The 53,471-nt window shown below is 68.7% G+C and carries 64 protein-coding genes and 1 riboswitch (2 of these 65 running past the window's edge); of the genes, 33 read left to right on the forward strand and 31 right to left on the reverse strand.

Translation table 11 applies throughout. The features are described from left to right. From ACZ5BU_RS33050 to ACZ5BU_RS33060, 3 genes are all read left to right on the forward strand, one after another. Positions 1-863, forward strand: the 3' portion of a protein-coding gene (locus tag ACZ5BU_RS33050; protein WP_465704379.1) for a M4 family metallopeptidase. 247 nt of this gene lie to the left of the window's left edge; 863 of the gene's 1,110 nt are visible here — the last part of the coding sequence; the start codon falls outside the window, past its left edge; its stop codon occupies positions 861-863. Positions 864-898: 35 nt separating this feature from the next. Further along, positions 899-1,423: an NADPH-dependent FMN reductase gene (locus tag ACZ5BU_RS33055; RefSeq protein WP_465704380.1), complete on the forward strand. Its 525-nt coding sequence runs from the start codon at positions 899-901 to the stop codon at positions 1,421-1,423. A gap of 146 nt (positions 1,424-1,569) precedes the next feature. Further along, on the forward strand, positions 1,570-2,589 hold the full coding sequence (locus ACZ5BU_RS33060) for an LLM class flavin-dependent oxidoreductase (RefSeq protein WP_465704381.1): 1,020 nt from the start codon (positions 1,570-1,572) through the stop codon (positions 2,587-2,589). 61 nt (positions 2,590-2,650) lie between these two features. On the opposite strand, the gene ACZ5BU_RS33065 is transcribed toward ACZ5BU_RS33060, so the two are convergent. Then, positions 2,651-3,184 carry an Lrp/AsnC family transcriptional regulator gene (locus tag ACZ5BU_RS33065; protein WP_465704382.1) on the reverse strand — a complete coding sequence of 178 codons (534 nt, stop codon included), beginning with the start codon at positions 3,182-3,184 and terminating at the stop codon, positions 2,651-2,653. A 130-nt stretch (positions 3,185-3,314) separates the two neighbouring features. Here ACZ5BU_RS33065 and ACZ5BU_RS33070 point away from each other — a divergent pair, with 130 nt between their 5' ends. The 3 genes from ACZ5BU_RS33070 (at position 3,315) to ACZ5BU_RS33080 (ending at position 5,492) form a co-directional block, all read left to right on the forward strand. After that, complete coding sequence (locus ACZ5BU_RS33070) at positions 3,315-4,460, forward strand: trans-sulfuration enzyme family protein (protein ID WP_465704383.1); 1,146 nt, start codon at positions 3,315-3,317, stop codon at positions 4,458-4,460. Positions 4,461-4,563: 103 nt separating this feature from the next. Then, on the forward strand, positions 4,564-4,917 hold the full coding sequence (locus ACZ5BU_RS33075) for a helix-turn-helix domain-containing protein (protein WP_465704384.1): 354 nt from the start codon (positions 4,564-4,566) through the stop codon (positions 4,915-4,917). Between the two features lie 173 nt (positions 4,918-5,090). Then, on the forward strand, positions 5,091-5,492 hold the full coding sequence (locus ACZ5BU_RS33080) for a GNAT family N-acetyltransferase (protein ID WP_465704385.1): 402 nt from the start codon (positions 5,091-5,093) through the stop codon (positions 5,490-5,492). Here ACZ5BU_RS33080 and ACZ5BU_RS33085 read toward each other — a convergent pair. After that, the gene (locus ACZ5BU_RS33085) at positions 5,479-5,733 is read right to left on the reverse strand and encodes a hypothetical protein (protein WP_465704386.1); all 255 of its coding nucleotides are present in this window, start codon (positions 5,731-5,733) and stop codon (positions 5,479-5,481) included. The two genes, ACZ5BU_RS33080 and ACZ5BU_RS33085, sit on opposite strands and share 14 nt — an antisense overlap. Positions 5,734-5,736: 3 nt before the next feature. After that, positions 5,737-6,603 (reverse strand): hypothetical protein, encoded by an 867-nt coding sequence (locus ACZ5BU_RS33090; RefSeq protein ID WP_465704387.1) that lies wholly within the window; start codon positions 6,601-6,603, stop codon positions 5,737-5,739. A 160-nt stretch (positions 6,604-6,763) separates the two neighbouring features. On the opposite strand from ACZ5BU_RS33090, the gene ACZ5BU_RS33095 reads away from it, so the two are divergent. Both ACZ5BU_RS33095 and ACZ5BU_RS33100 read left to right on the forward strand, forming a co-directional pair. Next, positions 6,764-7,909 carry an MFS transporter gene (locus ACZ5BU_RS33095; RefSeq protein ID WP_465704666.1) on the forward strand — a complete coding sequence of 382 codons (1,146 nt, stop codon included), beginning with the start codon at positions 6,764-6,766 and terminating at the stop codon, positions 7,907-7,909. A gap of 35 nt (positions 7,910-7,944) precedes the next feature. After that, positions 7,945-8,859 carry a DMT family transporter gene (locus tag ACZ5BU_RS33100; RefSeq protein WP_465704388.1) on the forward strand — a complete coding sequence of 305 codons (915 nt, stop codon included), beginning with the start codon at positions 7,945-7,947 and terminating at the stop codon, positions 8,857-8,859. On the opposite strand, the gene ACZ5BU_RS33105 is transcribed toward ACZ5BU_RS33100, so the two are convergent. Beyond that, the gene (locus ACZ5BU_RS33105; protein WP_465704389.1) at positions 8,796-9,473 is read right to left on the reverse strand and encodes a TetR/AcrR family transcriptional regulator; all 678 of its coding nucleotides are present in this window, start codon (positions 9,471-9,473) and stop codon (positions 8,796-8,798) included. The genes ACZ5BU_RS33100 and ACZ5BU_RS33105 overlap by 64 nt on opposite strands. 55 nt (positions 9,474-9,528) lie before the next feature. Between ACZ5BU_RS33105 and ACZ5BU_RS33110 the strand changes: the two genes are divergently transcribed. Continuing rightward, positions 9,529-10,440 carry an SDR family oxidoreductase gene (locus ACZ5BU_RS33110; protein WP_465704390.1) on the forward strand — a complete coding sequence of 304 codons (912 nt, stop codon included), beginning with the start codon at positions 9,529-9,531 and terminating at the stop codon, positions 10,438-10,440. Positions 10,441-10,448: 8 nt separating this feature from the next. Here ACZ5BU_RS33110 and ACZ5BU_RS33115 read toward each other — a convergent pair whose 3' ends face one another. Beyond that, entirely contained in the window at positions 10,449-11,090 is a 642-nt protein-coding gene (locus tag ACZ5BU_RS33115; RefSeq protein WP_465704391.1) for an MBL fold metallo-hydrolase, read from the reverse strand. 295 nt (positions 11,091-11,385) lie between these two features. Further along, on the reverse strand, positions 11,386-11,982 hold the full coding sequence (locus ACZ5BU_RS33120; RefSeq protein ID WP_465704392.1) for a LysE/ArgO family amino acid transporter: 597 nt from the start codon (positions 11,980-11,982) through the stop codon (positions 11,386-11,388). 73 nt (positions 11,983-12,055) lie between these two features. Between ACZ5BU_RS33120 and ACZ5BU_RS33125 the strand changes: the two genes are divergently transcribed. Beyond that, positions 12,056-12,967, forward strand: coding sequence for a LysR family transcriptional regulator ArgP (locus tag ACZ5BU_RS33125; protein ID WP_465704393.1), 912 nt, complete (start codon positions 12,056-12,058; stop codon positions 12,965-12,967). Here ACZ5BU_RS33125 and ACZ5BU_RS33130 read toward each other — a convergent pair. Further along, on the reverse strand, positions 12,894-14,099 hold the full coding sequence (locus ACZ5BU_RS33130; protein ID WP_465704394.1) for an FAD-dependent monooxygenase: 1,206 nt from the start codon (positions 14,097-14,099) through the stop codon (positions 12,894-12,896). The two genes, ACZ5BU_RS33125 and ACZ5BU_RS33130, sit on opposite strands and share 74 nt — an antisense overlap. Before the next feature lie 100 nt (positions 14,100-14,199). Between ACZ5BU_RS33130 and ACZ5BU_RS33135 the strand changes: the two genes are divergently transcribed. Next, the gene (locus tag ACZ5BU_RS33135) at positions 14,200-14,790 is read left to right on the forward strand and encodes a TetR/AcrR family transcriptional regulator (RefSeq protein ID WP_465704395.1); all 591 of its coding nucleotides are present in this window, start codon (positions 14,200-14,202) and stop codon (positions 14,788-14,790) included. On the opposite strand, the gene ACZ5BU_RS33140 is transcribed toward ACZ5BU_RS33135, so the two are convergent. Together ACZ5BU_RS33140 and ACZ5BU_RS33145 are read right to left on the reverse strand one after the other, a co-directional pair. Continuing rightward, positions 14,774-15,628: an SCO6745 family protein gene (locus tag ACZ5BU_RS33140; protein ID WP_465704396.1), complete on the reverse strand. Its 855-nt coding sequence runs from the start codon at positions 15,626-15,628 to the stop codon at positions 14,774-14,776. The two genes, ACZ5BU_RS33135 and ACZ5BU_RS33140, sit on opposite strands and share 17 nt — an antisense overlap. Further along, entirely contained in the window at positions 15,625-16,131 is a 507-nt protein-coding gene (locus tag ACZ5BU_RS33145) for a GNAT family N-acetyltransferase (RefSeq protein WP_465704397.1), read from the reverse strand. The genes ACZ5BU_RS33140 and ACZ5BU_RS33145 overlap by 4 nt, the downstream gene beginning before the upstream one ends. 91 nt (positions 16,132-16,222) lie before the next feature. On the opposite strand from ACZ5BU_RS33145, the gene ACZ5BU_RS33150 reads away from it, so the two are divergent. Together ACZ5BU_RS33150 and ACZ5BU_RS33155 are read left to right on the forward strand one after the other, a co-directional pair. Then, entirely contained in the window at positions 16,223-17,422 is a 1,200-nt protein-coding gene (locus ACZ5BU_RS33150; protein WP_465704398.1) for an RNA-guided endonuclease InsQ/TnpB family protein, read from the forward strand. 106 nt (positions 17,423-17,528) lie between these two features. Next, on the forward strand, positions 17,529-18,632 hold the full coding sequence (locus ACZ5BU_RS33155) for a calcium:cation antiporter (RefSeq protein WP_465704399.1): 1,104 nt from the start codon (positions 17,529-17,531) through the stop codon (positions 18,630-18,632). Here ACZ5BU_RS33155 and ACZ5BU_RS33160 read toward each other — a convergent pair. From ACZ5BU_RS33160 to ACZ5BU_RS33170, 3 genes are all read right to left on the reverse strand, one after another. Continuing rightward, complete coding sequence (locus ACZ5BU_RS33160; protein ID WP_465704400.1) at positions 18,607-20,031, reverse strand: ankyrin repeat domain-containing protein; 1,425 nt, start codon at positions 20,029-20,031, stop codon at positions 18,607-18,609. The genes ACZ5BU_RS33155 and ACZ5BU_RS33160 overlap by 26 nt on opposite strands. Before the next feature lie 143 nt (positions 20,032-20,174). Further along, entirely contained in the window at positions 20,175-20,534 is a 360-nt protein-coding gene (locus ACZ5BU_RS33165; protein WP_465704401.1) for a YybH family protein, read from the reverse strand. After that, positions 20,531-21,568: an amidohydrolase family protein gene (locus ACZ5BU_RS33170; RefSeq protein WP_465704402.1), complete on the reverse strand. Its 1,038-nt coding sequence runs from the start codon at positions 21,566-21,568 to the stop codon at positions 20,531-20,533. Before ACZ5BU_RS33170 ends, ACZ5BU_RS33165 begins: the two co-directional genes overlap by 4 nt. Positions 21,569-21,678: 110 nt before the next feature. On the opposite strand from ACZ5BU_RS33170, the gene ACZ5BU_RS33175 reads away from it, so the two are divergent. Genes ACZ5BU_RS33175 through ACZ5BU_RS33185 form a run of 3 tightly spaced genes read left to right on the forward strand, consistent with a single transcriptional unit; the run spans position 21,679 to position 23,195 of the window. Beyond that, the gene (locus ACZ5BU_RS33175) at positions 21,679-22,122 is read left to right on the forward strand and encodes a hypothetical protein (protein WP_465704403.1); all 444 of its coding nucleotides are present in this window, start codon (positions 21,679-21,681) and stop codon (positions 22,120-22,122) included. Then, the gene (locus ACZ5BU_RS33180) at positions 22,115-22,567 is read left to right on the forward strand and encodes a thiol-disulfide oxidoreductase DCC family protein (protein ID WP_465704404.1); all 453 of its coding nucleotides are present in this window, start codon (positions 22,115-22,117) and stop codon (positions 22,565-22,567) included. The genes ACZ5BU_RS33175 and ACZ5BU_RS33180 overlap by 8 nt, the downstream gene beginning before the upstream one ends. Further along, complete coding sequence (locus tag ACZ5BU_RS33185) at positions 22,527-23,195, forward strand: TetR family transcriptional regulator (protein WP_465704405.1); 669 nt, start codon at positions 22,527-22,529, stop codon at positions 23,193-23,195. The genes ACZ5BU_RS33180 and ACZ5BU_RS33185 overlap by 41 nt, the downstream gene beginning before the upstream one ends. A gap of 2 nt (positions 23,196-23,197) precedes the next feature. Here ACZ5BU_RS33185 and ACZ5BU_RS33190 read toward each other — a convergent pair whose 3' ends face one another. Further along, complete coding sequence (locus tag ACZ5BU_RS33190; RefSeq protein ID WP_465704406.1) at positions 23,198-23,707, reverse strand: DinB family protein; 510 nt, start codon at positions 23,705-23,707, stop codon at positions 23,198-23,200. 355 nt (positions 23,708-24,062) lie between these two features. On the opposite strand from ACZ5BU_RS33190, the gene ACZ5BU_RS33195 reads away from it, so the two are divergent. The 4 genes from ACZ5BU_RS33195 (at position 24,063) to ACZ5BU_RS33210 (ending at position 28,341) form a co-directional block, all read left to right on the forward strand. Next, a complete protein-coding gene (locus tag ACZ5BU_RS33195; protein WP_465704407.1) occupies positions 24,063-25,529 on the forward strand; it encodes a DEAD/DEAH box helicase in 1,467 nt (488 codons plus the stop codon). A 116-nt stretch (positions 25,530-25,645) separates the two neighbouring features. Next, complete coding sequence (locus ACZ5BU_RS33200) at positions 25,646-26,560, forward strand: phosphotriesterase family protein (RefSeq protein ID WP_465704408.1); 915 nt, start codon at positions 25,646-25,648, stop codon at positions 26,558-26,560. A gap of 15 nt (positions 26,561-26,575) precedes the next feature. Next, the gene (locus ACZ5BU_RS33205; protein ID WP_465704409.1) at positions 26,576-26,941 is read left to right on the forward strand and encodes a DUF1304 domain-containing protein; all 366 of its coding nucleotides are present in this window, start codon (positions 26,576-26,578) and stop codon (positions 26,939-26,941) included. 38 nt (positions 26,942-26,979) lie between these two features. Then, complete coding sequence (locus ACZ5BU_RS33210) at positions 26,980-28,341, forward strand: MFS transporter (protein WP_465704410.1); 1,362 nt, start codon at positions 26,980-26,982, stop codon at positions 28,339-28,341. Here the strand turns inward: ACZ5BU_RS33210 and ACZ5BU_RS33215 are convergent. Next, positions 28,338-28,979, reverse strand: a complete 642-nt coding sequence (locus ACZ5BU_RS33215) for a LysE family translocator (RefSeq protein WP_465704411.1) — start codon at positions 28,977-28,979, stop codon at positions 28,338-28,340. The genes ACZ5BU_RS33210 and ACZ5BU_RS33215 overlap by 4 nt on opposite strands. 137 nt (positions 28,980-29,116) lie before the next feature. After that, a riboswitch (adenosylcobalamin (AdoCbl) riboswitch) is annotated at positions 29,117-29,211 on the forward strand. A gap of 43 nt (positions 29,212-29,254) precedes the next feature. On the opposite strand from ACZ5BU_RS33215, the gene ACZ5BU_RS33220 reads away from it, so the two are divergent. The 6 genes from ACZ5BU_RS33220 (at position 29,255) to ACZ5BU_RS33245 (ending at position 32,692) form a co-directional block, all read left to right on the forward strand. Beyond that, complete coding sequence (locus ACZ5BU_RS33220; RefSeq protein WP_465704412.1) at positions 29,255-29,452, forward strand: CbtB domain-containing protein; 198 nt, start codon at positions 29,255-29,257, stop codon at positions 29,450-29,452. 5 nt (positions 29,453-29,457) lie between these two features. Further along, positions 29,458-30,183, forward strand: a complete 726-nt coding sequence (locus ACZ5BU_RS33225) for a CbtA family protein (RefSeq protein WP_465704413.1) — start codon at positions 29,458-29,460, stop codon at positions 30,181-30,183. Continuing rightward, the gene (locus ACZ5BU_RS33230) at positions 30,180-30,740 is read left to right on the forward strand and encodes a histidine phosphatase family protein (protein WP_465704414.1); all 561 of its coding nucleotides are present in this window, start codon (positions 30,180-30,182) and stop codon (positions 30,738-30,740) included. Before ACZ5BU_RS33225 ends, ACZ5BU_RS33230 begins: the two co-directional genes overlap by 4 nt. A 58-nt stretch (positions 30,741-30,798) precedes the next feature. After that, the gene (locus ACZ5BU_RS33235) at positions 30,799-31,878 is read left to right on the forward strand and encodes an alpha/beta hydrolase (protein WP_465704415.1); all 1,080 of its coding nucleotides are present in this window, start codon (positions 30,799-30,801) and stop codon (positions 31,876-31,878) included. Next, positions 31,878-32,249: a hypothetical protein gene (locus tag ACZ5BU_RS33240; RefSeq protein WP_465704416.1), complete on the forward strand. Its 372-nt coding sequence runs from the start codon at positions 31,878-31,880 to the stop codon at positions 32,247-32,249. Before ACZ5BU_RS33235 ends, ACZ5BU_RS33240 begins: the two co-directional genes overlap by 1 nt. A 293-nt stretch (positions 32,250-32,542) precedes the next feature. Further along, complete coding sequence (locus tag ACZ5BU_RS33245; RefSeq protein ID WP_465704417.1) at positions 32,543-32,692, forward strand: hypothetical protein; 150 nt, start codon at positions 32,543-32,545, stop codon at positions 32,690-32,692. Here the strand turns inward: ACZ5BU_RS33245 and ACZ5BU_RS33250 are convergent. From ACZ5BU_RS33250 to ACZ5BU_RS33265, 4 genes are read right to left on the reverse strand one after another with little or no spacing between them, the layout of a single operon-like run. Next, complete coding sequence (locus tag ACZ5BU_RS33250; protein ID WP_465704418.1) at positions 32,689-33,066, reverse strand: VOC family protein; 378 nt, start codon at positions 33,064-33,066, stop codon at positions 32,689-32,691. The two genes, ACZ5BU_RS33245 and ACZ5BU_RS33250, sit on opposite strands and share 4 nt — an antisense overlap. 22 nt (positions 33,067-33,088) lie before the next feature. Further along, entirely contained in the window at positions 33,089-33,688 is a 600-nt protein-coding gene (locus ACZ5BU_RS33255; protein ID WP_465704419.1) for a class I SAM-dependent methyltransferase, read from the reverse strand. Between the two features lie 33 nt (positions 33,689-33,721). Next, positions 33,722-34,570, reverse strand: coding sequence for a fumarylacetoacetate hydrolase family protein (locus ACZ5BU_RS33260; protein ID WP_465704420.1), 849 nt, complete (start codon positions 34,568-34,570; stop codon positions 33,722-33,724). A gap of 15 nt (positions 34,571-34,585) precedes the next feature. Then, positions 34,586-35,293: a GntR family transcriptional regulator gene (locus ACZ5BU_RS33265; protein ID WP_465704421.1), complete on the reverse strand. Its 708-nt coding sequence runs from the start codon at positions 35,291-35,293 to the stop codon at positions 34,586-34,588. 105 nt (positions 35,294-35,398) lie between these two features. Between ACZ5BU_RS33265 and ACZ5BU_RS33270 the strand changes: the two genes are divergently transcribed. The 3 genes from ACZ5BU_RS33270 (at position 35,399) to ACZ5BU_RS33280 (ending at position 38,328) form a co-directional block, all read left to right on the forward strand. Then, on the forward strand, positions 35,399-36,490 hold the full coding sequence (locus ACZ5BU_RS33270; protein WP_465704422.1) for a mandelate racemase/muconate lactonizing enzyme family protein: 1,092 nt from the start codon (positions 35,399-35,401) through the stop codon (positions 36,488-36,490). A 13-nt stretch (positions 36,491-36,503) separates the two neighbouring features. Continuing rightward, entirely contained in the window at positions 36,504-37,343 is an 840-nt protein-coding gene (locus ACZ5BU_RS33275; RefSeq protein WP_465704423.1) for an amidohydrolase family protein, read from the forward strand. A gap of 61 nt (positions 37,344-37,404) precedes the next feature. Beyond that, positions 37,405-38,328, forward strand: a complete 924-nt coding sequence (locus tag ACZ5BU_RS33280) for a phosphotransferase family protein (RefSeq protein WP_465704424.1) — start codon at positions 37,405-37,407, stop codon at positions 38,326-38,328. Between the two features lie 28 nt (positions 38,329-38,356). On the opposite strand, the gene ACZ5BU_RS33285 is transcribed toward ACZ5BU_RS33280, so the two are convergent. From ACZ5BU_RS33285 to ACZ5BU_RS33305, 5 genes are all read right to left on the reverse strand, one after another. Further along, complete coding sequence (locus ACZ5BU_RS33285; protein ID WP_465704425.1) at positions 38,357-39,400, reverse strand: DNA polymerase IV; 1,044 nt, start codon at positions 39,398-39,400, stop codon at positions 38,357-38,359. A gap of 18 nt (positions 39,401-39,418) precedes the next feature. Then, a complete protein-coding gene (locus ACZ5BU_RS33290) occupies positions 39,419-40,204 on the reverse strand; it encodes an ABC transporter permease (RefSeq protein ID WP_465704426.1) in 786 nt (261 codons plus the stop codon). Then, positions 40,201-41,013: an ABC transporter permease gene (locus tag ACZ5BU_RS33295; protein WP_465704427.1), complete on the reverse strand. Its 813-nt coding sequence runs from the start codon at positions 41,011-41,013 to the stop codon at positions 40,201-40,203. The genes ACZ5BU_RS33290 and ACZ5BU_RS33295 overlap by 4 nt, the downstream gene beginning before the upstream one ends. Next, a complete protein-coding gene (locus ACZ5BU_RS33300; protein ID WP_465704428.1) occupies positions 41,013-41,996 on the reverse strand; it encodes an ABC transporter ATP-binding protein in 984 nt (327 codons plus the stop codon). Before ACZ5BU_RS33300 ends, ACZ5BU_RS33295 begins: the two co-directional genes overlap by 1 nt. A 266-nt stretch (positions 41,997-42,262) precedes the next feature. After that, complete coding sequence (locus ACZ5BU_RS33305; RefSeq protein WP_465704429.1) at positions 42,263-42,727, reverse strand: GNAT family N-acetyltransferase; 465 nt, start codon at positions 42,725-42,727, stop codon at positions 42,263-42,265. Positions 42,728-42,758: 31 nt separating this feature from the next. On the opposite strand from ACZ5BU_RS33305, the gene ACZ5BU_RS33310 reads away from it, so the two are divergent. Then, positions 42,759-43,172 carry a PaaI family thioesterase gene (locus tag ACZ5BU_RS33310; protein WP_465704430.1) on the forward strand — a complete coding sequence of 138 codons (414 nt, stop codon included), beginning with the start codon at positions 42,759-42,761 and terminating at the stop codon, positions 43,170-43,172. Here the strand turns inward: ACZ5BU_RS33310 and ACZ5BU_RS33315 are convergent, their stop codons facing one another. Next, positions 43,173-43,466 carry a TFIIB-type zinc ribbon-containing protein gene (locus ACZ5BU_RS33315; protein WP_465704431.1) on the reverse strand — a complete coding sequence of 98 codons (294 nt, stop codon included), beginning with the start codon at positions 43,464-43,466 and terminating at the stop codon, positions 43,173-43,175. A 63-nt stretch (positions 43,467-43,529) separates the two neighbouring features. Further along, on the reverse strand, positions 43,530-45,431 hold the full coding sequence (locus tag ACZ5BU_RS33320) for a penicillin-binding transpeptidase domain-containing protein (RefSeq protein ID WP_465704432.1): 1,902 nt from the start codon (positions 45,429-45,431) through the stop codon (positions 43,530-43,532). A 220-nt stretch (positions 45,432-45,651) separates the two neighbouring features. Here ACZ5BU_RS33320 and ACZ5BU_RS33325 point away from each other — a divergent pair, with 220 nt between their 5' ends. Next, a complete protein-coding gene (locus ACZ5BU_RS33325; RefSeq protein ID WP_465704433.1) occupies positions 45,652-45,981 on the forward strand; it encodes an L-rhamnose mutarotase in 330 nt (109 codons plus the stop codon). Between the two features lie 137 nt (positions 45,982-46,118). Then, positions 46,119-46,682 (forward strand): hypothetical protein, encoded by a 564-nt coding sequence (locus tag ACZ5BU_RS33330; RefSeq protein WP_465704434.1) that lies wholly within the window; start codon positions 46,119-46,121, stop codon positions 46,680-46,682. A 14-nt stretch (positions 46,683-46,696) separates the two neighbouring features. Here the strand turns inward: ACZ5BU_RS33330 and ACZ5BU_RS33335 are convergent, their stop codons facing one another. From ACZ5BU_RS33335 to ACZ5BU_RS33355, 5 genes are all read right to left on the reverse strand, one after another. Next, on the reverse strand, positions 46,697-47,398 hold the full coding sequence (locus ACZ5BU_RS33335; protein ID WP_465704435.1) for a pirin family protein: 702 nt from the start codon (positions 47,396-47,398) through the stop codon (positions 46,697-46,699). A 5-nt stretch (positions 47,399-47,403) separates the two neighbouring features. Next, the gene (locus ACZ5BU_RS33340; RefSeq protein ID WP_465704436.1) at positions 47,404-47,910 is read right to left on the reverse strand and encodes a DinB family protein; all 507 of its coding nucleotides are present in this window, start codon (positions 47,908-47,910) and stop codon (positions 47,404-47,406) included. 245 nt (positions 47,911-48,155) lie between these two features. Further along, positions 48,156-49,553: a S1C family serine protease gene (locus ACZ5BU_RS33345; RefSeq protein WP_465704437.1), complete on the reverse strand. Its 1,398-nt coding sequence runs from the start codon at positions 49,551-49,553 to the stop codon at positions 48,156-48,158. A gap of 101 nt (positions 49,554-49,654) precedes the next feature. Beyond that, a complete protein-coding gene (locus ACZ5BU_RS33350) occupies positions 49,655-51,283 on the reverse strand; it encodes a sensor histidine kinase (protein WP_465704438.1) in 1,629 nt (542 codons plus the stop codon). Then, positions 51,280-51,972, reverse strand: coding sequence for a response regulator transcription factor (locus ACZ5BU_RS33355; protein ID WP_465704439.1), 693 nt, complete (start codon positions 51,970-51,972; stop codon positions 51,280-51,282). The genes ACZ5BU_RS33350 and ACZ5BU_RS33355 overlap by 4 nt, the downstream gene beginning before the upstream one ends. A 103-nt stretch (positions 51,973-52,075) precedes the next feature. Between ACZ5BU_RS33355 and ACZ5BU_RS33360 the strand changes: the two genes are divergently transcribed. After that, a complete protein-coding gene (locus ACZ5BU_RS33360; RefSeq protein WP_465704440.1) occupies positions 52,076-53,071 on the forward strand; it encodes an acetamidase/formamidase family protein in 996 nt (331 codons plus the stop codon). Here ACZ5BU_RS33360 and ACZ5BU_RS33365 read toward each other — a convergent pair. Then, on the reverse strand, positions 53,049-53,471 hold the 3' portion of the coding sequence (locus ACZ5BU_RS33365) for a DMT family transporter (RefSeq protein ID WP_465704441.1). Its footprint extends 468 nt past the window's final position; 423 of the gene's 891 nt are visible here — the last part of the coding sequence; the start codon falls outside the window, past its right edge; its stop codon occupies positions 53,049-53,051. The two genes, ACZ5BU_RS33360 and ACZ5BU_RS33365, sit on opposite strands and share 23 nt — an antisense overlap.

Here is a 53,471-nt window from a genome sequence, read left to right on the forward strand (position 1 = left end):
AACCGGTCAACCAGGCGTACGACGGCACCGGAGCGACCTGGGCTCTGTACAAGGAGTGCTACGGCCGCGACTCGATCGACGGCAACGGCCTGGCGCTGGTCTCGACCGTGCACTACGACCGCGGCTACGCGAACGCGTTCTGGGACGGGTCGCAGATGGTGTTCGGCGACGGGGACGGCGAGATCTTCGGCAACTTCACGTCGTCGATCGACGTCACCGGGCACGAGCTCACGCACGGCGTCACGCAGTACACGGCGAAGCTCGACTACCGAGGCCAGCCCGGAGCGCTGAACGAGAGCATCTCCGACGTCTTCGGCTCACTCGCCAAGCAGTACTCGCTCAAGCAGTCCGCCGCCGACGCCGACTGGCTGATCGGTGCGGGGCTGTTCCTCCCCGGCGTACAAGGGGTCGCGCTGCGGTCGATGAAGGCGCCCGGTACGGCGTACGACGATCCGCGGCTGGGCAAGGACCCGCAGCCGGCCGACATGTCCGGCTACGTCGACACCCAGGACGACAACGGCGGCGTCCACCTCAACTCCGGCATCCCGAACCACGCGTTCTACCTGGTCGCGACGGCGATCGGTGGGAACGCGTACGACGACGCCGGCAAGATCTGGTACGGCACACTGACGTCCGGCAACCTCGTGCCGTCCGCGTCCTTCAAGGACTTCGCCGAAGCCACCCAGGCCACCGCCCGCACCCTCTTCGGCGACAACTCCAGCCAACTGGACGCAGTCACCAAGTCCTGGCAGACCGTCGGCGTCCTCACCGACCCCTCCTCCCTGATGACCGCCGCCCAAACCGACCTCCACACCTCCACCCCACCGGCCGCACCCGAAGGACCTCCCACTGAGACGGTTTGACCTCGAGTGTTGTTGAGGTATTAGCGTCTTTGGTTGTGACTGTTCATCCGCTCGGGCTCGTCGTGCTGACGCGCAACCTCGACGCCGGGCGGTTCGGGACGGCGGTGACGCGGTGGTTTGCGCGTGAGGTGGAGCGGGCGGACGAGTTCAAGCTCGACCTGGTCGACCTGAGCGCGACCGCGGCGGCCGGGTTGCCGGCCCGGATCGAGGATGCGGACGCCGTGATGATCGTCACGGCGGAGTACAACCACGCGTACCCCGGCGATGTGAAGACGGCGATCGACGCCGTACGCCGGCCCTGGTACGCCAAGCCGGTCGGGTTCGTCGTGTACGGCGGGCGATCGGGGGGACTGCGTGCGGCCGAACAGCTGCGGCTGGTCTTCGGCGAACTGCACGCGGTCACGATCCGCGACAGCCTCGGCTTCCGCGAGGAAGACTTCACCGACGGCGAACCGGTCGACCCGACGACGTCCGCCGCGGCCGCGGCCCTGCTCCGCCAACTGGCCTGGTGGGCCCGCTCCCTCCGCGACGCCCGCGCGAACACGCCCTACCCCGCCTAGGCGGACCGCCAGCACTCATCAACCCACCCCCAACCGGCTCATTCACGCTCAGCCCGCGCTGAACAGGTGCTTATCCGGCTGCTTGATGAGTGCTGCAGGTCCGGCCACCGGAATAGGTCGACCGCGACGGAGGTTGGCACTTGTTCGTGAGCTCCGAACCGATGCCCCTGTCCGTGCTCGATCTCTCGCCGGTGCCGACGGGTACGCGGCCGTCGGAGGCGTTGCACGAGACGCTCGAGCTGGCCCGGACCGCGGAGGCCGCCGGGTACGACCGGTTCTGGCTCGCCGAGCATCACAACATCCCGAGCGTGGCGAGTTCCACGCCCGAGGTGATGATCGCGGCGGTCGCGGCGGCGACGTCCACGATCCGCGTCGGCTCCGGCGGCATCATGCTGCCGAACCACTCGCCGTTGAAGGTCGCCGAGACGTTCCGCGTCCTCGGCGGGTTGTACCCGGACCGGATCGACCTCGGCCTCGGCCGGGCGCCCGGTACCGACCAGCGCACCGCGCTCGCGCTGCGCCGCAGCCGGGAGGCGCTCGGCGCGGACGACTTCACCGAGCAGTACGCCGAGCTCCGCGCGTACGCCGAAGGCTTCCCGGCGGGGCATCCGTTCGAGCCGATCACCGCGCAGCCGAGCGACGTACCACTGCCGCCGGTGTGGATCCTCGGCTCCAGCACGTACGGCGGTCAGGCGGCGGCCGCGCTCGGTACAGGGTTCGCGTACGCCGGGCATTTCGGGACGCTCGACCCGGCCGGCGTGATCTCGGCGTACAAGGAGAACTACCGCCGCCTCGAGCACGACGGTGAACCGCGGGCGATGCTCGCGCTGGCTGCGATCGTCGCGGAGACCGAGGAGCGTGCGCAGCAGCTCGCCCGCGCGAACGCGCTCTCGATGCTCCGCCTCCGCTCGGGCCGTCCGGGTCCGCTCCCGTCGCCGGAGGAGGCCGCGGAGTACCCGTGGTCCGAGGCGGAAGAGGCCGCCGTCGAGGAATGGGCCGGCCTGGTGTCCGTCGGTACGCCCGACCAGGTCGCCGCCGACCTGCTGCGCCGCGCCAACTCGGCCGGCGCCGACGAACTGATCATCACCACGAACATCCACAACCCCGCGGAACGCCGCCACTCGTTCCAACTCCTCGCGGAGGCCTGGGGGCTGAAGCCGCGCTGATCGCGGACCTGCACCACTCACCAACCCCCGCCCAGCGGCCGGTCCGCCGGTCACTCGAGCGTCACGTGCCCCGCGTCTGCGAGGTTGCTGAGTGCTGCACGTCCGGCGTCGCGCGGACGTGCTCGAAGATCAGGCTCGTCTCGGCGTGGCTGACCGCGGGGTCCGCGGTCAGATGGTCGAGCACGAACTCACGGAGCGCGTCGGGCGTCGTCGCGGCGACATGCAATAGGTAGTCGTTCGCGCCGCTGACGTGGAACAGCGACAACACCCCGGGCAGCCCGGGGACCTTCGTCCGGAACCGGTCGATCTCGTCGCGCGAGTGTGCGCCGATCCGGATCGCGATCAGCGCCTGCAGCGGCCGGCCGAGCGCGGCCAGGTCCACGTCGGCGTGGAAACCGCGGATCACCCCGCGTTCGCGTAACGCGCGGACCCGGGTCAGGCAGGTCGACGGCGCGATGCCGCATGCCTCCGCGAGCGCGTTGTTCGGCATCCGGCCGTCGGCCGTGAGCAGCTGCACCAGCTTCCGGTCCACCTCGTCGAGCCCGTCGGGAACCGGTCGTGGCGCCGGTCCCGGGCTCCGACGATCCTTCGGCATGCCACCTACTGTAGGGCCATCCACAGAATCCACAGCGTGTGGACGAGCCTGTGGACGAATTTTCTTCGGAACTCTTGTACCGATCTCGCAGAAGATTCACAGTCGCCTCAGTTATCCACAGGAGGCCGCGATGCTCGACACCCGTGCTGTGCACGCCGGACGCGACGACCTGGCCGCGCTCGGCGTCCACGTCCCGCCGATCGACCTGTCCACCACCTACCCGCTGCCCGACATCGACACCGGCGGAGCGTCGTACGACGAACTCACCCAGGGCCGCGGGCCGGACGGCGGGAGCCTCGTCTACCAGCGCCTGTGGAACCCGAACGTGGCCCGCTTCGAGGACGCGCTCGCCGAACTCGAGCAGACCGACGGTGCGGTCGCCTTCGGCTCGGGCATGGCCGCGCTCACCGCGTGCCTGCTCGCCACTGTCGCCGCCGGCCGTCCGCACGTGGTCGCCGTACGGCCGCTGTACGGCGGTACGGATCACCTGTTGTCCACAGGCCTCCTGGGGACAACCGTCACGTACGTCGAACCCGCCGGGGTCGCGGCAGCGATCCGCCCGGACACCGGCCTGGTGATCGTCGAGACCCCGGCCAACCCGACCGTCGACCTGGTCGACCTCCGGTCCGTGGCGAGCGCGGCCGGCGACGTACCGCTGCTGGTGGACAACACGTTCGCCACTCCCGTACTGCAGCAGCCGGCTCGGCACGGGGCGAGCCTGGTGTTGCACTCGGCAACCAAGTACCTCGGCGGCCACGGTGACGTCATGGGAGGCGTCGTCGCGGCCGGCGTGGAGTGGGTCGGCCGCCTCCGGCAGATCCGCGCAGTGACCGGTGGCCTGCTGCACCCGCTGGCGGCGTACGAACTGCACCGGGGACTGCAGACGCTGCCGGTGCGAGTACGGGCGCAGCAGGCGACCGCCATCAAGGTCGCGGACTGGCTGTCCGCGCAGCCCTCCGTCGAACGCGTCCACTACCCCGGGCTGAGCGACCCGCAGGGCCTGATCGGTCGCCAGCAATCCGGTCCGGGGGCGGTGCTCGCATTCACCCTGACCGGAGGATACGAGGCCGCGTCCCGGGTGGCTCGAAGGCTGCGGCTGATCACCCACGCGGTCTCGCTCGGCGGCGTCGACACTCTGATCCAGCACCCGGCCGCACTCACCCACCGGCTGGTCGCGTCGGAGGCAAAGCCCTCGGACGGACTGCTCCGGTTGAGCCTCGGTCTGGAGGATCCCGAGGACCTGACCGCCGACCTGCGGAACGCGCTCGAGGACTGATTCTCCTCAGAGCAGAAAGTCTGCTCAGGGCAGATCCGGGGCGGCGGACCTGCGCGGGATGGCACACTCGGTACAGGAGATCCGGAGGCGAGGAGGGCCAGTCGTGTTGCTACGCCAGGTGATCGGAAACGTGTTCCGCCGACTGCGACGCGAGCGAGGCATCACCCTGCGTGAGCTCGCCGAGCTGGCCCAGGTGTCGGTGCCGTACCTGTCCGAGATCGAACGCGGCCGCAAGGAACCCTCCTCGGAGATCCTCGCCGCGATCTGCCGCGCCCTCGACCTGCAGCTCACCGACCTGCTGGCCGAGGTCCAGTTCGACCTCGCGACCGCGGTCCGCTCGACCCTGCCGGTCCACCTCCAGACCGCTGCGATCCGGGTGCAGGACCGCACCCAGCGGATCCCGTCGGGTCCGCGGGCCTTCACCACCTCCCCAACCGCCTACACGCTGGTCGCTTAGTGCCCTGAGTCGGAAGTTCGACGGCGCTTTCGGCGCCCAGGCACGCACCTCGCGGCACTTGCCCAGCGCCCACGATGCTCCGCATCGAGGCCACTGACCAAGCACCCCGATGCACGCACCTGACCACCGAAATCGCTCGCCGAACTTCCGACTCAGGGCACTAGCCTGACCGGGTGACTGAGCTGAAGTACGTCGTCCGGTTCCCGGTCGACGATCGGAAGTTGTCGTTCCTGCACGCGGCCGCGTTCGAGAGCACGCCGGAGGTGCAGGCCTGGGCGGAACGGCTGGAGCGCTGGGCGCTGACCTGGGTCGGTGCCTTCAGCACCAATGAGCTCGTCGGGTTCGTGCAGGTGTGCTGGGACGGCGGCGCGCACGCGTTCGTGCTGGACACCGCCGTACACCCAGATCACGGCCGGAAGGGCGTCGGCAAGGAGTTGGTACTGATCGCCGCGGACGAAGCTCGTGCCGCCGGTTGCGAGTGGTTGCACGTCGACTTCGAGCCGCATCTCACCGCGTTCTACCTCGACGCGTGCGGGTTCCGCCCGACCGACGCGGGACTGCTCAAGTTGCGCTAGGCCAAGGATCCTCGATCTCGCCGGCGGCGATCGCGCGTCGCGAATCAGGGCTGTTGCGGTAGCGGAACGGCACTACCTCCAGCGGGAGGGTTTCGCCGGTCCGGCGCGAGCGCGCGGCAGACGGCGCCAGGAGCGTGCGCGGGCCGGGGCCTCGCTCGATCCATTCGGTCAGCGGGACCTCGATCGTTCCCCCCGGATGATCGATGGTGACGATCACGTCCTCGATGTCGTGCTCGGTCATGCCTCACACTGTCGCCGCTGTGAGCGCTTCCGTCGAGATACAGGACGTCAGACAGCGTTCCTTCGCGTCGCCGAGCAGGTCGGCGGTCCAGGTGGTGAACCCGCCGTCGCCGATGCCGTCACCGATGCCGAGGGCGGTACCTGCGTAGTAGGTCGCGCTCTTCGTCCGCTCGGCGTCCTCGGTGAACGGTACGCCGAGCGCCGGGCGGACCGTGTCCTCGATCCGGTCCCGGAGCGCCGACTCCTTGAATGCGGTGAACGTCAGCTCGGCCTTCTCGCCCAGCACGGCATGCCAGAAGTTGAGGTGGTCGATCAGCAGCTCCGCCTCGGTCTGGCACGAGCCGGTGTCCCGCGCGCTCGACACCAGGACGAACAGCTCGAAGTGCGCCGAGAACCCCGGCGTGTCGAACGGCTGCGCGCGGACCACCCGCTGACAGGTCGCCAGGTGTACGCGGTCCTGCCCGGCGCGTCGTCGTACGGAGGCCTCGATCGCCAGCTCGTTGGTGGGGTCGCTCGCCACCTCGGTCCCGCGGATCGTGCTGACTATCTGGTGCTGGTTGATCGGCGCGACCGCGGAGCACGTCCCCAGCGGCGCGAGCGGTGAGAGCTGAACGCCCGCGAACCTCTCCGGCAGCAGCTCCCACAGCCGCTGCTGCGTCTTCACCAGCTCGCGCGGATCGACGGTCGACGGCCACACGAACCGGTCCTGCTTCCAGCGCTGCAGCAGCCGGGCGGGCTTCACCTTGGCCGCGCGCTCCCGGGCCACGTCCAGCAGGACGGACTGCAGCTCGGACTGGCTCAGTCCGTTGACCAGGGCATCGCGGCTGCCGTCCGGCAGCTTGGCCCAGAACCGTTCGGTGACATCTCCCATCGCTCTACTCTGACGGATATTTCCCGGGTGCCGCTCGTCATTTACCGCTATCGTCGAAGGCATGAGATTCCCGAGTGCGCACCTTTGACGATCTGATCGAGCGCTGTCGGCCCGGATCGTCGCGGTCAACGCGCTGCACGACTTCATCCCGCTCTATCCGCTGTACCAGCTGCTCTTCAAGGACCACGGGCTCTCGCCCGCGCAGATCTCGCTGCTGTTCGTGATCTGGTCCGCGACCGGATTCGTCCTCGAGGTGCCGTCGGGCGCCTGGGCCGACTCGTACTCACGGCGCAAGCTGCTGATCCTCGGTGCGTTGATCAGCGGCCTCGGGTACGCCGCGTGGATCACGCTGCCCTCGTTCGCCGGCTTCGCCCTGGGGTTCGTCCTGTGGGGCGCGTCGTCCGCCTTGATCTCGGGCACGTACGAAGCCTTCGTGTACGACGAACTTGCCGCCCGCGGCCGCGCTGGGTACTACCCGACCCTGCTGGGTCGCGCCCGCTCCGCCGCGTTCGTGACGAACCTCGCGGCAACCGTTGTCGCGGCGCCGCTGTTCGACGTCGGCGGTTACACCCTTGCCGGAGTGGTGAGTGTCGCGAGCTGTGTCGTCGAGGCGTTCGTCGCTTGGACGTTGCCCGAATCCCAGCCGGTGGAGAACGCGCGCGAGTCGGACGAGCCCGGCGCGAAGGCCGCGTTCGCGAACTATGTCCACATGTTGCGTACCGGCGTGTCCGAGGTGCTGACGAGTCGCGTCGTACGACGGGCTGTGCTGCTGGTCGCGCTGCTGGGTGGGTTCCTGGCGTTCGACGAGTACTTCCCGTTGCTGGCCCGCGAGACCGGTGCCGCGACCGGCGTGATCCCGCTGCTGATCGCGGGAACCGTTGCCGCCCAGGCGATCGGCGGCGCCCTCGCCGGACCTTCCTACAGGTTGCCTGCAGCAACATTTGCTGCTGGGTTGGCGGTGACAGCCGTGCTGATCGCTTCGGGTGCCCTGACTGGATCCGCGTGGGGCTTCCTGCCGATCGCGATCGGGTACGGCGTACTCCAACTCGTCATCGTGGTGTCCGAGTCGCGCCTGCAGGACGCGATCACCGGCCCGGCGCGGGCGACCGTGACGTCGGTTTCCGGGCTGTTCGCGGAGGTGTCGGCGATCGCGGTGTACGCCGGGTTCGCGGTCGGGTCGGTGTGGTTCACGATGTCGATCCTGGTTGCGGCGTTGACGATCCCGGTGCTGTTGACCGCTTTCGTCGTACCGGCCGCGCTGCCGGCGCCGCGTAGTTCGGCGGCCGCCGAAGCGTCGGAGCCCTAGCCTCACATCATGAGCGGCGAAAGCGTTTCACGGGTATGAGGAGACAGGGTGTGCTCGCGGCCTGCGCGGCCGCGGTGACGGTGGTGCTGTGGGCGTCGGCGTTCGTCGCGATCCGGCACGTCGGGCAGGAGCTGTCCGCGGGTGCGCTGTCCCTCGGCCGGCTGCTGGTGGGGAGCGTCGTACTCGGGATCTTCGTGTTCACCCGGCCACGACGATGGCCCGCTCGCGCGGACTGGAAGTTGTTGCTGGCGTGCGGGCTGCTGTGGTTCGGCGTCTACAACCTCGCGCTGAACGAGGCCGAACGACATCTCGACGCTGGGACCACGGCGATGCTGGTGAACGTCGGGCCGCTGCTGATCGCCTTGCTGGCCGGGCTGTTCCTGCGCGAGGGATTCCCGCGCCGGTTGGTGATCGGGAGCCTGGTCGCGTTCGGCGGTGTCGTCGTGATCGGGCTGTCGTCGTCCGGTGGCGGTGGAGCCGAGGTCTGGGGGGTGGCGCTGTGTCTCGTTGCGGCGGTGGCGTACGCGATCGGTGTCGTGTCACAGAAGCCGTTGCTCGGGCGGCTGCCTGCGTTGGAGGTCACGTGGTTGTCGTGCGTGATCGGCGCGGTTGCGTGTCTGCCGTTCGGGCCCGCTCTGGTTCAGGAGATCCGGCCGTCGAACGTTTGGTGGGTCGTGTTCCTCGGTGCGTTTCCGACCGCGCTCGCCTTTACCACGTGGGCTTACGCGTTGGCTCGGACGACTGCGGGGCGGATGGGCGCTACGACGTACCTGGTTCCGCCACTCGCGATCGCGCTCGGCTGGCTGCTGCTCGGTGAGAGCCCGGCGCCGTGGGCCTTCGGTGGTGGGGCGTTGTGCCTGGTCGGGGTGGCGATCTCGCGTTACCGCTATCGCGCGAAGCCGGCGATGAAGGTGGACAGACCCGCCTCGAATCCGCTGTCGAAGTCGTAGGCGAGCCCGTCCGGGCCCAGTTCGTTGACGATCCGGGTCAGGGTGGGGGCCTTGTCCTTCGGGAGGGCGCGGACGCGGGCGAGCAGGTCGGGCGCGAGCTCGAACGTCTCCGCGCGTACGGACGTCTCGCCGAGGCTGAAGCCGTGGATGAAGTCGATCAGCGTGTTCGCGGCCTCGAAGACCTGACGTGCGGTCAGGCCGGCCCGGTCGAGGGCGCGGTAGAAGGGCTCCATCGTGACCACGACGACGTTCGACACCGCGGACGGGTCGGAGAGCACCTGGAGCGCGAGGTTCGGGTGGGCGCGCAGACCGTCGCGGTAGGCGCGAGCGGCGTTCTTGAGTTGCTCGTCCCACGGCACGGTGTCGCCTGGGTCGGGTAGCTCGAGTCCGGCGAAGACCAGCTCGGCCAGACCGGCCAGTACGGCGGCCTTGTTCGGCAGGTGGTGGTACAGCGACATCGGGTTGACGTCGAGCGTCGCGGCGAGCCGGCGCATCGTCAGCGCGTCGATGCCCTCGTCGTCGACGATCCGCAGCGCGGCGGTCAGGATCGCCTCCCGGCTCAGCCGCTCTTCCCCCGCCCGCGGTCGTCCGGAGCGGTTGCCGACGTTAACCATACGCCGTATGGTACATAATCGTACAGTGTATGGATTGGTTGACGGAGGAGGACGGATGCAGCCGTTGGCGGGGAAGGTGGCGCTGGTTGCCGGAGCGACCCGGGCGGCCGGCCGGGGAATCGCGGTCGAACTTGGCGCCGCCGGCGCGACGGTCTACGTGACCGGCCGGAGTACGCGGGCGCAGCGGTCGGAGATGGACCGCCCGGAGACGATCGAGGACACCGCGGACCTCGTCGACCAGGCCGGCGGCCGCGGGATCGCCGTACCGGTGGATCATCGGGATCCGGCGCAGGTGCGGGCACTCGTCGAGCGGATCGAACGCGAGCATGGCGCCCTGCACATTCTGGTCAACGACATCTGGGGTCAGCACGGCGAACCCGAATGGGACAAGACCGTGTGGGAGAGCGACCTCGACGCCGGTCTGCGGCTGTTGCAGCTGGGCGTCAACACACACGTCATCACTGCGCACTACGCACTACCGCTGCTGATCAAGTCGCCCGGCGGCCTGGTGATCGAGATGACCGACGGCACGAACGAGTTCAATGCGGCGAACTACCGCGTCTCCTTCTTCTACGACCTCGCGAAGGGAGCCGTCAGCCGGATCGCGTTCGCCCTCGCCCACGAACTCGACAAGTACGAGGCGACCGCCGTACTCCTCACGCCGGGTTGGCTCCGCTCGGAGGCAATGCTCGACGGCTTCGGCGTCCGCGAGGACAACTGGCAGGACGCCACCGCCCAAGCACCACACTTCGCGATCTCCGAGAGCCCGTCGTACGTCGGCCGCGCCGTAGCCGCCCTCGCCGCCGACCCCGACGTACGCCGCTGGAACGGCAAGTCCACCTCCAGCGGCGAACTAGCCCACCTCTACAACTTCACCGACCTCGACGGCACCCGCCCCGACGCCTGGCGCTACATCACAGAAGTAGAACAACCAGGCAACCCCGCCGACCCAACCGGCTACCGCTGACTGTCGGGTCAGAGTTCGTACGGCGGGCAGACGTCTTTGCCCGTGCCCGCAGAGGTGACTGACGCGGCCGCGGACGACAACGCCGGATGTGGGTGAGCGGCGGCGATCGGGACGCCGAGGGCGGACGCCATCGCCAGCAGGTCGCGGCGGGAGGTGACCGCAGTGGCGGGGTCTCGTTCGTACACGTAGGTCAGCTCGGGCCGGCGGACCTGGGCAGGATGTACGAACACGTCCCCACCGAGGATCGCCCGGTCCGTCACCACCGACTGATGCCCCGGCGTATGCCCGGGCGCCGGCACCAGCCGCATCCCCCGCAGTACTTGCTCGCCCTTCACCACCCGCAGCTGACCAGCCTGCTCGATCGGGCGGACGCGCTGGGCGTACGTCGATCCGCCGCGGACGTGCTCGAGCTCGTCGCGCTGAACCACGTACTCCGCCCGCGGAAACGATGGCCGCACTCCGTCGGACACCCACCCGACGTGATCCAGATGCACGTGCGTCAACACGACCGCCTCCACATCCGCGACCTCCACCCCCACCCGCTCCAACAACCCAGGCAACCGCCCTTCAACCCCCAACCACTCAGCCGCCTCCCCACCCGCAGGCCCCACCCCCGCATCCACGAGCACCACATGCGTCCCGTCAACCACCAGATAACTATGAAAATGCAGCAACCACCCGACCCCCGAGACATTCCCCGGCGCTACCCGCCCAGTCCACTCCGCATCTCCCACCCTCCAACCAGGCAAGGCATCTCCCACCGCCTCCGGAAACACAGCCACCGCATCACACAACACAGTCACATCCACAGAGGCCTCCGGTTCAAACGGTCCCTCGGGAAAAGAAAACCAGCCCGTGCCCGGAGGGGCAGAGGGGCTGGCCGTGTTGATGAAAAGCATACATCGAACACGTGGGGCTGGGCGCGAGAACCTGGGGCTGTGGATATCAGGTGAGGAGGAGGCTGGTGGCGAGGGTGGTCATTAGGAGGGCTATGGCGGTGTCCAGGTATTGCCAGGAGCGGGGGCGGGCGAAGGTGGGGGTTAGTTTGCGGGAGAAGAAGCCCAGGGAGAAGAACCAGGTGAAGCTGGCGGTTACTGCGCCCAGGCCGTAAAGCCAGCGACCGTTGGTGCCTCGTTGGTTGGCCAGGGAGCCCAGGAGGACGACGGTGTCGAGGTAGACGTGCGGGTTCAGGTACGTGAAGCCCAGGCAGGCCAGGACGACAGTGCGGAGGGCGGCGGGGGTGTTGCTGGTGGGGGTAATGGCGCCGGGGTGGAAGGCCCGTTTCGCGGCCAGGAAGGCGTACGTGTAGAGGAACGCGGCGCCGCCGTACTTCGCGATGTCCAAGGCGAGCTGGCTGCGGGTGAGCAGGGCGCCCAGGCCGAGGATCCCGCTGGAGATGAGGAGGGCGTCCGAGAGGGCGCAGGTCAGCACTACCGGGAGCACGTGTTCGCGGCGCAGGCCTTGGCGGAGGACGAAGGCGTTCTGGGCGCCGATCGCGACGATCAGTGACAATGCCGTGGCGAAACCGGCGAGGTAGGGCATGGCTCGAAGGTAGGCTCCACGACCTCCTTCAGACCAGCTAATGATTCTGATGGGGGATTAGAATCGCTTCATCATGCAGTTCGACTCCGTGCAGCTCGAGACGTTCGTCGCGGTCCTCGACGAGGGCAGTTTCGACGCGGCCGCGCGCCGGCTGAGCGTCACGCCGTCCGCGATCAGCCAACGGATCAAGGCGTTGGAGAGCCGGCTCGGTCAGGTCGTGGTGATGCGCGGCAAGCCGGCCCGGGCGACCGCGGCAGGGGAGGCGCTGCTCCGCCTTGCAAGGCAGGTCGCGCTGCTCGAGGTCGAGGCGATCGCCGCCGTCCGCGGTACGGTCGACGCGCAGCGGATCCCGATCGCGGTGAACGCGGACTCGCTCAACAACTGGTTCCTGCCCGCGATGCTGGACCTGTCGCGGACGCACGAGGCGCGGTTCCAGGTCCACCAGGAGGACGAGGAGCATTCCGCGGAGTACCTGCGCAACGGCACGGTCCTCGCCGCGGTCACGGCCGATCCGCGCCCGGTGCAGGGCTGCCGCGTCGTACCGCTGGGCAAGATGCGGTACCTCGCGCTCGCCACCCCGGAGTACGCCGACCGCTGGCTGACCGGGAAACCGTTGCCGGAGGCCCTTGCCGAGGCGCCGATGGTGACCTTCAACGAGAAGGACGTCCTCCAGCACCGGCTGGTCAGCAAGGTCACGCGCCGCAAGCTGGATCCGCCGTCGCACGCGATCCCGGCGTCCGCGCCGTTCCACGAGGCGGTCCGGATCGGGCTCGGCTGGGGGATGATCGAGGACCAGGTGGCCGGACCCGAGCTGGCCGCCGGCCGTCTGGTCCACGTTGCCCCAGGCAAGTACATCGACGTACCGCTGTACTGGCAGCACTGGAAGCTCGAGTCCGGCATCCTCGACGCGCTCACGGCCGCTGTGCTGCGGGCCGCTGCGGCAGGCCTTCGTAGGCCGGCAGGTCGATCGCGTTCCCGACCTTGAGCGCCATGTCCCGGATCATGTTCCGCCACGGCAGGTACGGCATCATCCGGAACGTCAGGTTCCGCAGCTTCATGAACCACCTGGTCGCCGGGATGAACCACATCGCCCCGTCGACCGCCTGCTTCTGGCAGGCCGCCACGAAGTCTTTCATCCGTACGTCGTACTGCGCGAAGGCCCGTACGTGATCGCCGCCGGCCGCGTGCAGCTCACCCGCCAGGACGTAGGCGCCGACGATGGCGAGGCTCGTACCCATCCCCGACAGCGGTGAGGCGCAGTACCCGGCGTCGCCGCACAGGGAGACCCGGCCGCGGGAGTAGCTGTCCAGCTTGATCTGACTGATCGAGTCGAAGTAGAAGTCCGGCGCGGTCCGCAGCCCGTCGAGCAACCTCGGCACCTCCCAGCCGATGCCCGCGAACCGCTCCTCGACGATCGCCTTCTGCGCTGCGGCGTCTCGCCGGTCGTACGTCAGCGGATCGGACGCGAAGTAGAACAGCGCCTTCGCCTCGGTGTTGTTCCGTGCGCTGTACGTACCGACGGTCTTGCCCGGGACGTTCAGGATCTGCCCGGTGTGGTCGAGCCCGAGGTGGTTCTCGACGGTGCAGACGGAGGCGTAGTACCCGAGGTCGTGGACGTACGACGACTCCGGGCCGAACGCGAGCCGCCGTACGTTCGAGTGCAGCCCGTCGGCGCCGACGACGAGGTCGAAGCGCCGCGTCGTACCGCTCTCGAAGACCACGTCGACGCCCGCGTCGTCCTGGCTCAGCTCGGTGATCGTGTCGTCGAAGATGTACTCGGTCGTGCCGCGGGTCAGGTCGTACAGGATCTCGACGAGGTCGCCGCGGAGGATCTCGAGTTCGCCGCTGAACGCCTCGACCGAGGTGGTCGCCGCGATCTTGCCGGACTCCTTCACGTACGTCATCGCGCCCATCCGGGTGGCGCGTTCCTGGACCGCGGGCAGGATGCCCATCCGCTCCAGCACGGTCATCGACGCGCCGCGGAAGTCGACCGCGTACCCGCCCGGTCGCGGAGCCGGCGCCCGCTCGACGACGGTCGTCTCGTACCCGTACCGCTGCAGCCAGTAGGCCAGCGCCGGTCCTGCAACGCTCGCACCCGAAATCAGCACTGTGGTCATCGTGAACCCCTCCAGAAGGTGGTTGATGCGATGACTGTACGACGGTCTTAGACATTTGTGCAAGACGTACGTATGAGACGGACGTGTTAGAGTTTGTGGTATGGGAAACCGCGAGGCGCTGGTCGAGGGTGCGAAGACATGTCTGCTGGAGAAGGGCTACAGCCGTACGACGGCCCGCGACATCGCGACCGCGGCCGGCGTCAGCCTCGCCGCCATCGGCTATCACTTCGGGTCAAAAGACGCCCTCCTGAACGAGGCACTGCGCGCGCTACTCATCGACGAGTGGGCAAATGAGGTCGACGCTGCGAGTGAGGTTCGTGCGGTCGTGCGGGCTCCGGGCGAGCAGTTCGTCGCGACGTGGGGTCAGATCCTCGAGAGCCTGCAGAATCCGAGGATGCGAGCGCTGTGGGCAGCGCAGTTCGAGGTGCTGAGCATCGGCGGAAGTATGCCGGAGTTGGTCGCCGACCTCGCGAAGATGCAAGGCGAGGCGCGAGAAGGACTGGCGCAGCTGTTCGGCGGGGTGGATCCGGATGCGGATCCGGAAGAAGTGCAGGCGATCGGCACGCTGCTCCAAGCCTTGCTGCTGGGAGTCGTCGCCCAGCGAATGCTCGACCCGGACACGGCGCCGAACGGCGAGCAGCTCGCGCATTCGCTCCGTGCGCTCGCCGATCGCGTCAGTCCCAGCGCATAGCCATTGGGTTGTCCGCCGGGATCAGTCCCTGATCCATCAGTACGGCGCTCAGCGGGCGAACGAGGTCGTGCAACTCGGAGGTCAACGAATCACCAAGCGCCCGCCACCCCTGATCCGCCAACGCGTCCGTCGTGTTCTCGACCTGCTGCCGCAACGCCTGCCCAGCAGAAGTGAGCGCGCCAGAAACATCAAGCAGCCCGCGATCACGAAGGTCGTCCGACGCGGTGGCCCACTCGGAGTCGCTCCACCGGCGGTTGAGCTGGAAGACCTCCTTGGCCGGCCCACCCGCCGCGGAGATCGTCACCAACGCCTGGCAAGGACTGAGTCCAGCAGCAACCAACGCCGCGACATGCCCGTCACCCCGCGACTCCCGCAGGATCGTCGTCGCCTGCCACAGCACCAGATGCGGTTCCGTTGGCCACTCCAACGCTGCGTTCGCCGCCGCGATCGGCCGCCCGGCGACCGGCGCGAGCTCCGCCGCACGCCGGGCCAGCTCGGCCGCTCGGTCGAACACACCACTGGACGGCGTACCGGCGGCGAACAGCCGTCGTACGGCGTTGTCCACAGCTGTCAGTCGTGCGTCGAGGAGCTGTGCCGGCGTCGCGTAGCTCCAGGCGTCCGGGAGCGACCGCGCGACCATCGCCGGGTGGAAGTTGTAGAACACCGAGGCGACGATCTCCGGCCCGACCGCACCCAGCGGCGCGGCGCGACACCCGAAGTAGCTCATCCACCCGCCCTTGAGCCCGAGCGCATCCGTCGCCTGCCGCGTCTCTGGCGCGAAGTAGGTGATCGCATGGAACGGCTCAAGCGCCTTCCACATCCGCCGAGCTCGATTCATGGCAACGGACGGTACATCACGTGCAAACCGACGTAGCCGAGCTTCGGGTGGTCGAAGGCTTCGGGGACGGTGCCGGCGATGCGGAAGCCGAGGGTCTGCCAGAGGTGTACGGCGGGTTCGTTCGTCTCGACCACCGCGTTGAACTGGATCGAGCGGAATCCGGTCCGGGTGGCCCAGGCGATCATGTCCTCGCAGAGCGCTCGACCGGCTCCCTTGCCGCGGGCGGCGCTGTCGACCATGAAGCTGGCGCTGGCCACATGCTTACCCGGACCGGGCCGGTTCGGGTACATGTTGGCGCTGCCGAGAACGGTGCCGTCGGCATCGACCGCGACCGTTGTCCGCGCCAACGGTGAGCTGGACGGCGACATCCAGAGCGCGCGCGCCTGCTCCTCGGTGAGGTCCGGGTCGTACGTGTACGTCTCCCGGGCAGCGACGATCTGGTGGAAGAACGGCCAGATGGCCGCCCAGTCGGCGTCGGTCGCATTCCTGATTTCCACAGTCATCTCACTCGTTGCGGGCACCGTTCCAAGGACGGGCACAGTCGCAACTAGCTCCTCTCGTACATGACGAATTCTGTCGGTCCTGCCTGATCTCATGATCGCTGTGTCTCGCTACCGCCTCGCACCGGACCCAGCCCAAGCGGCAGGACTCCGCAGGCATTGCTCGGATGCGCGGCACGTGTGGAACCTAGCGCTGGAGCAATGGCAGATGTGGCGGCCCGATCGTAGGAACCGCTCGCCTCGGTTCGTCGAGCAGTCTCGGCAACTCACGGAGGCCAGAGCCGAGTTCAGCTGGCTGCGCAGTGGTTCTCAAACCGTCCAGCAGCAGGCACTTCGCGATTTCGATCGGGCCGTCACCAACTACTACAGCGGTACCCACGGTCGCCCGACCTGGCGGAAGGCGGGAGTACACGAGGCATTCAGGATCGTCGGCCCGCAAGCGTCCCGCGTGGAGAAGCTGTCGCGGAAACGTGCGCGGGTGCTGATCCCGAAGGTCGGCTGGATCAAGTTCCGGCTCACTGAGGTCCTTCCGAACGCGAGGTCGTACCGAGTCACCCTGGACCGGTCCGGCCGTTGGCACATCGCCTTCGCCGTCATCCCCGACGTCGTCCCAGCACCCGGCAATGGTGAGATCGTCGGTGTCGACCGTGGCGTGAGCGTGTCCGCTGCCCTGTCGACCGGCGAGCTGCTGTCGTGCCCGAAGCTGCGGCCCGGCGAGGTGACGCGCCTGCGGCGACTGCAGAGGCAGCACTCCCGGGCTGTTCGAGGATCTCATCGGCGAGAGAAGCTTCGTGCCGCGATCGCGCGCCTGAAAGCGCGGGAGACCGACCGGCGGAAGAACTGGGTGGAGCAGACATCCACTGAGCTGGCGCGCCGGTTCGATGTGATCCGGGTCGAAGATCTCCGGATCAGGAACATGACCAAGTCCGCCCGCGGAACGACCGACAGGCCGGGTCGCAAGGTGGCGCAAAAGGCTGGCCTCAACCGGGGCATCCTTGCGAATGGCTGGGGCCAGCTCGTCGAACGGCTGGAACACAAAGCACCTGGCCGAGTTGAGAAGGTCAGGCCGGCGTTTACGAGCCAGACGTGCTCGCGATGCGGCACCAGGGATCGGGAGGCGCGCGAGAGCCAAGCCGTCTTCAGATGTCGGTGCTGCGGTTACATCGCGAATGCGGACGTGAATGCCGCCGTCAACATTGCTTTCAACGCTGCGGCCGGACGGGCCGTGACTGCACGCCGAGCCCAGCAGTCGTGGGCCGAGACGCGTGAACCTCAACTCGTTACCTCGGTGTAGTGGGCTGGAATCCTCATCTCTCAGGTGAGGAGGACGTCAAGTGGGAGAAGCATCACTCGTCGTCGTTGACGGGATGCCAAGGGGATTGCGGATAGGGTTGCTGAGGATGAGTAGATCCGTGATCCAAGGGCTGCCGCGCTGGACGTTGGCCGTGCCTGTGCTCGCCTTCCTCGACCTCGCGCTGTCCTGGCATCGCGACCTCGGCGCGGTGCTGCTGATCCTGGTCTGCATCGGCCTCGGGGCGGCCGTGTTCGCCGCCGTCCACCATGCCGAGGTCGTCGCGCACAAGGTCGGTGAGCCGTTCGGCACCTTGATCCTGGCGCTCGCGGTGACGGTCATCGAGGTCGCGCTGATCGTGACGCTGATGGCTTCCGGTGGCGACAAGGCCGCGTCGCTCGCGCGGGACACGGTGTTCGCCGCGGTGATGATCACCTGCAACGGCATCCTCGGCCTGGCGCTGGTGGTCGGCTCGGTACGGCACCATGTGCAGGGCTTCCGGGTGCAGGCGTCGTACTCCGCGCTCTCGGTGATGACCGCGCTGGTCACGCTGAGCCTGGTGCTGCCGACGTTCACCACGAGCGCGCCGGGCCCGCAGTTCAGCCCGGCACAACTCGCTTTCGCCGGTGTCACGTCGCTGGTGATGTACGGCGTGTTCGTATTCGTCCAGACGATCCGGCACCGCGACTACTTCCTCCCGGCCACCCCGGACGGCGATGCCGACGCGGACGAGGATCACCACGCCACCGCGCCGAGTACGGCGACCGCGCTGCTCAGCCTCGGGCTGCTGTTCGTCTGCCTGGTGTCGGTCGTCGGGCTGGCGAAGACCGTGTCGCCGAATCTCGAACACGTCGTCCAGTCGGCCGGCCTGCCGCTGTCCGTGGTCGGTGTCGTGATCGCGTTGCTCGTGCTGCTGCCGGAGACGATTGCCGCAGTACGTGCGGCACTGCGGAATCGTCTCCAGACCAGCGTCAACCTCGCGCTCGGCTCAGCGCTGGCCAGCATCGGCCTGACCATCCCCGCGATCGCGATCGCCTCGATCTGGCTGAGCGGGCCGCTCGTCCTCGGGCTCGGCGGCAAGGAGATGGTGTTGTTCGCGCTGACGGTCGTCACCGGCATGTTCACCCTCTCGACCGGGCGGGCGACGCTGCTGCAGGGCGCTGTTCATCTCTCGGTGTTCAGCGCGTTCATCTTCCTCGCGATAAGCCCCTGAGATAGGCGGCCACCGCGTCCTGGTGGTTGTGTTCGGCCCAGCCGAGGGCGTTCCCGTGGTAGTTCGGGTCGCGGAGCTCCGGGTCGGCGCCGAGTTCGACGAGTTTCCGTACTGTGTCCAGGTGGCCGTTGAGCGCGGCGCGATGGATCGGCGCGGCGCCCCGCGAGATCCGGTTCAGGTCGTACCCGAGCCGCTGCAGCGGCTCCATCGCCTCGGCGCGTCCCACCTCGGCCGCCCGGACCGGAAGGTGCCGGTTGCGGGCGACCGCGCGGGCTGCGAGCGCCGGGTCGACGGCCCGCAGTTCACCGCGCATCGCGGCGGCGTACACCTCGTGGATCTCGTCCAACGGCGCCGCGCCTCGCGCGAGGAGCAGCTCCGCGATCTCGGTATGCCCTTGGACAGCGGCGAGCTCGTACGGGCGTTCGCCACTGAACCCCGGGTGCCGGGTGCCGACACCGTCCGGATCGGTGCCTTGGGCAAGTACCAGCTCGACCCGGTGCAGGAGGCCCGCCATCGAGGCGAACACCAGCTCGTCCTCGAGCAGCTGCCGGGGTGTCGGATGCGCGGTCGTCATCCGCTCGTGCCACGGTCCGCCGTCACCCCGGCCGAGTCCGTACTCGAGGAGCAGTTCGAGGTGTACGTCGTCGTACGGCGGCGGACAGCCGGGACCGCAGTTGTACATGGTCTGGCTGTCGTTCGGGTCGGCGCCCGCATCGAGCAACAGTCGCGCCAACGGCACCCGTTTACGGTGCGGCGGCTGATCGCCTTCGCCGCGGCCGAACACGCCGGTGAGCGCGGTGAACGGTGACGGCAGACCCTGCCAGAGGTATCCCGCGTTCGGGTCGGCGCCGTTCTCGAGGAGCCGGCGCGCGATCTCTAGCTGGTTCGGCGCGTCGAGGCGGCTGTAGGTGAGGTAGAGAAGCGGCTCCCAGTGGTACGGCCCGCCTTCGACGCTCGCCCGGGAGTAGTCGATGTCCGGGTCGCCGGCCACCACCTGCGTATAGATGTTGCTCTGAGCAACGTCCGGGAACCGCTCCAGGAGTTCACGTGCGGACCGTTGCCGGGCCGGGTCGTCCTGCCCGTAGTGCAGGGTCGCGAGCCGGAGGAACTCGTCGGCGCGTTGTTCCGGGGTGTCGAGCGGTCCGCCGACGGACTGCCGGTGCGGCGATCGGCTGTAGCGGCCGACCAGCTCCAGGTGCCGTACGATCCGCGGCCAGCTGGGGAACCCGTAGCTGCGGGCGATCACGAGCTGCGCGTCCGCGAGCGTCTGTACGGGATGGAACTCGTCGGCCAGCGCGACGGCTGCGGGTTCGCCGGCGCGGACGCCCTTGAGCAGGGTTTTCGCCTGGCCGCGCAGGTGATCGAGATCCGGGTCGTTCGGAAGATTCCGGGTCGGCATTGCCGACCTCCTCTCTACGAGCCTGCTGTCCGCGTCGTCAGGCGAGAAAGGAGGTCAATCCGTACTCGTACACAAACTACTCAGGTGGGCTGAGCCCTTCCCGCGGACCGGTGGCACCCTGAGCGCCTTGGCCCGAGAGTAGCTCACCGCGGCTTCTCCATCCACCATTCGGTGAACTCGTGCGCCCGGTCCTTGTCCATCCGGATCACCCACAGGTTGCTGAATTCCCCCGGCGGATTGGTCAGGTACGTCGTCCAGCCGCGGACGAATGCCACGCCGTCACCGAACCCGAGCACCTCGTACTCGAACGTGGTCTCGCCCGGCTCGTCCGCGAACTCGAGCCAGGCGTCGACGATCGCCTCCTGACCGACCACCGGAGGCTCGTCCGGGCGCCGGTACCAGGTCGCGTCCACGGTCCACAGCGCGGCGATGTCCTTCGGGTCGTTGCTCTCCCACGCCTTCCGGTACTTCTGTACCCAGCGATCGAGGTCCTTCTCCTTCACGCGATCCGCCGGTGGTTGAGGACGACCGCGGCCGGTTGTGCCAGTACGGCGGGGTGCTCGCGCGGGTCCGCGTCGTACGTGACGAGATTGCCCGCGCCGGTCAGCCCGAGGTACTCCTGCGCGCCCGTCGACGCCGCGGTGATCGCCTGGCCGACGGTCAGTCCGTGCTTCACGAGCATGTCGATCTCGCCGGCGACCGTGCCGACCACGTCGGACCCGGTCAGCACGCGTACGCCGTACCGCTCGGCCAGTGGGAGGACCGACGCGAGGTGCGCCGACCGCTCCTCGCGGCGGGCCTTGCGTTCGGGGGTCTCGTCCGGGCTCGGGCTGACCGAGGCGCACAGCGTGGGGGTCCACGCGCCGCCGCGGGCGCCGAGCGCCTCCAGGTCCTGCTCGGTGAGCACCGTACCGTGCTCGACCGAGTCGATACCCGCCTGGATCAGGCCGGTCACGTGGTCGGTGTTCACGTGCGCCGCGACCCGGGCATTGCGGGAGTGCGCCAGTTCGACCATGGCCGCGACCAGATCCAGGTCGTACGTCGGGCTGATCTTGCTACCCCGGATCGGGCCGTCCGGGCCTACCTCGGGGAAGTCGCCGACGAGCTTCAGCCAGGTCGCGCCGTCGGCGATCTCGGCCTCGACCGCGCTCAGCAGGTCCTCCGGGGCGACCGGCTCGTAGGCCCGCGGGAAGTACGAGCCCGCCGGTGCGAGGAACCGGCCGGCCGCGAGCACAAGGGGACGCCCGTCGTCCGAGGATCGCGCCAGCCGGAGCGTGACGTCACGGTTGCCGCCGACGTCACGGAGTGCGCTGACACCCGCCCCGGCCAGCGTGGCCAGCCGCTCGGCCGCGAAGTCCTCGCCACGCGGGACCGGTCCGTCCGGCGTCGCGTCGAGCGTCAGATGGCAGTGCGAGTCGACCAGGCCGGGTACGGCGTACCGGCCTGGCAGCTGCTCTCCGGTGGAGTCCTGGCCGAACGTCAGGCGGGCGGTGTCCCCGGCGGGGAGGACGGTTCCTTCGAAGACCCAGGTCGTCATGGACCCATCGTGCCCCAGATCACGTCCAGGTCGACTTGAACATGTTCAAAACCTCGGCGTACCGTCGGGGACGACAGAGATTTGAACGTGTTCAAGATGTGGGGTGGACGATGGATCTGACAGTTACGACGTACCTGCTCTACCTGCTGATCGCGGTGCCGTTGACGGTCTGGGTGGCCCGGACGCTGAGCCGCTACGGGCGGGTCTTCCTGGTCGACGTGTTCGACGGGAACGAGGACATCGCCGACGCGGTGAACCGGCTGCTGGTGGTCGGGTTCTACCTGCTCAACCTCGGGTTCGTGACGCTGTTCCTGCGCAGCGGGACCGCGGTCGTGGACGGCAGCGGGATCTTCGAGCAGCTCAGCGTGAAGCTCGGGATCGTGATGCTGGTGCTCGGCGTGGTGCACCTGACGAACGTTTGGATCTTCAACAAGATCCGCAACCGGAGCAAGCTCGACACGATGACCCACCCGCCGGTGCCGCCGAACGACGTGGTCAGGGGACCTGGCATCGCTGGTGGTCAGCAGCCGGTGTGGCCGATCGAGCATGCGTGAACTGACAGTGCTGCACGACGCCGGGTGTCCGCTGTGCCGCCGGTTCAAGAACTGGCTGGCAGTACAGCATCCGGCGCCGGACGGGTACGGCGGCGTGGTGCGGCTGCGGTTCGTCGCGGCGGGGTCGGCGGACGCGCGGGCGCTCTACCCCGCGCTCGACCATGCGGCGACGTTGCGCGAGATCACGGTGGTGGCCGACGACGGATCCGTGTACGTCGGCGACCGGGCGTGGATCGTGTGCCTGTGGGCCACGGGGGAGCACAGGCACACGGCAGTACGGCTGGCGACTCCGGAGCTGCGGCCGGTCGCGCGGGCGATGGTGCAGGCCGCGGCTGGACTGCGACGACCAAGGTCCTGTCTGGTGATCCAGACAGGACCTAGCGGAGGTGATTACGCTGACGGGTGTGACGGACGGTGCGACCGCGAAGGGCGAGCAGACGCGTGAGTTGATCCTGACCACCGCGTTGCGGTTGTTCCGCGAACAGGGGTACGGGAAGACCACGATGCGCGCGATCGCCACCGAGGCGGGCGTCTCGGTCGGGAACGCGTACTACTACTACGGTTCCAAGGACCACCTGATGCAGGCGTACTACGACCTGCTGCAGGACCAGCACCGCGAGGCGGTCGAGTCCGTTCTCGCCACCGAGCAGGCGTTCGTGCCGCGGATGGTCGGCGTACTGCGGGCCTGGCTGGACGTCTCCGCGCCGTACCACGAGTTCGCGGGCACTTTCTTCAAGACAGCGGCCGATCCTCGCAGTCCGTTGTCGCCGTTCAGTGACGAGTCGCGGCCGGCGCGGGACGCCAGCGTGGAGATCTTCCGCCAGGTCGTCGAGGGCTCGGACCTGAAGGTGCCCGCGGACCTGAGGTCCGAGTTGCCCGAGCTGCTCTGGTTGCTGCAGATGGGGATCGTGCTGTTCTGGGTGCACGATCAGTCCGACGACGTACGCCGTACTCGTACGCTGATCGACCGCGCCGTACCTCTGGTGGACCGGCTGCTCCGGCTCACCCGGATCCCCGGCGTACGTGGGGTGACCAGCGACATCGTCGGCCTGATCCGCTCGATCAAGCCGTAGTTCTACTCGCCGGTCGAGCCGTCGACGCGTTCACGCAGCAGGTCGGCGTGGCCGTTGTGGCGCGCGTACTCCTCGATCATGTGGATGTAGAGGTAGCGGACCGAGTAGCGCCCTTCGTAGCCGGGGCGGATGAAGGTGTCGTCGAGGGCATGGTTCGCGGCAAACCGGTCCGAGAGTTGCACGATGGCGCGGAACTCGGCGACGTCCTGCTCGGCCCGTTCCGGCGTGACCAGGTCGAAGTCGCCGTCGGGGTGTTCGGCTGTCCAGTACTTCGGGGGCGAGTCGTGGCCGGCCAGCGCGCGGTGGAACCAGTACTTCTCGACCTCGCCGAGATGCCTGACCAGACCGATCAGCGACATGCTGGACGGATCGACCGTACGCCGGACGAGTTGCTCACCGGAGAGGTTCGACACCTTCCACAGGAGCGTGCCGCGGTGGTAGTCGAGGAAACCCTGCAGCAGCGTTCGCTCGTCGGCGTCCGTGGGCGGGTCGACCCGAAACTGTTCCGTCACAGGAAGGACTCTAGGGCCGGTGTGACGAGGGTCCGACGGAATATCGGGCGGGTTGGTCCGGTTGATGCCGTAGACTGGTGCCGACGGCCCGCCCAGTTCTGCCTCGGGCCGGTGCGCGCAACCTTGCGCCAGCAGTCGACCCCCACGCGCCGCGGCCCACCGGCCGCGCCGGGCAGGACGACCCCCGAACTTTTGGAGTACTTCTATGGCGGTCCGCCGCCCCACGCAGAATCAACCCACGTCCCAGAACCGCAAGCCCTCCGCCTCCGCGGGTGATCCGCGAGGTGCGTCCACGCGGCCGCGCCGTCGGCGCCGGGCCGGCAACCAGCAGTCCACCGGCCGCGTTGAGGTTGCTGTGAGCAACGATCTGGGGACCCTCGGCGACGACGTCGTCGAGACAGTTGCCGATGACAACCGTACGTTCGCGGACCTCGGCGTACCCGCCGGGCTGGTCACCGCGCTGGCCGCGGCCGGTGTGACCAGCCCGTTCCCGATCCAGGCGGCCACGTTGCCGGATTCCCTGGCCGGCAAGGACGTTCTCGGTCGCGGCCGCACCGGCTCCGGCAAGACGTACGCGTTCGTCCTGCCCGTGCTCGCGCGGCTCGCCGCGTCCGGCACCAAGCGCCGGCCGAACCACCCGCGCGCACTGATCCTGGCTCCGACGCGTGAGCTCGCGACCCAGATCCAGGCGTCGATCGCGCCGCTCGCCGACCAGCTCGGTCTGCGCTCGATGACGATCTTCGGCGGGGTCGGTCACGGCCCGCAGATCACCGGTCTGCGGAAGGGCGCCGACATCGTCGTCGCCTGCCCGGGCCGCCTCGAGGACCACGTCCAGGCCGGGCACGCGAAGCTCGGCGCGGTCGAGATCACCGTGCTCGACGAGGCCGACCACATGGCCGACCTCGGCTTCCTTCCCGCCGTTCGCCGGATCCTCGAGCAGACTCCGGCCGACGCACAGCGGTTGCTGTTCTCCGCCACGCTCGACGCCGGTGTGGACGTTCTGGTCCGCCGGTTCATGACCGATCCGGTCACGCACAGCGTGGACTCGGCGCAATCGCCGGTCGCGCGGATGACGCACCACGTTCTGCACGTCCGCTCGGACGCGCGGCTTCCGGTGCTGGTCGACCTGACCGCGGCGCCGGGTCGTTCGCTGGTGTTCACGCGGACGAAGTACGGCGCCAAGTCGCTGACGAAGAAGCTGATCGCCCAGGGCGTACCGGCGGTCGAGCTGCACGGCAACCTCTCGCAGGGCGCCCGTACGCGCAACCTGGAGGCGTTCTCCGACGGTACGGCGCGGACGCTGGTCGCCACGGACATCGCGGCCCGCGGGATCCACGTCGACGGCGTGACGCTGGTCATCCACGCGGACCCGCCGGTCGAGCACAAGGCGTACCTGCACCGCTCCGGCCGCACGGCTCGGGCCGGCGCGGAAGGCACCGTCGTCACGCTGATGACCGACGACCAGGTGCGCGACGTCCGCGACCTGACCCGCAAGGCCGGCATCGCCCCCACCGTCACCAAGCTCGACGCGGATCACCCGCTGCTGACCGAACTGGCCCCGGGCGACCGCACGTACGTGGCCCCGCCCGTCAAGCAGGACGTACCCACGTCGGGCCGGTCCTCGTCCAAGCGTCCGTCCGCTCGCGCCAAGGGCGGCTCAGCCGGCAATGGCCGGGCCGAAGGCGGACGGTCCGAGGGTTCGCGGGGCCAAGGTACTCGCGCCGACAGCCGTCGCGGTGAGGGCGCACGGTCCGGAGGCGCCAGCCGTCGCCCCGCGCGCCGCGGCCGCGGGCGCCGCACCAGCGGCCAGCAGGCCGCCTGACCTCGACCACCAAGCAACCAGCCACCGAGCAACCAGCCACCGGGCCGATCGGCCCGGCGGCCTGGTTGGCGGATACCGTTTGGGGGCTGGGGTTGTGCGTTGACTGAGAGGTATTGATGCGGATCCGTACGGTCTTGAACGACCTGATGCCGGGTGCGTTGGGCGTGACCGACTCGCACGATCACCTGTTCTTCCGGTCGGCGGCGTTGCCGAAGGAGCAGGAGCTCGACGACGAGGCGGCTGCGAGCGCCGAGGTACGGGCGTTCGCGGACGCAGGTGGTCAGGCGATCGTGCAGTGGACACCGCACGGGTTGAACCGGCGTGCCGACCTGCTGCCGGGAATCTCCACCAGCACAGGGGTTGCGATCGTCGCGGCGACCGGCCTGCATCGCCGGGAGCACTACCAGGACGGGTACGTCGACAAGATCCAGGGTGAGCTCGCGGACATCTTCGTCCGCGAACTCACGACCGGGATCGGCGACACCCAGGTCCGCGCCGGCCTGATCAAGGTCGCCGGCGGGTTCCACGTCCTCGACGCGCACGCCGAGCACGTGCTGCGCGCGGCGGCCGAGGCGCATCACGTCACCAACGCGCCGATCGCCGTACACCACGAGCTCGGCTCCGGGACCGACGCCGTACTCGACCTGCTCGTCGACGAACTCGGCGTCCACCCGGGCGCTGTCGTTCTCGGGCACCTCAACCGTTTTCCGGACCACCGCGCGCACCTCGAGCTGGCGCGTCGTGGCGCGTGGCTGGCGTTCGACGGGCCGTCGCGGGCCAACAACGCGACCGACCCACTGTTGATGGACTGCCTCGCCGCGCTCGTCGACGCCGGGTACGGCGACCGCCTGCTGCTCGGCGGGGACACTACGACCGCCCGTGCCCGCGCGTCGACCGGCGAGGGTCCCGGGATGCCGTACCTGCTGACCCACCTGCGGCCGCGGATCACCCAGTACTTCGGTGCGGAGATTGCGGACAACGTGTTCCGGAACAACCCCGCGCGTGCCTTCGCCACGGATTGGCGGGCGTAGCGGTACGTTCGCGGCATGAGCGTCGTCGCGCAGATCTTCGTCGTTGTCGCGGGGCTTTTCCATCTGGCGGTCTTCGCCATGGAGAGTCTGCTGTTCCGCAAGCCGAGCACCTACAAGCGGTTCCTCGTGAAGGAAACCGAGGTCGAGGCGGCGCGGCCGTGGGCCTTCAACCAAGGGTTCTACAACCTGTTCCTCGCGGTCGGTGCGCTCGGCGGCCTGATCTGGGGTGGCGACAAGGGCCACGCGATCGCGCTGTTCGCGTGTGCGTGCATGGCCGGCGCGGGCGTCGTACTACTCGCCTCCGACCGCCGGATGCTCCGCGCCGCCGCCACTCAGGCGGTCCCGCCGATCCTCGCCTTGGTGTTCGCTGCAGTTCTCTAGTTGACTTAAAGCGCACTTGAGCCACCATCGTTCTCGGCATGACCACAACGCTTGCCGAGCCGGCGACTGAGACAGACGGCGTTCTCTCCCCGCAGTATCGTGCGTTGACGATCGGCATGGTCGCGCTGATCACGCTGGTCGCGTTCGAGTCGCTGGCCGTCGCGACCGCGATGCCGACCGTCGCGCAGGCGCTCGACGGGCTCAGCCTGTATGCGCTCGCCTTCGGCGGACCGCTCGCGTCCGGGGTTGTCGCGATGGTTGTCTCGGGCACCTGGAGCGATCTCAAGGGGCCGACCCGTCCGCTCTGGCACGGTACGGCGTGGTTCCTGGTGGGGTTGCTGATCGCCGGGTTCGCGCCGTCGATGGAAGTGCTCGTCGCCGGGCGGATCATCCAGGGGTACGGGTCCGGTCTGTTGACGGTCGCGCTGTACGTCATCGTGGGGCACCTCTACCCGGCGCGGCTGCGGCCGCGGATCTTCGCCGCGTTCGCGACCGGATGGGTCGTGCCATCGTTGGTCGGACCAGCGATCGCCGGGCTGATCGTCGAGCATGCGAGCTGGCGGTTCGTGTTCCTCGCCGTACCGGTGCTCGCGGTACCGGCGGCCCTCGTGATGCGGCCGGGACTGGCGCGGGGGAGCGGGTACGACGTACGTCCGGGAAAGCTGTGGGACAAGCGCGCGATGTGGGCGGTCGCGGCCGCGATCGGTGTCGGGCTGTTGCACTACGGCGGGCAGCAGCGTGGCGTCGTGCAGATCGCGCTGCTGGCTGTCGGGCTGGCCGGGGTGATCGCGTTCGGGCCGCGGTTGTTGCCGAAGGGTACGTTCGCTTTCGGGCGCGGGCTGCCGTCGGTGGTCGCTCTGCGCGGGCTGGTCGCGGCGTCCGGGTTCGGCGCCGAGGTGTTCCTGCCGCTGATGCTCACCCGCGAGCGTGGGTTGTCACCGGCGCTCGCCGGGCTGGTGCTCACCGTCAGCGCACTGAGCTGGTCAGCGGCGTCGTGGTACCGCGGCCGGCCGAACCAGCCGTTCTCACACGGGGTGTTCCTGCAGGCAGGGATGATCCTGATCGTGCTCGGCATCGCGACCGCCACGCTCACGCTCGACCAGCACGTACCGGTCCTGGTGGGGATCCTGGGGTGGAGCCTGACTGGGCTCGGAATGGGCACCGTCTTCCCGACGCTGTCGGTGCTGGTGCTGGACTACTCCGAGCGCGACGAGCAGGGCGCGAACAGCTCCGCGGCACAGCTCAGCGACTCGTTGTCCACGGCAACGGTCCTCGCGATCGGCGGGTCTTTGTTCGCGGCTATGGAGCCGCATTCGGCAGTCACGGCGTACGTCGTGGCGTTCGGCTTCCCGGCCCTGCTGGCGTTGCTCGGGGTGCAGGCGGCGCGTCGTACCGCCTAGTCCTTGTTGCCGGTCACCGCGATGCTGGCGCCGAGGCCGATGATCATCAGGCCACCGGTACCACCGACCAGTTCCAGCCGGCGTGGCGAGCGGGCGAACCACTCCCGCGCCGTGCCGGCCACGACTGCCCAGATGCTGTCCGAGCAGAGCGCGATCAGGATGAAGATCAGCCCGAGAATCAGAATCTGCGCCCAGGCCGGGCTGGTGGCCCCCTTGTCGACGAACTGCGGCAACACCGCGGCGAAGAACACCGCCGTCTTGGCATTGGTCACCCCGACCAGGAACCCCTGCCGGATGGTCCGCCGGGTGGTACTCGGCCGCGCCGTCCCGCGCATCGCCTCGACCAGCGACTTCCGCGTACGGAACGCCTGCACACCCAGGTAGACCAGGTACGCCGCACCGGCGAGCTTCACCACGGTGAGCGCGATCGCGCTGGCGGCGATCAACGTACCGAGCCCCAGCGAGACCGCACACAGCATCACCGCGGCCCCGACTGTGTTGCCGACCATCGTCAGCACGGCCTCACGCCGCCCGACAGCCAACGCCCGCCCCACGATGAACAACACGCTGGGCCCCGGCACGACGATGATGATGAACGCGGTGATCGCAAACGCGACCAGGTGATGAGCGGACGGCATACACCACAGAGTAGATGCGACCCAGTCGCGCTGTCAGCCCTTCATCCGCCGACTGGACCGGCAGGTGGGATTGGTCACCGACGCGCCGGGGCGCGTTGACCGGGGTTCGCGTGGGGCCTTACGGTTCGGAGGTCAACCTGCGGTGCCATGAGGGAAGCCGGTGAGAGTCCGGCGCGGCCGCGCCACTGTGATCGAGCCTCGGCTCGTAAGTCAGGACGCTCGGGTACTGCAGCCTTTCGAAGGGGACGCGCACTTCCCCAGGAGGTCAAGTTCAGATGGCAGCTCCTGCCCGCACGATCGCCGTACCGGCACTTTCTCCCAAGCTTCTCGCCGCCGCGCTGCTCAGCGTCGGTCTGTTGTTGCTGCTCGCGTATCTGGTCGGCTTCGACCAGGGGGCCGTGTCCCGCTCGGGCATGTACCTGCACGAGCTCATGCACGACGGCCGGCATCTGCTCGGCGTGCCCTGCCACTAGCGAAAATGCGCACCTTCGGATCGCTCCTGGTGCGCGGACTGATCGTCGGACTCTTCGCCGGCCTGCTGGCCGGAACGTTCGCCTACGGGATGGGCGAGCCGCGTATCGACGCGGCGATCGCGATCGAAGAGGCCGGCGCTCACGCGCACGCTCATGACCAAGAAGAACAGCCGCTCGTCAGCCGAGAGGGCCAGAAGGCCGGCCTGTTCCTCGCGACCAGCCTGTACGGCGTCGCGCTCGGCGGCCTGTTCGCCGTCGCGTTCACCCTGCTGCGCCGCAAGCTCCGTACCAGGAACGACGCGCACGCCGCGCTCGGGCTCGCCGCGGCCGGCTTCGTCGGCATCGTGCTGGTCCCGTTCTTCAAGTACCCACCCAATCCACCCGCGGTCGGCGACCCGGACACGATCACCAAAAGGACCGTCACCTATCTCATGACCCTCGTGATCGGCCTGCTCGCGGTCTGGGCCGGTGTCGCGCTGTCGCGGTGGGCCGAGCGGTACGGCGAGGTCGCCCGGCTCGCGGGTGGTGTCGCCGGGGTGGTCGCGACCGTGGTCGCCGCGTATCTGATCCTGCCGCGGATCAACGAGGTTCCGGCGACCTTCCCCGCTACGCTGCTGTGGCAGTTCCGGTTCGCCTCGCTCGGTACGCAGGCGACGCTGTGGCTCCTGCTCGGTTTCGGGTACGCGGTCGCGGTGGACCGCCGGCCGGCCCGAGAAAAGGTGACAGTTTGACGGGGTTGACCTTGATCGCGCACGCCCTCACGCCCGCGTTGCGCGGACTCGTACTCGGTGGCGACGCCGAGCCCGATCCGGCGAGCGTCGAGGCGGCGCGCGAGCTGAAGTTCGCGGCCGACGCGGTGTACGCCGGTCCCGAGCGGGCTGCCGTACGGACAGCTGCCGCGCTCGGGCTGGAGCCTGTCGTCGACCCCGCGCTGCGGGACCGTGAGTACGGCGAATGGACGGGTCGCGGCCTCGAAGAACTGCTCGGTGAGGATCCGCAACGGGTCGCGGCGTGGCTCGAGCGGCCGCACACCGCGACCCCCGGCGGCGAGACCGAGAACGACGTACTGACCCGGGTCGCCGACTGGCTCGGTGACCTGGTCGAGCGGCACGACGAGCGTACGTCGGTGGTCGCGGTCGTCCATCCCGCGGTGGTCCGGGCGGTGGTGCTGTATGTCGTGGACGCGCCGGCGGAGTCGCTCCGGCACGTCGACGTACGGCCCCTCGCCGCGGTCCACCTGTCGCACCACTCCGGCAACTGGTCTCTGGCTTTCGGAACCATCTCCTGACAAACTGCGATCGGTCCGGTCTCACGCCCAGGTGACCGGCTGTCACGGGGAGTCGCGGATGATCGTGTCCGAGCAGTTGGCCGAACGGTTCCGCGCGAACCACGAGCTCCTCGTCGCTGCCCGCGACCGCCTGCGGGCCGCGGTCGACGCCGGTACGGCGAATGACGACCAGGTGAAGCGGCTCGCGACCGTCGAGGAGCTGCTCACCCCGGTCACGGACACCGAGGTGGATGCTGACGGCAACGTCGTGCAGGTCCAGCGGCCGCGGCAGTTCCTCAAGGTCGACCCGGAAGGGCAGGGTCGCGCCGTGGAGGTCCTCGGCGATCTCGAGCACGCGAAGAACGTCGCCGTACTGGTGCCCGGGATGGGGAACAGCCTGGACACGTTCCGCGGGCAGTCCGACCGCGGCGGCCTGATCCGGGACGAGGCCGGCCCGCAGGACACCGCCGTGGTGGTGTGGCTGGACTACGACTCGCCGCAGGGTTTGCTGCAGGCGGCGAGTAAGAAGGCGGCGATCGAGGGCGGCCCGCGGCTCGCGGAGTGCCTGACCGAGATCGACGAGCTCAAGGACGAGAACGCCGACGTCACGGTGGTCGCCCACTCGTACGGCACCGACGTGGCGGGGCAGGCCGTGCTGAAGAGCGGCGCGCGGCCGAAGCGGCTGGTGATGACCGGGTCGCCGGGGATCGAGAAGCACATCGACGAGGCTGCGGACTTCGTACAACCGCCGACCCGGCTGTTCACCGAGCGCGCGCCGGGCGACTACGTGTCGTACTCCGAGTGGCACGGGCCGGACCCGGCAAACTTCCCGGACGCGATCCGGATGGCGACTGCCGATCCGCAGGGCGAAGACCCGGTGTCGGTGCACTGGCACAACGAGTACTACCGGCCGAACAGCGAGGCGCTGCGCAACATCGGCCGGGTGGTCCGCGGCGACCTGGAGGCCATCACGAGGACAGGCACCGGGCGTGGGGCGGAAACCGAGCTGGCGTGGGGCGTCCCGCTGAACGTTGCGGCGCATGTCGCGTCCGCGGCGTACAACGGAGTCACGGCGTTGAATGGTGTTTCAAAACCGGCGGTGGACCTGACAAAGGCGAACCGAAGTACCCGCGGCAGGCGATCGGGGGTGGAGCGGTGATGAACGACGACAGGCAGTTCCTGCGGAGTGAGTTGGTGGCGGTAGCGGCGGCCGTCGTACCCGGCCAGACGCCGGTCGTCACGCACGACCCCGGTCCGGTGAACCCCGGCGTACTGTTCGACGGCCGCGGGACGGCCACCGTCTCCCGCATCACCGTTCAGACCGGCAATCCACAGGCGCCGGACCCGGCAGCGGAGGTCGAGGCGGCGGCGACGGCGTTGCGCGCCCGCGGTTGGACCGCGGACGTAGTACCTCCGGAGAACGGTCATTACCGGGTCGCCGCGCGCCGGGACGGGTACGACGTCGCCGTCCACGCCTGGGCGACCGACTGGCGGATAACGCTCACCGGGGAGACGCCGGTCGTTCCGTGACCCGGATGTACGGCGTGTCCTCGCGAGGCTTGGCCGTACGGTGTATCACGGAACCGTGACCTTGACCGAAGCCCGCAACCACCTCCGCTCGGAACTCCTCGCGGTGGCGGCCGTCGTCGTCCCAGGCCAGACCCCGGTGGTGACCCAGGACCCCGGCCCCGTCGACCAGGGCGCCCTGTCCGACGACCGCGGCCCGGAGTCCGTCTGCACGATCACCGTCGAGACCGGCGACCCGACCAGCACCCCGGATCCGGAGGCGCAGCTCGGCTTCGCCGCCGAGACGCTCGAGTCCCGTGGCTGGAAGGGTGACGATCGCCGAGCCCACCGGCGACCGCCACGAACTCATCGCCCGCCGCCACGGCTACGACCTCACCGTCACCGCCCGCACCACCGACTGGCACGTCACCTTCACCGGCCAAACCCCGTACGTCGACGAGCTCTAACCGTCCGCGGCGCGTTCGGATTCGCTGCGGAGGACGCAGAACTCGTTGCCTTCGGGGTCCTGCATGACGACCCAGCCCTTGCCGTCGGGGTCGCGGCGGTCGTGGGCGACGGTGGCGCCGAGGGTCAGCAGCCACTCGACCTCCTCGTCGCGGGTGGTGTCCGGGACCAGGTCGAGGTGGGCACGGTTCTTGACCGCCTTCTCGTCGTTGTTCTGTTCGAACAGGACGGTGATGCCGTCGGCGGGGACCGCGGCGTACGGGTCACCTGGATGGTCGTCGTCGGGGCGTTCGGCCTTCAGCACCTGCAACCAGAAGCCGGCGAGCTCGTAGGGGTCGTGGGCATCGAACGTCACGGTCCGCACGCGAGAAGTCATGCGCAGACCTTAGGGCACGTCTCTACTTCTGGAAGAGCAGCCGGTCCTCCGGAATTCCGCTCACCAGGTACGGCGTGAGTCCGGCGGCGACTGCCAGCTCGGTCAGGGCGGGACCTGTCCAGCGGTGTACGTAGATGTTCATCGGGTGGCCGCCGTACCCGGAGGTCTTGTGCCTGCTCTCCTCGCCGACGTGGAACCCCATCAACAGGAATCCGCCCGGCGCGAGCACCCGGTGGAACTCGGTGAAGGCCTGCGGTACGACGTCCCGAGGTAGGTGGATGATCGACCACCACGAGACGACCGCGGCGACGGAGCTGTCCGGGAGGTCCAGCGCGGTCATCGTGCCGACACGGAAGTCGAGCCCCGGGTGGTCGCGGCGGGCGACGTCGATCATCCCCGGTGAGAGGTCGATCCCGACGACCGGCAGGTCGCGCTCGGCCAGCAGAGCGGTCGTCCGACCCGGTCCGCAGCCGACATCGAGTACGGGCCGCCCGCTTCCGGCGACGAGCTTGGCGAGCAGGTCGAACGCCTCGACCTCCCAGCCGGCGCCGTCCACGATCATTGAGGCGTACGACGCCGCGACGTTGTCGTACGAGGTGCTGATGTCGTCCAGATAGTCCACCCGGCCGACCCTAGAGCCGGCCGGGGACAGTTTTCAGGCCTTGCCGAGGGACTGCTTCTGCCGGCCGAGGCCTTCGATCTCCAGTTCCATCGTGTCGCCCGGCGACAGGTACGGGAACCGGCCGGACAGGGCGACGCCCTCCGGCGTACCGGTGTTCACGATGTCGCCCGGGCTGAGCACCATGTACTGCGAGAGGTCGCGGATCAGCGCCGCCACCGAGAAGATCATGTCCCGCGTGTTCGAGTCCTGGCGCGGCTCGCCGTTCACCCAGGAGCGGAGGTTCAGGTTCGTCGGGTCGACCTCGTCGGCCGGGACCAGCGCCGGCCCGAGCGGGTTGAACGTCTCACAGCACTTGCCCTTCGACCACTGGCCGCCGGACACCTCGATCTGGAAGGTACGTTCGGAGACGTCGTTCGAGACCGTGTACCCCGCGACGCAGGCGAGCGCGTCCTCGTCGGTCTCGACGTACCGCGCCTCCTTCCCGATCACGACCGCGAGCTCGACCTCCCAGTCGGTCTTCACGGAGCCGCGCGGGACGAGTACGTCGTCGTCCGGGCCGACAACCGTGTTCGGGTGCTTGAAGAAGACGATCGGCTGCTTCGGCGGCTCGGCGCCACCCTCGGCCGCGTGCGCCGCGTAGTTCATGCCGATACAGACCACGGCGCCGGGACGGGCGATCGGCGCACCGACCCGGAGTCCGTCGACGTCGGCTGCGGGCAGTTCGCCGGCGTCGAGGGCAGCCCGAGTGCGGGCGATGCCGTCAGCAGCGAGGAAGGAACCGTCGATGTCGGCGGTGAGCGGGGTGAGGTCGTGAACGGTGCCGTCGGCGGCGCGCACGTACGGGCGCTCCTCGCCGACTGCCCCGAGGCGGAGCAGTTCCACAGATATCTCCCTGGATCAGTCGGTCGTACTCGTAGAGTCGAACCTGGGCCGCAACCGGGCGCGGGAGGACTCGATGTGCGACCGCATCGCCGCGGCCGCCTCCTCCGGGTTGCCCTTGCGGACAGCGGTCACCACTGCCTTGTGCTCTCGCAACGCCTTCGTCGCGATGCCGCCACCGTAGTACAGCCGGAACAGGTGCAGGTGGCAGTGTGTCCGCTGAAAGGACAGCCGGGCGGTCTCGTTACCGGAAAGCTCCAGCACCAGGTCGTGGAACCGCTGGTCGTGCGCGGCCATCGCCCGGTAGCTCTCGTACGACGGACGATCCGGTACGTCGGTGTAGCTGAGCATCTCGGCCTTGAGCCGGGCGAGGTCGTCGTCGCCGGCGCGTTCCGCGGCGCGGCCGGCCGCCCACGGCTCGATGTGCAGCCGGTACTCGAACAGGTCCTCGAACTCGGCCCGGGTCAGCCGCGACGACACCCGGTACCCGCGCAGCGGCTCCTTGATCACCAGGCCGTCGGACTCCAGCCGGGCCAGCGACTCCCGGATCGGGGTCTGGGAAATGCCCAGCTCACGGGTCAGCGCATCGATGTTCAACCGGGTGCCCGGCTCGACCACGCTGTCCATGATCAAGCCCTTGACCGTCTCGTAGACGTCGTCGCTCAGCACCTGTCGCTGGGGCAGCCGGGCGAGCTGGCCCGCCAGGCCCACGTGCGCATCGCTCACGTTCACTCCTCCCGGGAAGCCATCATTCTGCCCCACACTTGACGGCTCCAGTGTGAAGCGGAAGCATCAGGTTCGCAATATCCTATAGGATCTCGGGAGGCGAATGTGAGTACGGCGATCATCCGGGCCGAGGCATTCCTGGTCGACCTCGAGGTCGAGACCGTCCGGACCGACGCCGTCCAGGCCTTCCTCAAACAGGAAACCGTGTTCGTACGGCTCACGACGGCGGACGGGCTGACCGGTCTCGGGTACTCGTACACCATCGGTACCGGCGGCACCGCCGTACTCGCGCTGCTCCGCGACCACCTGCTCCCGCGTCTCGCAGGCGCGGACGCGCGCAACGTGGAGGCGGTGTGGTCGGACCTGTTCTGGTCCACGCACGCGACGACCGTCGGTGCGATCACCTCGCTGGCGTTGGCGGCGGTCGACACCGCGCTGTGGGACCTGCGGTGCCTGCGGGCGTCTGAGCCGTTGTGGCGGCTGGCCGGCGGGTACCGGCAACAGGTCCCGTTGTACGACACCGAAGGCGGGTGGTTGCACCTGACAACGGACGAGCTGGTCGCCGGCGCGCTCGCGTCCCAGAAGGCCGGCTGGCCGGGCGTGAAGCTCAAGGTCGGCAAGCCGCGGGTGCACGAGGATCTCGAACGGCTGCGGGCGGTCCGGGACGCGGTCGGACCGTCGATGGACATCATGGTCGACGCGAACCAGTCGATGACGTACCCGGAGGCTCGCCGGCGGGCGGCGGCGTTCGAGTCCGTGGACCTGACCTGGTTCGAGGAGCCGTTGCCGGCCGACGACGTGACCGGTCACGTCCGGCTCGCCTCAGGGACCTCGATCCCGATCGCGGTCGGTGAGTCGCTGTACTCCGTCTCGCAGTTCCGCGAGTACGCCGCGGCCGGTGGCGCCGGGATCATCCAGGTGGACGTGGCCCGGGTCGGCGGCATCACCCCGTGGCTGAAGGTCGCGCACCTCGCGGAGACGTTCAACCTCTCGGTGTGCCCGCATTTCCTGATGGAGCTGCATGTCAGCCTGACGGCGGCGGTACCCAACGGCCGGTACGTCGAACACATCCCGCAGCTGCGGGCGATCACGTCGTCCGAGATGGAGATCGTCGACGGGCACGCGGTTGCGCCGGACGTACCCGGCCTCGGGATCGACTGGAACCAGGACGCTATCGACGACCGCAGAGTCGGATGAGAGGGTACGGCGCATGAGCAGAGTCGACGCACATCACCACGTCTGGGACCTCAGTGTTCGCGAGCAGTCGTGGATGGTCGGGCCGGAGCTCGACCCGATCCGGCGGAACTTCGCGATCACCGACCTCGCGCCGCTCGCGGCGGCCGCGGACGTCACCGCCACGGTGCTCGTACAGACAGTGGGCGTGGTCGAGGAGACCGTCGAGTTCCTGGAGATTGCCGCAAGCAACGATCTCGTCGCGGGTGTGGTCGGTTGGGTCGACCTTACAGCTCCGGATGTCGCCGACACCCTGTCCGCCTTGTTGGCCCGCCCCGACGGTTCGTACCTGAAGGCAATCCGCCACCAGGTCCACGACGAGCCTGACGTCGACTGGCTCCTACGCCCCGACGTACAACGAGGTCTGGCAGCCGTCGCCGACGCCGGCCTGGCGTACGACCTCCTCACCAAGACGCCCCACCTGCCCGCCGCAATCCAGACCGCCCGCAACCTCCCCCAGTTGACCTTCGTCGTCGACCACATCTCCAAACCAGTCATCGGCAACCCACTGGACCCCTGGGCCACCGACCTCCGCGCCCTCGCCGCCCACCCCAACGTCACCTGCAAACTCTCCGGCATAGTCACCGAAGCCCCCTGGCACACCTGGAAACCAACCGACCTCCAGCCGTACGCCGACGTAGTACTGGAGGCCTTCGGCCCCACCCGCATCATGTTCGGCTCCGACTGGCCCGTCTGCCTCCTAGCCGCTACCTACGCCGACGTAGTCGCAGCCGCCGAAACCCTCACGTCAACCCTGTCGCCCTCGGACCAAGAGGCCGTCTTCACCACAACAGCCACCCGCACGTACAGCCTGTAACGAACTCGGGGAGGATCACTTCCCGAATCGGGCAGAAGAACCTCCCCAACCCGGAGCTGGGATGAACCATGCGATCGAGCTGATCTGCCGGCGCGCGTTCGACCTCACGCCGGTGGACGTGGTCGAGCTCGGGTACGGGTCGTACAACAGCGTCTACCGGGTGACCCTGGCCGGGCGCGCCGCGCCTGTCGTAGTACGGATCGCGCCGGAGGAAGCCCAACAGTTCAGGTCCGAGCGACGGTTGATGCGGAACGAGTACGCCAGTGTTCCCTGGCTGGCGGCGATTGCGCCGTTGATGCCACGGATCCTCGCGGTCGACTGGTCGCACGACCTCATCGACCGTGACTGGATGATCCAGACACGCCTCCCGGGCATCCCGGCACCGGAACACCTCGGACACTATCCACGATCAGGTCGTACGACGTTCTTCCGCCAACTCGGGGCGATCGCCCGAACCGTGCACGACATGCGTGGACCGTACTTCGGTCGCGTCGCCGGACCGTCGTATGCGTCCTGGAGTGAGGTTGTCATCACCTCGCTCCGGCAGATTGCCGAGGACATCGAATACGCCGGCCTGGACGCCAGCGACGTACGAACAGCCGCCGACCTCGCCGAGCAAGGTCGCGCAACCCTCGACGAGATCCGCGAGCCACGCCTACTCACCGGCGACCTCTGGACCGTGAACTGTCTCCTCGACGCGAACGCTCCCGAGCCGCGAATCTCCGGCGTACTGGACTTCGACCGCACCGAGTTCGGCGACCCCGCCGCCGACTGGACCATCCGCATGGCCCAGGCGAAGCAGGACGAGCGCGAGGCGTTCTGGCAGTCGTACGGTGACCTCGACCGATCGCCTGCCGCCGCGTGGCGCGCGGCGATCTACGAGGCACGCCACCTCGCCGCACTCCGCCTGGAACGGCACCGCCTGAACAAGCCTGAAGCCGTCCTGGAGAGCTATCAAGCGATGGCCGCGCTGCGGCTTATATAACTTTCTTTGGACAAAGTTATATAAGCGGTCATTCCGGAGGTACGAACTCCACGCGGACGCCGATCAGGCGGATGGGGCGGCGGAGTTCGAACTTTTGCAGGAGGGCTAGGGCTGTGGTGGCTATTACTTCGGGGTCTTGGGTTGGGGTGGGGAGTTTTCGGCTTTTGATAGGGGTGTAGAAGGTGGTGAAGCGGAGCTTTACCCAGATGCGTTGGACGGTGCGGCCGTCGGCTACTACCTCGTTGGTTACCTCGGTGGCGATTCGGCGGAGTTCTCGTTCGATGTCGGGGCGTTCGACGAGGTCGGAGGCGAAGGTTTCCTCGTGGCTGCGGGAGACGGGTTCGCGCGGTACGTCGGTGACCTGGGTGTCGCCGAGGCCGCGGCCGAGGGCGGCGTACCAGGTGCCCATCTTGGGGCCGAAGCGTTTCTGCAACGCGTCTACGTCGGCGGCGGCCAGTTCGGCGACCGTGGTCAGGCCGAGTTCGTTGAGGTTGTGTTCCATCCGGGCGCCGATGCCCCACAGGTCGCGTACCGGCCGATGGTCCATCACGGAGCGCCAGTTCGCCGCCGTCAAACGGTAGATGCCGGTGCCTTCCCCGGAGCGCTTCGCGAAGTTGGTGGCGAGTTTGGCGCGGGTCTTGTTGTCGCCGATGCCGACGCAGCAGGTCAGCCCGGTCCGTTCCTCCACGGCGGCCCGCAACGAAGCAGCCAGCGCCTCCGGGTCCTCGGTCGAGGCGCCGACGAAGCACTCGTCCCAGCCCCACACCTCGACGACCACGGGGAACGTCCGCAGGGTGTCCATCACCTCGGCAGATGCCGCGTCGTACGCGGCCGGATCCGACGGCAGGAACACCGCGTCGGGACACTTCTTGTAAGCGGCGCGTACCGGCATCCCGGAATGTACGCCGTACACGCGCGCCTCGTACGACGCGGTCGCGACCACCTGCCGGGGCAGGGCCGGATCGCCGGATCCGCCCACCACGACAGGTAGTCCGCGAAGTTCAGGCCGGCGCCGGATCTCGACGGCCGCGATGAACTGATCCATGTCCACGTGCAGGACCCACCAGCTCATACGTCACAGGTAACCACATCAGCTCGACGCACTGGAGTACGTCAGCAGCCCGCGCCGCCAGACGAACCGCACCAGCAGCAGCGCCACCGCCGCGAGCCCGACCCCGATCGCGACCGTCGACCATCCGAGATCGCCGGCCAGTGCCCGGATCGGGAACGTCGTCGCGAACGCCACCGGGAACGCGAACGTGAGGAACGTCCGGACCGCCACCGGGAAGAACACCAGCGGATACCGCCCCGCCTCGACCAGGCTCAGGAACACGAACCCGATCGGGTTCACCGACTGCAGCCAGAACGCCAGGAACGACATCGCCGACCACACGCACGTCAGCAGCACCAGCCCACAGCAGACCAGTACGAGGGCCTGTACGACCTGCCCCGGTCCGAAGCCGATCCGGGCCTGCACCAGTCCGAGAACCAGTACGGCGATGCCGCTCGCAACGTTCGTCAGCTCCGCGACGTTGATCCACCGGAACGTCAGGTAGAACTGGCTCGACACCGGCCGCAGCAGGACGCTGTCGAGTTCGCCCTCGGTGAGGTACGTCGTCATCCGGTTCAGGTTCGGCGCGACGAAGGCCGCGATCAGCCCGGTGACGATCTGGAAGACCCCGACCAGTGCGATCACCTCCGCCCGCGACCAGCCGTTCACCTCGGACGTGAACCCGAACAGCAGCAGCGTCGGTACGATCCCCAGCCCGAGCTGCACCAGCCCCACGAGCAACGTGGTCAGGAAATGCGCCCGGAAGTGCGTCTCCCGTACGACGGCCTGCAGGAAGAACCGTCGCCACAACCGGAGGTACCTCATGCGCCCACCGCCGAATACGCCCGGATCCCGGCCGTCCACACCACGCGCGCGATCACGGCGAACACCACGACGTACCCGAGCTGGAAGCCCAACCCCGCCACGACCGAAGGCCCAGTCAGCTGCCCCGCAACGATCTCGACGGGGAACGACACGGTGTACCGGAACGGCTGGTGGTCGACGAACCCGCGCGACCACGACGGCATCAGCGCGAGCGGTACGACGGCACCGGACAGTACGCTCGCGATGATCACGCGGGCCTGCACCAGCGCGCTGACGTCGTCCATCCAGAACGCCAGCGACGCGATCAGGATGTCGATCGTGAACAACAGCACCGCCCCGAGCAGCAGGCTGACCGCGAACAGCACCCACCGCCCCGGAGCAGCCGGGATCCGCATCGAGTCCCGGAAGATCCACCAGACGATCCCGATCATCGGCACCAGCGCGAACAGCTTGAGGAACTTCTCCGACAGGTTGTTCGCGACGAACCCGGTGAGCAGCGACGCCGGACGGACCATCCAGCTGGACAGCTTCCCGAGCCGGATGTCCTGGGCAAGGAACCCGGCCATCCACGACGAGGTCGCCATCGTGACGAAGCCGAGCAGGACGAAGTACGTGGTGACGTACTGCTTGTCGACCGGGAGCTTCGCCCCGCTCGCGAGCGCGGTCCGCCAGATCAGCAGCGAGATGATCGGCATGCAGATGTTCGACACCATGAAGATCACCCACGCCGCGCGGTACACGGACTGCTGCGCGATGTCGGCCGCCGTCATCCGCCGCACGACGCGGAGGTTGCGCGCGATGGTGCCCATCACAGCGAGCTCCGGCGCAGGAACAGGTCGCGCATGATGTCCTCGATGTCGGCGTCCGCGACGTCCAGGTCGACGAGCGGGCCGAGCCGGGTCAGCTGCTCCATCACGGCGCCGGCGCGTTCGCGCTCCGCCTCGAGCTCGACCGTCGTACCGGACACCTCGACGCCGGTCACTCCGTCCAGGCCGCCGACGTCGACCGGTGCCGCGTACGTCGCCCGCACCAGCTTGCGCGGGCGCGCCGTCCGGACCAGGTCGTCGAGACCGCCGTCGAACTGGAGCCGGCCGTGGTCGATGATCATCACCCGCGAGCAGAGCGCCTCGATGTCGTCCATGTCGTGGCTGGTGATCAGGATCGTGGTGCCACGGAGCCGGTTGACGTCGGCGAGGAACGAGCGGACCCGGGCCTTCGCGACCACGTCCAGCCCGATCGTCGGCTCGTCCAGGAACAGGATCTCCGGGCCGTGGACGAGCGCCGCCATCAGCTCGAGCTTCATCCGCTCACCGAGTGAGGTCTTGCGGACCTGGACGTTCAGCAGGTGGCCGACGTCGAGGAGGTCCGCGAGCTCGTCGACGTTGCGGTCGAACTCCGCCGTCGTCAGGCCGTACATGTCCTTGTGCAGCAGGAGACTCTCCATCGCCGGGACGTCCCACCACAGCATGGTCTTCTGGCCCATCACGAGCGCGATCCGGCGCAGGTACTCGTGTTTGCGGTCGGACGGGGTGTGGCCGAGGACCTGCAGGTCGCCGGAGGTTGTGTAGAGCAGGCCGGACAGCATCTTCAGCGTGGTCGTCTTGCCGGCGCCGTTCGGGCCGAGCAGCCCGACGACCTCGCCGCGATCGATCTCGAACGAGATCCGGTCGACGGCGAGCCGGGTCTCGTACTTGCGCCGGACCAGGCTCTTCAGCGCCCCGCCGAGCCCGGCGCGCTGCTGGTGGAAGGTGTACGTCTTGGTCAGATCGTGTGCCGCGATAACAGGCGTCACGGAATGCACCGCTTTCGAGAGAAGGTCAGGACCGGGCAGCGTCAACGCGCAAACGCGCAGAGCGCAGGCCACTCACGGCGCCGAGTGAACTCGGCCAGGCGGACACCAAGGTCCGTCCCGGCTACGCGATCCGGTCCGACCGCGGGGGTTGGCTTCGAATCAACCCTTGTCTCGACGACGTGTCGGCATCGCTCCCTGTGGGTCCTTCCGACGTGCGGCTGCCACTGATCACGGTACGTCGCCGCGGAAAGCGTCGTCCAGCGGGTTTAGAGGTCCTTGCGCATCTGCTGCGACGTGACCGTGTACCCGAGCGAGTCGTACAGCGCGATCGCCGTACGGTTGTCGCCGAACACGTTCAGGTCGAGCTGTGTGTATCCGCGCCGCCGGCACTCCTCCTCGCCGGCCAGCATGATCGCGCGGCCGTACCCCTTGCCGCGCTGGGCCGCGTCGACCTCGACGGCGTAGATGAACGGCACCTTGTCGGCTGTGCTGATCCACAGGCTGCCAACCGGCACGTCGTCCACGCACGCGGTCCAGATCAGGTGCTGGTCGGTGCCCGGCCCGTCGGGAAGCAGGCGCTCGGCCCCCTCGTGTGCGAACTTCAGCGCCTCGTCCGCCGTCAGCCCGCGCGCCGGCCCGATCTCAGCCGCGAATGTCGCCGCGGCATGTTCCTTCCAGGCCGGGAAGTCGGCAGGCGCAATCGGGCGAAGTACCACCGGCGGCGTGCTCACGCCCTGACGGTAGCTGACATATCGTGCCCGAATGGCGGAATTGACGTTGGAAGTGGCTCAGAAGCTGTTGGCGACGCAACCGTTCAGCGTGCTGCTCGGTGCGCGGGTGACCGCGTTCGGGGATGGTGGCGCGACGCTGGAGCTTGATGTTCGCGAGGATCTTCTGCAGCAGAACGGGTTTCTGCACGGGGGAGTGCTAAGTTACGCGGCGGACAATGCGCTGACGTTCGCGGGTGGTGCGGCGCTGGGGCCGAGTGTGCTGACCGGTGGGTTCACGATCAACTACCTCCGCCCGGCACAGGGCGACGTACTGCGTGCCGTGGCTCGGGTCGCGCACGCGACCAGCCGGCAAGCCACCTGCACCTGCGAACTCAGCACCATCGACGGCGACACCGCGACTCTGTGCGCCCTCGCCCAGGGCACGGTGATCGCCGTACGGCGCTGATCAGTCGAACAGTCCCTCCAGGAAGGACTTCTTCTTCCGCGGGTGCTGCTGATTGCCGTACTTCCGGTCGTCGTAATGCTTGCGGTCGTCGTAGTACTTACGGTCGTCGTACTGCTTCTCCTCGCGCCGCGACGGTCCGCCCGCGTTGAACCGCACCTCGGCATCCACCAGGTGCTCCAGTTCACCCCGGTCGAGGAAGATCCCACGGCAGTCGCCGCACTGGTCGACGGTGATCCCACTACGTTCGTACGTCCGCATCCCGCCGCGACATTTAGGGCAAACCAGGCTGTCCATCCGGTAACTCTAAGTGCCGATTCGAGGCGATCGGCCGACTCTCAGCCAACTCTCAGCAAGTTCCTACTTGAAGGTGGAGAGGAAGGTCTTCAGGATCGGGCCGGCGGTGTGCGAGCCGGACTCGCCGCCCTCGACGATGACGGCGAAGGCGACGTCGCCGCGGTAGCCGGCCATCCAGGCGTTGGTGATGACCTTGCCGCCGACGACGAGCTGGGCCGTACCGGTCTTCGCGGCGACCGCGCCGTTCCCGGCCAGCACCTTCGCCGTACCGCCGGTGACCGTCGTCCGCATGAACGTCCGCAGCGCCGCGACAGTTGCCGCAGGCAACGGAGACGCCGCCGGGCCGGCCGCGTCCTTGCCCGGTACCAGCACCGGCTTCATCGCCGTACCGTGGTCGACCGTCGCCGCGACCAGCGAGATCGCGAGCGGGCTGGCGGTGACCGTACCCTGGCCGATCATCGACGCGGCTTGGTCGACGTCGTCCTTCGGTGCCGGCACCTGACCGCCGTACGCCGAGATCGACAGGTTCAGGTCGCGTCCGATGCCGAACATCGCCGCGGCCTTGGTCATCCCGTCCTTCGGCAGCTTCGCGTGCTGTGAGATGAACGCGGTGTTGCAGGACTCGTTGAACGCCTTCTGCATCGTGCCCGCGCCGTACGCCGTCAGACCGTCGTAGTTCTTGAAGGTCTTGCCGAAGACGTTGATCGTCGGCGTACACGGCAGCGGCGTCGTCGTGGTTTCACCCGCACCGAGCAGCGCCGCCGACGTGACGATCTTGAACGTCGAACCCGGCGCGTAGCGGCCCTGGAAGGCGCGGTTGTAGCTGGCCGGCAGTGGACCGTTCGCCGCGGCCAGGATCTGACCGGTGGACGCCTGCACGGCGACCAGCGACGCGGGCAGCTTGCTCGTCGCCAGCGCGGCCTCGGCCGCCTTCTGCATGTTCGTGTCGAGGGTCGTCTTCACCGGTTGCCCGGCGGTGCCCTTCTGGGCGAAGACCGTCTTGATCGTCAGCTTGGTCTTGCCGTCCCGCAGCGTGACCGTGCCGCCCGGCGTACCGGCGAGCTGCTGCTGGAACGCGTACTGCAGGCCCGTGGTCCCGACCTGGTCCTGCGCCGACGCCGTCGGGCCCGCGTTCTTCAGCGTGTCCGCGGTGGCGGTCTTCATGGTGCCGATGATCGACTTCGCGAACGTCGCGGTCGGCGGCAGCGACTGGGTCCCGCCCATCGTCAGTACGCCGGGCAATGCCTGCATCTTCGGCCGCAGCGCCTCCCACTCCTCGGCGCGGATCGTGATCGCGTCCACGAACTGCCCGGCCGGCGCCGCCTTCGCCCGCGCGGCCAGCTTCGCGCCGTCGACCTGCAGGTACTTCGTGAACGCCGCGTACGTCGCCGCGGTGGCCGTGCTGCCGGACGCGACGCCGACGATCACAACCTGCCGGTTCGCGGTCAGGGCGACCCCGTTGCGGTCCAGGATCGACGCTCGGGCCGGCATCGCGCGGACCCGCTTCAGGTAGTTGTTGTCGCCGAGGCCGGGGTAGATGGTGTCGCCGGACGCCTTGATCTTCCAGGTGTCACCGGTCTTCACCGCGGTCGCCGTACTGGTCCACTTCATCGTGCCGATGCCGCGCAGCTGCGCCTCGACGGCCAGCTCCTGCGTGCAGTTGTTGCTGTCCGAGCACTTCGGGTTGTCCTGCGGGGTGACCGTCACGGTGCTCGCCACCAGCGCGGTGTCGACGCCGTCGAGGCGCTTGGCGAACACTGCCGGGTTGTCGGTGAGCGCTCCGGCCGCGTCCGGTTTCCCGTTCGGCGCCCAGGCCTTCACCCAGGCGTCGGCGAACTGCTTGATGACCGCGCCGGACGCCTTCTGCTCGTCGTTCCCGGACTTCCCGCCGCCGGACTTGCTGTCCGAACAACCGGCGGTGATCAGCAGACTACTCAGGCACACGATGGCAGTGGTTCGCTTCACGTTCTCAACTCTCGCACGTCGACGGATGGACACCGGGACACGGTCTTCGGCGTGTGGCTACCTCGGAACCTACTCAACCTACGCAAGTACGACGCGCACACCCGCTCAGGAGTTGGCGGCAGAGCAGGCGTGAATCGGGAGCAAGACGCTGCGCGAATTGGTCTGCCGCAATCTGGAACCGCGTTCCACGGGCGTCGGCGGCGGCGTATTCTGCTCGTTTGTGACCCGCCTTGCGCTGCACAGCCGCCTGATCCCCGGGACCGAAGAGGCCTACGAGTCCGAGCACGCCCGCGTCTGGCCGGAACTGATCGCGGTGATGCACACCGCCGGGATCAGCGACTGGTCGATCTGGCGCAGCGGCCGGGACCTGTTCCACCTGGTCGAGTCCGACGACTTCGAGGCCGCGGTCGCGTACCTGCGCAACGATCCGACCGACCAGCGCTGGCAGCAGCACATGAGCCAGTTCGTCGAGGGCTTCGCCCAGAACCCCGAAGGCGTCGCCGGCCAGTCGCTTCGCCACGTCTGGACCATGAGCGAACAAACCGACTGACCCCCGTCGCCCACCGCGGCGATCCGGGGAGGATTCCTTCCCGAGCGGGGGGTGAGATCCTCCCCGAGCCGAAGGTCCCGCTGGGGTCGGGACCTTGTGAGGTAGTTCGGCCGGAGGTGACCGATCAGGGTGGGGGTGTGGACGGACGTGTCGAGCACCTTCGGTTGACGGCCGCGCTGCCGCGGCTGGCGGCGTGCGCCGGGCGAACCGCCGTACAGCTGGCAAGGGGCCGGGTCAGGCTTCCACGCGGCCGCGTCGGCCTCCGGGTGCGGTTCGCCGACGGGTCGACCTCCTGGGTCTACCGGGAGACGGTGCTGACCGGGGTCGCGCCGGTGCGTCCGTGCGTCCTGATCGTCCGGTTCCGGTTGCGTCACGTCACCGGCCGGGGACACCGGCTGTTCAGGGCCGAGAGTCTGTTGAACACGCCGTTGTTCGTCGGCTTCCCGGGCTTCGTGTCGAAGCTCTGGTTCGCCGCCGACGAGTTCGGCTTCTACCGGGGCTGCTACGACTGGGACGGGCCGGAGCAGGCCGAGGCATACGTCCGGGCGCTGTGGTGGCCGCTCGCGCTGGTGTCCGAGGCGAAGTCGATCCGCTACGAGGTGCTTCCCGGCGTACGCCGCGACGATGTGGTCACCGATCCGGCAGGTGTCGCCGTACCGGCAGGACCCGGGCAGTGGTGGCGACCCGCGGAGTCCTGGTGACCGTGCCGCGCACCCTAGTCGTGCATCTCCCAGAGCAGGAGTTCGGCTCCGTCGGTGCCTGCGGTGACTCGTTCACCGTCTGAGCCCTTCAGCCGTGCGGCGTCCGCGGTACCGAGCTCGCCGGCGCCTTCGAGGGTCGCCGTACCGGTTGCGACGAACAGATGTACGTACGGCGCAACCGGCACCATGATCGTGGCGCCCGGAGCCAGCCGGGCTACGGACATCCCGGCCGCAGGCTGGTTGATCCGGATCGCGGTGGACGCCGCGTGCTTCGCGAGACCCGACGCCACCGGGACGAGCTCACCCGTGGACAGGTCGAGCTCGGCCTGCTCGTACGAGGGCGGCAGGTCGAACCGGTCCGGCCGTACCCACATCTGCACGTAGTGCACCGGCTCGGCCCCGTCGTTCCACTCCGAGTGCTGGATCCCGGACCCGGCCGACATCCGCTGCGCGAGCCCCGGATGCACCTCACCGCTGTGCCCCTGCGAATCACGATGCGCCAGCGCGCCCCGCAGCACCCAGGTAACGATCTCCAGGTCCTGATGCGGATGCGTACCGAATCCGGTGCCGGGGGCAACGGTCTCGTCGTTGTGCGCCACCAGGAACCCGAACCCGACGTTCGCCGGATCGTAGTGCGCCCCGAACGAGAACGAATGCCGCGAGTCCAGCCACTCACTCGCCGTCCGGAACCGCGCGTCCGCCCGATGGATCTCCACAAGCTCTAGTAATACCCGGTCTCGCCGTCGAGCAGCTCGCGCATGGCGTCGAGGTGCCCGACGTGCCGCGCGGTCTCCTCGACCATGTGGATCAGGATCCACCGGAGCGACGGCTGGTACTCCGGGTCCTTCCCGACCTCGTCGAGCGAATGCGCGGCGGTGATCCGGTTCGACTCCTCGTACTGCGCCTCGAACTCGTCCAGCAGCTGGGCCAGCGGTACGCCGTCCACCCGCATGTCGGCACCGTCCGCTTCTTTCCCGAACTGTGGGTTGGTCGCCTCCGGCTCGCCGAGGAAGATCACGTTGAACCAGCAGTGCTCGGTCCACCGCATGTGCGACACCAGCCCGGCCGGCGTCATCAACGGCGACTTCGGCAGCACCGCCCGGTGTTCGTCCTCGGGCCGCAATTGCTCGAGCTTCCGCCGTACCAGCATCCGCTGCAGGTCCAGCCACCCGACCAGCTGCGTCCGCTCGTCAGCCACGATCGGCGGTCGCTTGTCACGAAGATTCATGCCCGGAACCTTAGGTCCTGTCTGGTGATCCATCGCCTACTGCGGGGCACTCGGCACGGCACCTCGCCGCACGGGTGCAAAGGCCACGATGCTCCGCATCGAGACCTTCGCCCCCGCACGCCGATGCACCGCACCGAGCACCTCCTCGCTACGGCGCTGGATCACCAGACAGGACCTAGCCGATGACAAACGGACTGCGCCGCTCGGTGGGCGGCGCAGTCCGATCTATGGAGTGAGACGCGCGGTCAGCCGGTTGGGTTCCCGTTGTCGGAGCCGAGGGTGGCGGTGATGGTCTGGGTCTTGCCGTTGCGGGTGATGGTGAGTTTGACCTGATCGCCCGGGCGGTGCGAGCGGACCGCGGCGACCAACGCGTCCCCTGACGCGATCGCCTTGCCGTCCACAGCGGTGACCACATCACCTGACTGCAGGCTGGCTTTGTCCGCCGCACCGCCGGACGTTACCTCGCCGAGGCGTGCTCCGTTCGTGAGCCCGTCGGAGGACTGCGCGTCACCGACCGTCACACCGAGCCGCGCATGCGTGGCCTTGCCCTTGGCCACCAGCTCGTCGATGATCGGCTTGGCCTGGTCGATCGGGATCGCGAAGCCCAGGCCGATGTTCCCGCCCTCGGATTGTCCCGATCCGCCGGCGGTCTTGATCGCGCTGTTGATACCGACCACCTGGCCGGCGAGGTCGCTCAGGGCGCCGCCCGAGTTACCCGGGTTGATCGCGGCGTCCGTCTGGATGGCTGGAAATACCGTCGTACTGTCCTGCTGCTCGTCGCCGGAGGTTACCGGGCGGTTCAGCGCCGAGACGATCCCGCTGGTCACGGTCGCCTGCAGGCCGAACGGCGAACCGATCGCGACCACGCCCTGGCCGACCGCGAGCCTGCCGCTCTGGCCGAGGGTGGCCGGCGTCAGATCGGTCGCGCTGGCGTGGATGACCGCGAGGTCGGTGAGCGGGTCGGTGCCCTTGACCGTGGCCGGCACCGTGCGGCCGTCGTTCAGGATCACGGTCAGCGTGGCGCCCTGCCCGGCACCGGCGACCACGTGGTTGTTGGTGACGATCAGGCCGTCCTTGCTGATCACGATGCCGGAGCCGGTGGCTTGGCCCTGCTGGCTCGCGACGGCGATCTTCACCACGCTCGGCAGAACCCTGGCGGCGGCGCTCTGCACCGAGCCGTCCGGTGCCGACGCGGGCGCCGCCTGGTTGCCGTTCAGCGGAGCAGTCACCGACGGGGTGTTCGTGGAGTGGTCGTTGCTGGCCGAGTAGACGGCCGCACCGCCGACACCGCCCGCCGTACCGACCAGCAGCGCGGTCAGCGCCACCGCGGCCAGTCCGAGGCGGCGCTTCGGCTTCGGAGCGGTGACCGTGGCCTGCGCTCCGACGGGCCAGTTCGGGCCCGGGGACGACCCCTGATGCGTCCCCGGCCCGAACTGTGGGTAAGCGCCCCCACCTGCGGGGTACTGTCCCGGCCGCTGCCCCTGCGGCCCCGAGTCCAGCCGCGGCTGCCCGCCTTGCGGCGCGTACTGCTGCTGCTGATGCTGCCCGTACACCGGCAGCTGCTGCGTCCGCTCCGGCCCTTGCGGTCCCTCTACGTTCTGGCCGGGTTGCGGCTGCGGCTGCTGCGGCTGGTTCTCGGTCATGGCACGTACTCTGTCGGCCGCACCTGAAAGGCGCCTGAAGATCCCCTCGGAGCCGACGAAGAACTCCATGAAGATCCTCTGAAGGACCTGTGAGGTAACTGTCAGCGAGTCTGCGTGGCCGCGTGTGGCAGCCAGAGGGTGAATTGGGCGCCGGCTCCGGGGGCGTTGCGGGCGTAGATCATGCCGCCGTGCTGCTCGGCTGCGTGTTTGACGATTGCCAGGCCAAGACCCGAGCCCGGGCGGCTGCGGGCCTCGCTGGAGCGGTAGAAGCGGTCGAAGACGTGGGGCAGGTCCGCGTCGGCGATGCCGGGACCGGAGTCCGTGACGGTCAGTACGCCGTCCAGCAGGCGTACCGTGACGTGGCCTACGGGCTGTCCGTCGGTGCGCTGCTCTGCGCCGTCGGGGACGCTGTACTTCGCGGCGTTGTCGAGCAGGTTCGTTACCGCGCGGCCGAGCAGCCGCTCGTCACCCCAGACCGGGAACGGCGTCAGCTGCACGTCCCACTCCAGCCCGGGCGCGCGTCGCCGTACCTTGATGACCGCGTCCTCGACCACGTTGGACAGCTCGATCAGCTCCGCGTTCCGTACCTGCGGGGTGTCGCGGGCCAGCTCGGTCAGGTCGCCGATCAGCTGGGTCAGTTCGTCCATCTGGGCGCGTACGTCGTCCAGCAGTTGCTTCCGGTCCTCCGGGCGGAGGCCGCCGCGCTGGTCCGCCTGGGCGAGCAGGTCGAGGTTGGTCCGGACGCTGGTGAGGGGCGTACGCAGCTCGTGCCCCGCGTCGCCAACCAGCCGCCGCTGCCGGTCGCGGGACTGCGCCAGCGCGAGCAGCATCGCGTTGAACGCCACCGCCAGGCGGGAGATCTCGTCAGTACCGCCGACCGGGATCGGCTTCAGATCCTCGGTCGCGGCGACGTGCTCGGCCGCCCCGGTCAGCCGCGCCAACGGGCGGAGGCCGGAGCGGGCGACCGCGTTCCCGGCGAGCGCGGCGCCGATGACGCCGATCAGCCCGAACGCCCACAAGACGATCCCGAGGTTGTGCAACGTCTGATCAATAGGCCCCAACGACTGCGCGACCACCAGCGCACCGGGTTGGAGGAAGTCCGAGTCGTCCTGGCACTCGCGGGTGAACCCATCTGGGCAGAAACGAGCGGGAACCGCGATCACGCGGAAGTGCGAGCTGCCGTTGCGGGCTCCGACGGTCCGCAGTGTGGGTTCGCTGCTGCCGTTGGCGACCCGCAGTTCAGTGTCGCCCATCGGCGGCAGGGGGCTGTTCTGGGCGCCGTACTGGTCGCCGTTGGCGCTCAGTACCCCGACTCGGATGTCGCTGAGGCCCAGGGCGTCCGCGGAGGCGTTCCGCAGGTTGTAGAGGTTGGTCAGGACGCCCTTCTGAGAAGCCTGTACAGCTCGTTGCGTCAAGCTGTTGTCGAGGTTTTGGTACATCTGCTGGCGCACGGTGATGTACGCCGCGACGCTGACGATCGCCACCGCCAGGCCGACCGCGACCGCGGCGAGCAGGGTCACGCGGGCGTGCAGGCTGAGCTTGTGGAGGGTCTCGTTCCACCAGTTCTGCGTCCGGGCAGCGGTCGCCGCCACCCGGTTTCCGTTGCCGTTGGCAACAGGCCGCTGCGCCGGGACCCGGCCTTGCTCTGGGTGCAGGTCCTGCGACTGGTGCGGTTCCTGCGGCGGCTGCCCGGCGTACGACGGGAAGTCCTGCGGGTGTTGCTGGCTCACGGCGGGGTGTCTCTCAGCACGTAGCCGATGCCGCGGACGGTGTGGATGAGCCGCGGCAGACCGTTCACCTCGGTCTTGCGGCGCAGGTATCCGATGTAGACCTCGAGCGAGTTCGCGGTGGTGGGGAAGTCGTAGCCCCAGACTGCGTCCAGGATGACCGCACGCTCCAGTACCCGGCGCGGGTTGCGGATCAGCAGCTCGAGCAGCGAGAACTCGGTGCGGGTGAGCTGGATCGCGACGTCGCCGCGGTGCACCTCGTGCGCGTCGACGTCGACCACGAGGTCGCCGTACTGCAGGACCTCGCCGCGCTGGCCGCCCTCACCGGGAACGGCGCTGCGGCGCAGCAGCGCGCGCAGCCGGGCCAGTAGCTCCTCGAGCGCGAACGGCTTGGTCAGGTAGTCGTCGCCGCCGGCGTCCAGGCCGTCCACCCGGTCCGCGACCGCGTCCCGCGCGGTCAGCACCAGGATCGGCACGTTGTTGCCCGCGGCCCGCAACGCCTTGGTGGTCTCGAGCCCGTCCAGGCGCGGCATCATCACGTCCATCACCACGGCGTCCGGCTCGACGTTGCCGATCACCGCGAGCGCCTCGGCGCCGTCGGACGCGGTCACCACCTCGAAGTCGTTGAACTCCAGCGAACGGCGCAGCGAGTCCCGGACCGCCCGGTCGTCGTCCACCACCAGTACCCGCATCTGTAGTCCCCGCTCCGCTAGAAGGTTCGCCACGAGAGTAAGTCGCTTCTGTGAGAATCGCCTGAGAACCCGCTGATCGTCCAATTCGCATAACTTGTCAGCTGTGGAAATCGTCGAATTCACCCCCGAGCCCGCCGACTTCGCCTGGACCTTCGGGGGCGTCCCGCCCGTCCGCCGGGTCAAGCCTGGCACCGTCCTCCGGCTGTGGACGGAGGATGCGTTCGCCGGGAGTCTCCGGAGTACGACGGATCTCGCCAGCGCCTCGCTGAACATGCCGTACGTGAACCCGCAGACCGGCCCGTTCTACGTCGAGGGCGCCGAGCCGGGCGACACCCTGGTGCTGCACTTCGTCGAGCTGACGCCGGCGCGGAGCTGGGGCGCGTCGGCGACCATCCCGTTCTTCGGCGGCCTGACCAGCACGGACCGCACTGCGACGCTGCAGGACCCGCTACCGGAGCGGACCTGGATCTACGAGGTGGACAGCGCGCAGCAGACGGTCGGGTTCCAGGCGCAAGGGAGTGACCTGGAGGTGGCGCTACCGCTCGAGCCGATGCTCGGTACGGTCGGTGTGGCGCCGGCCGCCGGCGAGGTCCGGTCGGCGCTGGTACCGGACATGTTCGGCGGGAACATGGACACGCCGGAGATGCGCGCCGGCACCACCTGCTACCTACGGGTGAACGTAGAGGGCGCCCTGTTCTCCGTCGGCGACGGCCACTACCGCCAGGGCGAGGGCGAATCCTGCGGCACCGCCGTCGAGGGCGCGATGAACGTCGTACTCGTAGTGGACCTGCTGAAGACCCCCGGCCCGGTCTGGCCGCGGCTGGAGAACGACGACTACCTGTCCGTCGTGGGCTCGAGCCGCCCACTCGAAGACGCGTGGCGGGCGGGTCAGGTCGACATGGTGCACTGGCTGGGCGACCTGTACGGCCTGGACAAGCTGGACGCGTACCAGCTTCTCAGCCAGGTCAGCGAGGTTCCCCTGGCGAACGTGGTCGACGCCAACTACAGCGTGGTCACCAAGATCCCCAAGCGGCTACTCCCACAGGCGACGGCGTACGACGGCATCCACCAGCAGCTCAGGCAGACCTCCTTGAGATAGCCACCCCTGCCAGGCACAAGGCCCCGCCGCCGAGCGCCAGCAGCGTAGGAGTTTCGCCGAGGAGCAGCCACGCCAAGAGGATCGCTACGACCGGTACGGCGTACACGGTGACGCCCATGCGGCCCGCGCTGGTACGGCGGAGCGCGAAGGCCCACGTGGTGAAGCCCAGCGCGGTGGGGAACGCTGCCAGGTACACGATCCACCAGATGGTTGCTGCGTCGGCGGAGCGCACCTCATGGACCAGAGTGGGCGCGAACGGGAGGCAGATGACCGCACCGATCGTGCAGGCCAGCCACGTGACCTCGGCGGCGGGCAGGCGACTCAACAGCGGCTTCTGGGTGACCACGCCGACGGCGTACGAGATCGCGGCGACCACGCACAGTACGACGCCCCAGGTCTC

The organism is Kribbella sp. NPDC031520 (genome assembly GCF_055580825.1).

Excerpts from the sequence above, each read along its gene's own strand:
- ACZ5BU_RS33065 (WP_465704382.1), bottom strand. The coding sequence starts at position 3,184 with ATGCCGAAGGATCGTCGGAGCCCGGGACCGGCGCCACGACCGGTTCCC.
- ACZ5BU_RS33070 (WP_465704383.1), top strand. The coding sequence starts at position 3,315 with ATGCTCGACACCCGTGCTGTGCACGCCGGACGCGACGACCTGGCCGCG.
- ACZ5BU_RS33085 (WP_465704386.1), bottom strand. The coding sequence starts at position 5,733 with ATGACCGAGCACGACATCGAGGACGTGATCGTCACCATCGATCATCCG.
- ACZ5BU_RS33090 (WP_465704387.1), bottom strand. The coding sequence starts at position 6,603 with ATGGGAGATGTCACCGAACGGTTCTGGGCCAAGCTGCCGGACGGCAGC.
- ACZ5BU_RS33100 (WP_465704388.1), top strand. The coding sequence starts at position 7,945 with ATGAGGAGACAGGGTGTGCTCGCGGCCTGCGCGGCCGCGGTGACGGTG.
- ACZ5BU_RS33105 (WP_465704389.1), bottom strand. The coding sequence starts at position 9,473 with ATGGTTAACGTCGGCAACCGCTCCGGACGACCGCGGGCGGGGGAAGAG.
- ACZ5BU_RS33110 (WP_465704390.1), top strand. The coding sequence starts at position 9,529 with ATGCAGCCGTTGGCGGGGAAGGTGGCGCTGGTTGCCGGAGCGACCCGG.
- ACZ5BU_RS33120 (WP_465704392.1), bottom strand. The coding sequence starts at position 11,982 with ATGCCCTACCTCGCCGGTTTCGCCACGGCATTGTCACTGATCGTCGCG.
- ACZ5BU_RS33125 (WP_465704393.1), top strand. The coding sequence starts at position 12,056 with ATGCAGTTCGACTCCGTGCAGCTCGAGACGTTCGTCGCGGTCCTCGAC.
- ACZ5BU_RS33130 (WP_465704394.1), bottom strand. The coding sequence starts at position 14,099 with ATGACCACAGTGCTGATTTCGGGTGCGAGCGTTGCAGGACCGGCGCTG.
- ACZ5BU_RS33135 (WP_465704395.1), top strand. The coding sequence starts at position 14,200 with ATGGGAAACCGCGAGGCGCTGGTCGAGGGTGCGAAGACATGTCTGCTG.
- ACZ5BU_RS33140 (WP_465704396.1), bottom strand. The coding sequence starts at position 15,628 with ATGAATCGAGCTCGGCGGATGTGGAAGGCGCTTGAGCCGTTCCATGCG.
- ACZ5BU_RS33145 (WP_465704397.1), bottom strand. The coding sequence starts at position 16,131 with ATGACTGTGGAAATCAGGAATGCGACCGACGCCGACTGGGCGGCCATC.
- ACZ5BU_RS33150 (WP_465704398.1), top strand. The coding sequence starts at position 16,223 with ATGATCGCTGTGTCTCGCTACCGCCTCGCACCGGACCCAGCCCAAGCG.
- ACZ5BU_RS33155 (WP_465704399.1), top strand. The coding sequence starts at position 17,529 with ATGAGTAGATCCGTGATCCAAGGGCTGCCGCGCTGGACGTTGGCCGTG.
- ACZ5BU_RS33160 (WP_465704400.1), bottom strand. The coding sequence starts at position 20,031 with ATGCCGACCCGGAATCTTCCGAACGACCCGGATCTCGATCACCTGCGC.
- ACZ5BU_RS33170 (WP_465704402.1), bottom strand. The coding sequence starts at position 21,568 with ATGACGACCTGGGTCTTCGAAGGAACCGTCCTCCCCGCCGGGGACACC.
- ACZ5BU_RS33175 (WP_465704403.1), top strand. The coding sequence starts at position 21,679 with ATGGATCTGACAGTTACGACGTACCTGCTCTACCTGCTGATCGCGGTG.
- ACZ5BU_RS33180 (WP_465704404.1), top strand. The coding sequence starts at position 22,115 with ATGCGTGAACTGACAGTGCTGCACGACGCCGGGTGTCCGCTGTGCCGC.
- ACZ5BU_RS33200 (WP_465704408.1), top strand. The coding sequence starts at position 25,646 with ATGCGGATCCGTACGGTCTTGAACGACCTGATGCCGGGTGCGTTGGGC.
- ACZ5BU_RS33205 (WP_465704409.1), top strand. The coding sequence starts at position 26,576 with ATGAGCGTCGTCGCGCAGATCTTCGTCGTTGTCGCGGGGCTTTTCCAT.
- ACZ5BU_RS33210 (WP_465704410.1), top strand. The coding sequence starts at position 26,980 with ATGACCACAACGCTTGCCGAGCCGGCGACTGAGACAGACGGCGTTCTC.
- ACZ5BU_RS33215 (WP_465704411.1), bottom strand. The coding sequence starts at position 28,979 with ATGCCGTCCGCTCATCACCTGGTCGCGTTTGCGATCACCGCGTTCATC.
- ACZ5BU_RS33220 (WP_465704412.1), top strand. The coding sequence starts at position 29,255 with ATGGCAGCTCCTGCCCGCACGATCGCCGTACCGGCACTTTCTCCCAAG.
- ACZ5BU_RS33225 (WP_465704413.1), top strand. The coding sequence starts at position 29,458 with ATGCGCACCTTCGGATCGCTCCTGGTGCGCGGACTGATCGTCGGACTC.
- ACZ5BU_RS33235 (WP_465704415.1), top strand. The coding sequence starts at position 30,799 with ATGATCGTGTCCGAGCAGTTGGCCGAACGGTTCCGCGCGAACCACGAG.
- ACZ5BU_RS33240 (WP_465704416.1), top strand. The coding sequence starts at position 31,878 with ATGAACGACGACAGGCAGTTCCTGCGGAGTGAGTTGGTGGCGGTAGCG.
- ACZ5BU_RS33250 (WP_465704418.1), bottom strand. The coding sequence starts at position 33,066 with ATGACTTCTCGCGTGCGGACCGTGACGTTCGATGCCCACGACCCCTAC.
- ACZ5BU_RS33275 (WP_465704423.1), top strand. The coding sequence starts at position 36,504 with ATGAGCAGAGTCGACGCACATCACCACGTCTGGGACCTCAGTGTTCGC.
- ACZ5BU_RS33280 (WP_465704424.1), top strand. The coding sequence starts at position 37,405 with ATGAACCATGCGATCGAGCTGATCTGCCGGCGCGCGTTCGACCTCACG.
- ACZ5BU_RS33285 (WP_465704425.1), bottom strand. The coding sequence starts at position 39,400 with ATGAGCTGGTGGGTCCTGCACGTGGACATGGATCAGTTCATCGCGGCC.
- ACZ5BU_RS33290 (WP_465704426.1), bottom strand. The coding sequence starts at position 40,204 with ATGAGGTACCTCCGGTTGTGGCGACGGTTCTTCCTGCAGGCCGTCGTA.
- ACZ5BU_RS33295 (WP_465704427.1), bottom strand. The coding sequence starts at position 41,013 with ATGGGCACCATCGCGCGCAACCTCCGCGTCGTGCGGCGGATGACGGCG.
- ACZ5BU_RS33310 (WP_465704430.1), top strand. The coding sequence starts at position 42,759 with ATGGCGGAATTGACGTTGGAAGTGGCTCAGAAGCTGTTGGCGACGCAA.
- ACZ5BU_RS33315 (WP_465704431.1), bottom strand. The coding sequence starts at position 43,466 with ATGGACAGCCTGGTTTGCCCTAAATGTCGCGGCGGGATGCGGACGTAC.
- ACZ5BU_RS33340 (WP_465704436.1), bottom strand. The coding sequence starts at position 47,910 with ATGAATCTTCGTGACAAGCGACCGCCGATCGTGGCTGACGAGCGGACG.
- ACZ5BU_RS33345 (WP_465704437.1), bottom strand. The coding sequence starts at position 49,553 with ATGACCGAGAACCAGCCGCAGCAGCCGCAGCCGCAACCCGGCCAGAAC.
- ACZ5BU_RS33355 (WP_465704439.1), bottom strand. The coding sequence starts at position 51,972 with ATGCGGGTACTGGTGGTGGACGACGACCGGGCGGTCCGGGACTCGCTG.